Origin of the sequence: Micromonospora sp. NPDC005215, assembly GCF_040607915.1 — a bacterium.
GTDB lineage: Bacteria > Actinomycetota > Actinomycetes > Mycobacteriales > Micromonosporaceae > Micromonospora.
Genome location: NZ_JBEXHQ010000046.1, coordinates 1 through 56,115 on the forward strand (window position 1 = coordinate 1; position 56,115 = coordinate 56,115).

54 protein-coding genes and 1 pseudogene (1 of these 55 only partly in view) are annotated in these 56,115 nt (G+C 71.9%); 25 read left to right on the top strand and 30 right to left on the bottom strand.

The genetic code is table 11. The annotated features are described in order from the left end of the window. Nucleotides 1-229 precede the first annotated feature (229 nt). The 4 genes from ABZU25_RS27120 to groES form a co-directional block, all read right to left on the bottom strand. Complete coding sequence (locus ABZU25_RS27120) at nt 230-622, bottom strand: hypothetical protein (protein ID WP_355032191.1); 393 nt, start codon at nt 620-622, stop codon at nt 230-232. Nucleotides 623-756: 134 nt separating this feature from the next. After that, nucleotides 757-2,472 (bottom strand): molybdopterin-dependent oxidoreductase, encoded by a 1,716-nt coding sequence (locus ABZU25_RS27125; RefSeq protein ID WP_355032192.1) that lies wholly within the window; start codon nt 2,470-2,472, stop codon nt 757-759. Between the two features lie 126 nt (nt 2,473-2,598). Continuing rightward, entirely contained in the window at nt 2,599-4,236 is a 1,638-nt protein-coding gene (gene groL, locus ABZU25_RS27130; protein ID WP_355032193.1) for a chaperonin GroEL, read from the bottom strand. A gap of 70 nt (nt 4,237-4,306) precedes the next feature. Next, complete coding sequence (groES, locus tag ABZU25_RS27135) at nt 4,307-4,621, bottom strand: co-chaperone GroES (protein WP_030330046.1); 315 nt, start codon at nt 4,619-4,621, stop codon at nt 4,307-4,309. Between the two features lie 258 nt (nt 4,622-4,879). Here groES and ABZU25_RS27140 point away from each other — a divergent pair, with 258 nt between their 5' ends. The 8 genes from ABZU25_RS27140 (at nt 4,880) to ABZU25_RS27175 (ending at nt 12,418) form a co-directional block, all read left to right on the top strand. Next, the gene (locus ABZU25_RS27140; protein WP_355032194.1) at nt 4,880-6,076 is read left to right on the top strand and encodes a methyltransferase domain-containing protein; all 1,197 of its coding nucleotides are present in this window, start codon (nt 4,880-4,882) and stop codon (nt 6,074-6,076) included. Between the two features lie 10 nt (nt 6,077-6,086). Beyond that, nucleotides 6,087-6,566 carry a Cys-tRNA(Pro) deacylase gene (gene ybaK, locus ABZU25_RS27145; protein ID WP_355032195.1) on the top strand — a complete coding sequence of 160 codons (480 nt, stop codon included), beginning with the start codon at nt 6,087-6,089 and terminating at the stop codon, nt 6,564-6,566. A 180-nt stretch (nt 6,567-6,746) separates the two neighbouring features. Beyond that, the gene (locus ABZU25_RS27150) at nt 6,747-7,841 is read left to right on the top strand and encodes a substrate-binding domain-containing protein (protein WP_355032196.1); all 1,095 of its coding nucleotides are present in this window, start codon (nt 6,747-6,749) and stop codon (nt 7,839-7,841) included. A 113-nt stretch (nt 7,842-7,954) separates the two neighbouring features. Next, a complete protein-coding gene (locus ABZU25_RS27155; RefSeq protein ID WP_355032197.1) occupies nt 7,955-8,773 on the top strand; it encodes an ATP-binding cassette domain-containing protein in 819 nt (272 codons plus the stop codon). After that, nucleotides 8,770-10,032 carry an ABC transporter permease gene (locus ABZU25_RS27160; protein WP_355032198.1) on the top strand — a complete coding sequence of 421 codons (1,263 nt, stop codon included), beginning with the start codon at nt 8,770-8,772 and terminating at the stop codon, nt 10,030-10,032. Before ABZU25_RS27155 ends, ABZU25_RS27160 begins: the two co-directional genes overlap by 4 nt. A gap of 22 nt (nt 10,033-10,054) precedes the next feature. Continuing rightward, a complete protein-coding gene (locus ABZU25_RS27165) occupies nt 10,055-11,236 on the top strand; it encodes an ROK family protein (RefSeq protein WP_355032199.1) in 1,182 nt (393 codons plus the stop codon). Between the two features lie 19 nt (nt 11,237-11,255). Continuing rightward, nucleotides 11,256-11,552 carry a DUF1707 domain-containing protein gene (locus ABZU25_RS27170; protein WP_355032200.1) on the top strand — a complete coding sequence of 99 codons (297 nt, stop codon included), beginning with the start codon at nt 11,256-11,258 and terminating at the stop codon, nt 11,550-11,552. 125 nt (nt 11,553-11,677) lie between these two features. Next, nucleotides 11,678-12,418 carry a DUF4142 domain-containing protein gene (locus tag ABZU25_RS27175; protein ID WP_355032201.1) on the top strand — a complete coding sequence of 247 codons (741 nt, stop codon included), beginning with the start codon at nt 11,678-11,680 and terminating at the stop codon, nt 12,416-12,418. A 23-nt stretch (nt 12,419-12,441) separates the two neighbouring features. On the opposite strand, the gene ABZU25_RS27180 is transcribed toward ABZU25_RS27175, so the two are convergent. The 4 genes from ABZU25_RS27180 to tsaB are packed head-to-tail and all read right to left on the bottom strand — an operon-like array spanning nt 12,442 to nt 14,906. Beyond that, the gene (locus tag ABZU25_RS27180; RefSeq protein ID WP_088987640.1) at nt 12,442-12,696 is read right to left on the bottom strand and encodes a hypothetical protein; all 255 of its coding nucleotides are present in this window, start codon (nt 12,694-12,696) and stop codon (nt 12,442-12,444) included. A 14-nt stretch (nt 12,697-12,710) separates the two neighbouring features. Further along, nucleotides 12,711-13,757 (bottom strand): tRNA (adenosine(37)-N6)-threonylcarbamoyltransferase complex transferase subunit TsaD, encoded by a 1,047-nt coding sequence (tsaD, locus tag ABZU25_RS27185; RefSeq protein ID WP_355032202.1) that lies wholly within the window; start codon nt 13,755-13,757, stop codon nt 12,711-12,713. Beyond that, nucleotides 13,750-14,232, bottom strand: a complete 483-nt coding sequence (rimI, locus tag ABZU25_RS27190; RefSeq protein ID WP_355032203.1) for a ribosomal protein S18-alanine N-acetyltransferase — start codon at nt 14,230-14,232, stop codon at nt 13,750-13,752. The genes tsaD and rimI overlap by 8 nt, the downstream gene beginning before the upstream one ends. Then, complete coding sequence (gene tsaB, locus ABZU25_RS27195) at nt 14,229-14,906, bottom strand: tRNA (adenosine(37)-N6)-threonylcarbamoyltransferase complex dimerization subunit type 1 TsaB (RefSeq protein ID WP_355032204.1); 678 nt, start codon at nt 14,904-14,906, stop codon at nt 14,229-14,231. The genes rimI and tsaB overlap by 4 nt, the downstream gene beginning before the upstream one ends. Nucleotides 14,907-15,250: 344 nt before the next feature. On the opposite strand from tsaB, the gene ABZU25_RS27200 reads away from it, so the two are divergent. After that, nucleotides 15,251-15,955, top strand: a complete 705-nt coding sequence (locus ABZU25_RS27200) for a helix-turn-helix transcriptional regulator (RefSeq protein WP_355032205.1) — start codon at nt 15,251-15,253, stop codon at nt 15,953-15,955. A gap of 38 nt (nt 15,956-15,993) precedes the next feature. Here ABZU25_RS27200 and ABZU25_RS27205 read toward each other — a convergent pair whose 3' ends face one another. The 6 genes from ABZU25_RS27205 to ABZU25_RS27230 form a co-directional block, all read right to left on the bottom strand. After that, the gene (locus tag ABZU25_RS27205) at nt 15,994-16,695 is read right to left on the bottom strand and encodes a uracil-DNA glycosylase (RefSeq protein ID WP_355032206.1); all 702 of its coding nucleotides are present in this window, start codon (nt 16,693-16,695) and stop codon (nt 15,994-15,996) included. A 65-nt stretch (nt 16,696-16,760) separates the two neighbouring features. After that, a complete protein-coding gene (gene tsaE, locus ABZU25_RS27210; RefSeq protein WP_355032207.1) occupies nt 16,761-17,243 on the bottom strand; it encodes a tRNA (adenosine(37)-N6)-threonylcarbamoyltransferase complex ATPase subunit type 1 TsaE in 483 nt (160 codons plus the stop codon). Then, nucleotides 17,240-18,343 carry an alpha/beta hydrolase gene (locus tag ABZU25_RS27215; RefSeq protein WP_355032208.1) on the bottom strand — a complete coding sequence of 368 codons (1,104 nt, stop codon included), beginning with the start codon at nt 18,341-18,343 and terminating at the stop codon, nt 17,240-17,242. Before ABZU25_RS27215 ends, tsaE begins: the two co-directional genes overlap by 4 nt. Next, on the bottom strand, nt 18,340-19,458 hold the full coding sequence (gene alr, locus ABZU25_RS27220) for an alanine racemase (RefSeq protein WP_355032209.1): 1,119 nt from the start codon (nt 19,456-19,458) through the stop codon (nt 18,340-18,342). The genes ABZU25_RS27215 and alr overlap by 4 nt, the downstream gene beginning before the upstream one ends. Nucleotides 19,459-19,548: 90 nt before the next feature. Beyond that, the gene (locus ABZU25_RS27225; protein ID WP_355032210.1) at nt 19,549-21,018 is read right to left on the bottom strand and encodes an NAD(P)H-hydrate dehydratase; all 1,470 of its coding nucleotides are present in this window, start codon (nt 21,016-21,018) and stop codon (nt 19,549-19,551) included. 55 nt (nt 21,019-21,073) lie between these two features. Beyond that, entirely contained in the window at nt 21,074-21,442 is a 369-nt protein-coding gene (locus ABZU25_RS27230; protein WP_355032211.1) for a holo-ACP synthase, read from the bottom strand. Nucleotides 21,443-21,616: 174 nt separating this feature from the next. Between ABZU25_RS27230 and ABZU25_RS27235 the strand changes: the two genes are divergently transcribed. Then, entirely contained in the window at nt 21,617-21,913 is a 297-nt protein-coding gene (locus ABZU25_RS27235; protein ID WP_355032212.1) for a hypothetical protein, read from the top strand. Further along, nucleotides 21,910-23,502, top strand: coding sequence for an alpha/beta hydrolase (locus tag ABZU25_RS27240; protein ID WP_355032213.1), 1,593 nt, complete (start codon nt 21,910-21,912; stop codon nt 23,500-23,502). Before ABZU25_RS27235 ends, ABZU25_RS27240 begins: the two co-directional genes overlap by 4 nt. A 5-nt stretch (nt 23,503-23,507) precedes the next feature. On the opposite strand, the gene glmS is transcribed toward ABZU25_RS27240, so the two are convergent. Next, nucleotides 23,508-25,421: a glutamine--fructose-6-phosphate transaminase (isomerizing) gene (gene glmS, locus ABZU25_RS27245; protein WP_355032214.1), complete on the bottom strand. Its 1,914-nt coding sequence runs from the start codon at nt 25,419-25,421 to the stop codon at nt 23,508-23,510. A 282-nt stretch (nt 25,422-25,703) separates the two neighbouring features. Here glmS and ABZU25_RS27250 point away from each other — a divergent pair, with 282 nt between their 5' ends. After that, nucleotides 25,704-26,897 carry a pyridoxal phosphate-dependent aminotransferase gene (locus ABZU25_RS27250; RefSeq protein WP_355032215.1) on the top strand — a complete coding sequence of 398 codons (1,194 nt, stop codon included), beginning with the start codon at nt 25,704-25,706 and terminating at the stop codon, nt 26,895-26,897. A gap of 9 nt (nt 26,898-26,906) precedes the next feature. Here ABZU25_RS27250 and ABZU25_RS27255 read toward each other — a convergent pair whose 3' ends face one another. Then, on the bottom strand, nt 26,907-27,584 hold the full coding sequence (locus tag ABZU25_RS27255; protein WP_355032216.1) for a PadR family transcriptional regulator: 678 nt from the start codon (nt 27,582-27,584) through the stop codon (nt 26,907-26,909). A 50-nt stretch (nt 27,585-27,634) separates the two neighbouring features. Between ABZU25_RS27255 and ABZU25_RS27260 the strand changes: the two genes are divergently transcribed. Together ABZU25_RS27260 and ABZU25_RS27265 are read left to right on the top strand one after the other, a co-directional pair. Beyond that, on the top strand, nt 27,635-30,460 hold the full coding sequence (locus ABZU25_RS27260; RefSeq protein ID WP_355032217.1) for an FtsX-like permease family protein: 2,826 nt from the start codon (nt 27,635-27,637) through the stop codon (nt 30,458-30,460). A 2-nt stretch (nt 30,461-30,462) separates the two neighbouring features. Continuing rightward, nucleotides 30,463-31,209, top strand: a complete 747-nt coding sequence (locus ABZU25_RS27265; RefSeq protein ID WP_355032218.1) for an ABC transporter ATP-binding protein — start codon at nt 30,463-30,465, stop codon at nt 31,207-31,209. A 21-nt stretch (nt 31,210-31,230) separates the two neighbouring features. Here ABZU25_RS27265 and glmM read toward each other — a convergent pair whose 3' ends face one another. From glmM to ABZU25_RS27305, 8 genes and pseudogenes are all read right to left on the bottom strand, one after another. After that, nucleotides 31,231-32,586, bottom strand: coding sequence for a phosphoglucosamine mutase (gene glmM, locus ABZU25_RS27270; RefSeq protein ID WP_355032219.1), 1,356 nt, complete (start codon nt 32,584-32,586; stop codon nt 31,231-31,233). A gap of 118 nt (nt 32,587-32,704) precedes the next feature. Next, nucleotides 32,705-33,196 carry a 30S ribosomal protein S9 gene (gene rpsI, locus ABZU25_RS27275; RefSeq protein ID WP_355032220.1) on the bottom strand — a complete coding sequence of 164 codons (492 nt, stop codon included), beginning with the start codon at nt 33,194-33,196 and terminating at the stop codon, nt 32,705-32,707. Between the two features lie 20 nt (nt 33,197-33,216). Then, complete coding sequence (rplM, locus tag ABZU25_RS27280) at nt 33,217-33,660, bottom strand: 50S ribosomal protein L13 (protein ID WP_053653864.1); 444 nt, start codon at nt 33,658-33,660, stop codon at nt 33,217-33,219. 209 nt (nt 33,661-33,869) lie between these two features. Then, nucleotides 33,870-35,252 carry a nitrate/nitrite transporter gene (locus tag ABZU25_RS27285; protein ID WP_355032221.1) on the bottom strand — a complete coding sequence of 461 codons (1,383 nt, stop codon included), beginning with the start codon at nt 35,250-35,252 and terminating at the stop codon, nt 33,870-33,872. Nucleotides 35,253-35,380: 128 nt separating this feature from the next. Beyond that, a complete protein-coding gene (locus tag ABZU25_RS27290; RefSeq protein WP_355032222.1) occupies nt 35,381-35,674 on the bottom strand; it encodes a hypothetical protein in 294 nt (97 codons plus the stop codon). Next, the gene (locus ABZU25_RS27295) at nt 35,664-35,921 is read right to left on the bottom strand and encodes a DUF6364 family protein (protein ID WP_088950199.1); all 258 of its coding nucleotides are present in this window, start codon (nt 35,919-35,921) and stop codon (nt 35,664-35,666) included. Before ABZU25_RS27295 ends, ABZU25_RS27290 begins: the two co-directional genes overlap by 11 nt. A 90-nt stretch (nt 35,922-36,011) precedes the next feature. Beyond that, nucleotides 36,012-36,707: a methyltransferase domain-containing protein gene (locus ABZU25_RS27300; RefSeq protein WP_355032223.1), complete on the bottom strand. Its 696-nt coding sequence runs from the start codon at nt 36,705-36,707 to the stop codon at nt 36,012-36,014. 245 nt (nt 36,708-36,952) lie between these two features. After that, nucleotides 36,953-37,075: pseudogene (locus ABZU25_RS27305) on the bottom strand (DUF397 domain-containing protein); the annotation flags it as partial. Between the two features lie 351 nt (nt 37,076-37,426). Here ABZU25_RS27305 and ABZU25_RS27310 point away from each other — a divergent pair. The 7 genes from ABZU25_RS27310 to ABZU25_RS27340 all read left to right on the top strand — a co-directional run bounded on the left by ABZU25_RS27310 (nt 37,427) and on the right by ABZU25_RS27340 (nt 45,717). Further along, nucleotides 37,427-37,723, top strand: coding sequence for a hypothetical protein (locus ABZU25_RS27310; protein WP_355032240.1), 297 nt, complete (start codon nt 37,427-37,429; stop codon nt 37,721-37,723). After that, nucleotides 37,720-37,989: a hypothetical protein gene (locus ABZU25_RS27315; RefSeq protein ID WP_355032224.1), complete on the top strand. Its 270-nt coding sequence runs from the start codon at nt 37,720-37,722 to the stop codon at nt 37,987-37,989. The genes ABZU25_RS27310 and ABZU25_RS27315 overlap by 4 nt, the downstream gene beginning before the upstream one ends. 136 nt (nt 37,990-38,125) lie before the next feature. Continuing rightward, a complete protein-coding gene (locus ABZU25_RS27320; protein WP_355032225.1) occupies nt 38,126-40,315 on the top strand; it encodes a molybdopterin oxidoreductase family protein in 2,190 nt (729 codons plus the stop codon). Next, nucleotides 40,312-41,751 carry an FAD-dependent oxidoreductase gene (locus ABZU25_RS27325; protein ID WP_355032226.1) on the top strand — a complete coding sequence of 480 codons (1,440 nt, stop codon included), beginning with the start codon at nt 40,312-40,314 and terminating at the stop codon, nt 41,749-41,751. Before ABZU25_RS27320 ends, ABZU25_RS27325 begins: the two co-directional genes overlap by 4 nt. Next, nucleotides 41,748-44,285: a nitrite reductase large subunit NirB gene (gene nirB, locus ABZU25_RS27330; RefSeq protein ID WP_355032227.1), complete on the top strand. Its 2,538-nt coding sequence runs from the start codon at nt 41,748-41,750 to the stop codon at nt 44,283-44,285. Before ABZU25_RS27325 ends, nirB begins: the two co-directional genes overlap by 4 nt. Further along, on the top strand, nt 44,282-44,629 hold the full coding sequence (gene nirD / locus ABZU25_RS27335; RefSeq protein WP_355032228.1) for a nitrite reductase small subunit NirD: 348 nt from the start codon (nt 44,282-44,284) through the stop codon (nt 44,627-44,629). Before nirB ends, nirD begins: the two co-directional genes overlap by 4 nt. Beyond that, on the top strand, nt 44,629-45,717 hold the full coding sequence (locus ABZU25_RS27340; protein ID WP_355032229.1) for a uroporphyrinogen-III synthase: 1,089 nt from the start codon (nt 44,629-44,631) through the stop codon (nt 45,715-45,717). The genes nirD and ABZU25_RS27340 overlap by 1 nt, the downstream gene beginning before the upstream one ends. A 43-nt stretch (nt 45,718-45,760) precedes the next feature. Here ABZU25_RS27340 and ABZU25_RS27345 read toward each other — a convergent pair whose 3' ends face one another. The 4 genes from ABZU25_RS27345 to ABZU25_RS27360 form a co-directional block, all read right to left on the bottom strand. After that, nucleotides 45,761-46,384: an ATP/GTP-binding protein gene (locus ABZU25_RS27345; RefSeq protein ID WP_355032230.1), complete on the bottom strand. Its 624-nt coding sequence runs from the start codon at nt 46,382-46,384 to the stop codon at nt 45,761-45,763. Then, nucleotides 46,365-46,730, bottom strand: coding sequence for a DUF742 domain-containing protein (locus tag ABZU25_RS27350; protein WP_355032231.1), 366 nt, complete (start codon nt 46,728-46,730; stop codon nt 46,365-46,367). The genes ABZU25_RS27345 and ABZU25_RS27350 overlap by 20 nt, the downstream gene beginning before the upstream one ends. A gap of 88 nt (nt 46,731-46,818) precedes the next feature. After that, nucleotides 46,819-47,226 carry a roadblock/LC7 domain-containing protein gene (locus tag ABZU25_RS27355; RefSeq protein WP_007465177.1) on the bottom strand — a complete coding sequence of 136 codons (408 nt, stop codon included), beginning with the start codon at nt 47,224-47,226 and terminating at the stop codon, nt 46,819-46,821. Beyond that, the gene (locus ABZU25_RS27360) at nt 47,223-50,354 is read right to left on the bottom strand and encodes a sensor histidine kinase (RefSeq protein ID WP_355032232.1); all 3,132 of its coding nucleotides are present in this window, start codon (nt 50,352-50,354) and stop codon (nt 47,223-47,225) included. The genes ABZU25_RS27355 and ABZU25_RS27360 overlap by 4 nt, the downstream gene beginning before the upstream one ends. Nucleotides 50,355-50,798: 444 nt before the next feature. Here ABZU25_RS27360 and ABZU25_RS27365 point away from each other — a divergent pair, with 444 nt between their 5' ends. Beyond that, a complete protein-coding gene (locus ABZU25_RS27365) occupies nt 50,799-51,977 on the top strand; it encodes an ABC transporter substrate-binding protein (protein WP_355032233.1) in 1,179 nt (392 codons plus the stop codon). A 111-nt stretch (nt 51,978-52,088) separates the two neighbouring features. Here ABZU25_RS27365 and ABZU25_RS27370 read toward each other — a convergent pair whose 3' ends face one another. Both ABZU25_RS27370 and ABZU25_RS27375 read right to left on the bottom strand, forming a co-directional pair. After that, nucleotides 52,089-52,949 carry an ABC transporter permease gene (locus ABZU25_RS27370; RefSeq protein ID WP_355032234.1) on the bottom strand — a complete coding sequence of 287 codons (861 nt, stop codon included), beginning with the start codon at nt 52,947-52,949 and terminating at the stop codon, nt 52,089-52,091. Nucleotides 52,950-53,051: 102 nt separating this feature from the next. Then, nucleotides 53,052-54,083 (bottom strand): ABC transporter substrate-binding protein, encoded by a 1,032-nt coding sequence (locus tag ABZU25_RS27375; protein ID WP_355032235.1) that lies wholly within the window; start codon nt 54,081-54,083, stop codon nt 53,052-53,054. Between the two features lie 270 nt (nt 54,084-54,353). On the opposite strand from ABZU25_RS27375, the gene ABZU25_RS27380 reads away from it, so the two are divergent. The 3 genes in view from ABZU25_RS27380 to ABZU25_RS27390 are tightly spaced (at most 2 nt apart) and all read left to right on the top strand, a layout consistent with a single transcriptional unit that may run on beyond the window. Next, nucleotides 54,354-55,139, top strand: coding sequence for an ABC transporter ATP-binding protein (locus ABZU25_RS27380; protein ID WP_355032236.1), 786 nt, complete (start codon nt 54,354-54,356; stop codon nt 55,137-55,139). A gap of 2 nt (nt 55,140-55,141) precedes the next feature. Further along, a complete protein-coding gene (locus tag ABZU25_RS27385) occupies nt 55,142-56,092 on the top strand; it encodes an LLM class F420-dependent oxidoreductase (RefSeq protein ID WP_355032241.1) in 951 nt (316 codons plus the stop codon). Then, nucleotides 56,089-56,115: the start of a cupin gene (locus ABZU25_RS27390; RefSeq protein ID WP_007465195.1), read on the top strand. Its footprint extends 282 nt past the window's final position; the window shows 27 of its 309 coding nt (coding positions 1-27); its start codon is at nt 56,089-56,091; its stop codon lies off the right edge, out of view. Before ABZU25_RS27385 ends, ABZU25_RS27390 begins: the two co-directional genes overlap by 4 nt.

Below are 56,115 nucleotides of genomic sequence, written 5' to 3' on the forward strand. Positions count from 1 at the left end.
ACTCAACGCAAGACCCCGCAAGACCCTCAACATCGACACCCCAGCTGAAAGAATGGCCCAACTCCTCGGCGTTGCAACCACCGACTGAGACCGCCGCGCTAACGGAAAGTGTCCAAGATCTCGCGTCAGGTGAGGGTGCAGGTGAGGTTGTTGGCGGTGCGGGCGGTTGGTGCCGCGTTCCTCCACCCGCTTATGACGTTCCTGCTGAATGACCTGCTCGCCGACGACCTCAGCGAGTGACCCCGAGCCGCCGGGATCGGTGACGCTGAGGCACCCGACGGGCGGCGTTGGTGGCGAGCGCCCCGGCGACCAGCGCGGTCAGCACCCCGACCAGTTGGATCGACTGTCCGGTCGCCACGTCGGCCCCGTGCCGCCCGAGCAGGTTGTCCACCCCGGTCGGGCTGATCACGAACCCGACCGCCACGAACAGACCCAGCAGTGCGCCCACCACCGGCGACCAGCGCCACGGTGCGAGCGCGACGAAGAGGGCGCCAGCCAACAGGATGATCATCCCGGGCGGTACGACGATGGGGAACTCGACCCCGGCGGCCCACAGCACGCCGATGCCCGCGGCGCCGACGACGAGGCCGGCGATGGTGAAAGTCCGTGCGGTAACAGTCATGGCTTCACCCTGTCCCGATACAGTCCGGTCCACGTCCGCCCGGCGACGTCACCCCGGATACGGCAGGCTGCGTACTCCGGGTCGCAGATCTTGGACAGTCGTCCGCGCCCAGTGCGATCGTCAGGTGCGGGTGGTCAGCGAACGGTGACGGTGACGGTGTGCCAGCCGGTGGCGCCGTCTGGGACGACGCCCTGCGTACGCTCGGTCTGGGTCCCGCCGGCCGCGTCCGTCGCACGGACCTGGAGGCGGTGCTCGCCCGGCGTGGCGTCCCAACGCCAGGACCACTGCACCCAGGTGTCCACCGACACGGTCGGGGCCAGCTCCGCCTGCTGCCAGTCTCCGCCGTCGACGCGTACCTCGACCCGGCTGATGCCCCGGTGCTGCGCCCAGGCCACACCGGCGACGGTGACCGGGCCGGTGGTCAGCCGGTTACGACTCCGGGGCGCGTCGATCCGCGACTGGGTCTTGATCGGCCCCTGGGCGGACCAGCCGCGCGGCACCCAGTACGCGTCGAAGTCGGCGAACCGGGTCAGCTCCAGCTCGGTCACCCATTTGCAGGCTGACACGTACCCGTAGAGGCCGGGCACCACCATCCGGACCGGGAAGCCATGCTCGACCGGCAGTGGCTCGCCGTTCATGCCGACCGCCAACAGCGCGTCCCGCCCGTCGCGCAGCGCGGCGGTGGGGGTGCCGCAGGTCCAGCCGTCGACCGACCGGCCGACGACCTGGTCGGCATCGTCGTCCGGGTCCACCTCGTCAAGCAACTCCCGAAGGGGTACGCCGAGCCAGCGGGCGTTGCCAATCAGGTCCCCGCCCACCTCGTTGGAGACGCAGGCCAGCGTGACGTACCGCTCGACCAGCGGACGGGCCAGCAGATCCGCGTAGCTGTAGGTGCGCTCGGTGCCGACCCGCCCGTGGATGCGCAGCCGCCAGGTGTCCGGATCCACCTGCGGCACGACCAGCGCGGTGTCGATCCGGTAGAACCCGAAGTTCGGGGTGACGTACGGCGCGAGTTGGGTCAGTGCGAGGTCCGCGCCGGCCGGCACGGCCGGCGCGGGGGCCACGGGCGCGGGCAGTCGGATCGCGTCCCGGGCGGCGGACACTCCGCGTCGGCTGGCCAGCCAACGTCCACCGAGACCGGCCACCACGGCGGTGCCGAGCAGCACCCCGCTGCCGGTGAGGAACCGCCGCCGCGAATCTGGGTCCACTTCGGCAGGCCCGACCGGCTCGACCGCCGCCGTCGGCCCGGCGGGGGTCACCGGCACCGGACCCGCCGGGGACACCGGCACCGGACCCGCCGGGGACACCGGCACCGGACCCGCCGGGGACACGGGCACCGACTCGTCGGGCGACACCGGGCCGGCCGGCGACACCGAACCGCCGGTCGGTGTGGGTGGTGACCAGGGCCAGGGGTTCAGCTCGAACGGGCCGGCGATGAACAACCAGAGCACCAGGGCGCCGAGCCCGGCACCGACCAGCGACGGCAGCGCGTCGGCCGCGTCCGCACCGGGGCGGGTCAGGGCGGCGGCCACGCCGATGGCCCCGAACGCGGCGATGCCGGCAAGGCCGAGTGCCAGCCGGCGGACCGCCAGCATGCCGAACAGCGCGGCGAACGCTCCGAGCAGCAGGCCCGTGCCGACAAGCAGTGCGATCTTGTCGGCGGTGCCGAAGAGGTCGATGGCGAACTGCTTCAGCGACTCGGGAACGGCGTCGACGACCACCCCGCCGACCGCGACCAAAGGCGCCGACCGGGGGCCGGTCAACACTGCCACCGGTTCGGCGATTCCGATCGCGACGGCGGCGGCGGTCACTCCGGCCAGCGCGGCGTACCGCCGGGACGTGGTGCTCATCGGCCCAGTGTGCGCGATCATCCTGCCCGGTAGCCAACAACGTCAGCGTTCGGTAATGACCTGAGCAGACGAACCGGGGCGCACCGTCGTACGACGGTGCGCCCCGCAACGGGTGTCGCTAGCGGGTCAGAAGCCCGGGCCGTGCTGGTGGCCGTGACCGTGGCCGCCACCGGCGCCGGCCGGCTCGGCCTGCTCCGGCTTCTCCACCACGAGGCTCTCCGTGGTGAGCAGCAGACCGGCGATCGAGGCGGCGTTGGTGACCGCGTTGCGGGTCACCTTCACCGGGTCGATGATGCCGGCCTTGACCAGGTCGACGTACTCGCCCTTGGCGGCGTCGAGGCCGTTGCCCCACTTGAGGTCGGCGACCTTCTGCGTCACGACGTAGCCGTCGTGACCGGCGTTCTGGGCGATCCAGCGCAGCGGCTCGACGAGCGCCTTGCGCACGACCGAGACACCGATCTTCTCGTCACCGGTGAAGCCCAGGTCGTCGTCGAGCACCGAACGGATCTGCACCAGGGCGGCGCCGCCGCCGGGCACGGTGCCCTCCTCGACCGCAGCCTTGGTCGCCGCGATGGCGTCCTCGATGCGGTGCTTGCGCTCCTTCATCTCGACCTCGGTCGCCGCGCCGGCCTTGATGACGGCGATGCCACCGGAGAGCTTCGCCAGCCGCTCGGCCAGCTTCTCCCGGTCCCAGTCGGAGTCGGAGGCCTCGATCTCCTTGCGGATCTGGGCCACCCGGTCGGCGACGTCGGCCTTCTGGCCGCCGCCGTCGACGATCGTGGTGTTCTCCTTGTCGACCACGATGCGCCGAGCGGTGCCGAGCACCTCCAGGCCGACCTGGTCGATCTTGTAGCCCAGCTCCGGGGCGACCAGCTCGGCGCCCGTGGAGATCGCGATGTCCTGGAGCATCGCCTTGCGCCGGTCACCGAAGCCGGGGGCCTTGACCGCGCAGACCTTGAGGGTCTTGCGCAGCGAGTTGACCACCAGGGTGGAGAGCGCCTGGCCGTCCACGTCCTCGGCGATGATCAGCAGGGGCTTGCTGTTCTGCAGGACCTTCTCCAGCAGCGGCAGCAGCTCCTCGATCGCCGAGATCTTCTGGGTGGTGACCAGGATGTACGCGTCCTCAAGGACGGACTCCTGGCTCTCCAGGTCGGTGACGAAGTTCGGCGAGATGAAGCCCTTGTCGAACTGGAGACCCTCGGTCACGTCCAGCTCGGTGGTGAGCATGGAGCCTTCCTCGACGGTGATGACACCGTCGCGGCCGACCCGCTCCATCGCCTCGGCGATCAGGTCGCCGATCGTGGCGTCCTGCGCGGAGATCGTCGCCACGTTCGCGATCGACTCCTTGCTGGTGACCTCTGCGGCACGGCCGAGCAGCGCCTCGGAGACCTTGGTGGCCGCCGCGTCGATGCCCCGCTTGAGGCCGGCCGGGTTGGTGCCGGCGGTCACGTTGCGCAGGCCCTCGCGAACCATCGCCTGGGCGAGCACTGTCGCGGTGGTGGTGCCGTCACCGGCGACGTCGTTGGTCTTCGTCGCCACCTCCTTGACCAGCTGCGCGCCAAGGTTCTCGTACGGGTTGGTGAGCTCGATCTCCTTGGCGATGGTCACACCATCGTTGGTGATCGTCGGCGCACCGAATTTCTTGTCCAGGACGACGTTGCGCCCGCGCGGGCCGAGGGTGACCTTGACCACGTCCGCGAGGGCGTTGACACCGTGCTCCAGCTGGTGCCGGGCGTCGTCCGAGAAGCTCAGGATCTTCGCCATGTATGTCCCTTCGAAGCGCCATTGCCCCGGCCCGGCGAGCCGGACCGGGGCAATGTCACTGATCGGTTGCTTACTTCTCGATGACCGCGAGGACGTCGCGGGCGGAGAGCACCAGGTACTCCTCGCCGGCGTACTTGACCTCGGTGCCGCCGTACTTCGAGTAAAGGACGGTGTCGCCGACCTGAACGTCAACCGGAACCCGGTTGCCGTTGTCGTCGACGCGCCCCGGGCCCACAGCGAGGACAGTGCCCTCCTGCGGCTTCTCCTTGGCGGTGTCGGGGATCACGATGCCCGACGCCGTGGTGGTCTCAGCCTCGTTCGCCTGGACCACGATGCGGTCCTCGAGCGGCTTGATCGCAACCTTGGTAGCGGTAGTCACGGGCATACCCTCCTGGGGTACTGGTTTCGTTGCTGGTCGGCGAGGCCAACCAGCGTCAATCTGCCTCATGCCACCGGGCGGGGCCGTCGTCGCGGGTGCCGGTCCGCCTGGCGTGCGCACCCGGGTCGCGAGACCCGGAAGCTGGCACCCTCAGGGTGAGAGTGCTAATCGCAGGTTATTCCGTGGCTAGCACTCCGTCAAGGAGAGTGCCAGCGAGTCGCGCCCCGCCAGCCCGGATTTCGGGTCCACCCGGACAATGACCGGGTGGATCTCGATCAGCTGGCGGCGCTGCGTACCCCCGAGGGGTCGGCCGCGCTCACGGCGGCGGCCGGGCTGGCCGGCGGTGATCCGCTGGCCGCGGCGTCGGCGCTGCGGGCGGGCGGGGTGCCGCCGACGCTGGCCGCGGCGGCTCTCACCCAGGCCGAGCTGCGTCACCGGGCGGTCGGCAAGTTCGGCCCGGCCGCCGCTGGGATGTTCCTCACCCGCCCTGGCCTGGAGCAGGCCACCCGCCGGGTGGTCGCCGATCGTCGGGCCGCCCGGCTGTACGCGGCCGGCGTCCGCACCCTGGCCGACCTCGGCTGCGGCCTCGGCGCGGACGCGCTGGCCGCCGCCCGCGCCGGCATCCGGGTGTACGGGGTGGAGGCCGACCCGGTGACCGCCGCGATGGCCGCCGCCAACGCCGCGGCGGCCGGACTGGCCGACCTGTTCACTGTCGAGTGCGGCGATGCCACAGCGTTCGACGTCTCCCGCGTCGACGGGGTCTTCTGCGATCCGGCCCGCCGCGCCAGCGGCACCGGACGACGGATCTTCGACCCGCGCGCCTACTCGCCTCCGTGGGATTTCGTCACCGGGCTGGCCGAGCGGGTGCCGCGCACCGTGGTGAAGGTGGCGCCAGGGCTCGACCACGCGCTCATTCCGGCCGGCGCGGAGGCGGAGTGGGTCGGCGTGGACGGCGACCTGGTCGAGGCCGCGCTCTGGTGTGGCGAGTTGGCTGACGTGCCCCGCCGCGCCACGCTCTACCGCCAGCGGGGCGCCGAGACCCACCGCCACCAGCTCACCGGCTCGGGTGCCGACGAGGCGTCGGTCGGGCCGCCCCGGCGCTACCTGTACGACCCGGACCCGGCGGTGGTCCGCGCGCACCTCGTCGCCGAACTGGCCGGCGAGCTGGACGCCACCCTCGGCGACCCGAGCATCGCCTACCTCTACGCCGACCGGCCGATCCGCACCCCGTACGCGCGCTGCCTGGAGATCACCGACGTGCTGCCGTTCTCGCTCAAGCGCCTGCGGGCGCTGCTGCGGGACCGCCGGGTGGGCCGGGTCGAGATCCTCAAGCGGGGTTCCGCGCTCACCCCGGAGCAGCTCCGGCGGGACCTGCGGCTGGCCGGCGACGCCGCGGCGAGCCTGGTGCTCACCCGGGTCGGTGGAGCACCGACGGTGCTGATCGGCCGGCCGGTCGACTAGCGTCGTCGGTGTGGCGGGACAGGGCACTCCGGCAATGGCACTGTTGGTCAAGCGCGGTGTCGCGCATCGCACCCACCCCTACCGGGTGGCCCCGGACGCCCCGAACTACGGCGCGCTGGTGGCGGTGGCGCTGGGCGTGCCACCGGAGCGCGTCTTCAAGTCGTTGGTGACCGAGGTCGACGGCGCGCTCACGGTGGCGGTCGTTCCGGTCACCGGCGAGCTGGATCTCAAGGCGCTCGCGGCGGCGGTCGGTGGGAAGCGGGCGGCGCTGGCCGACCGCTCGGTCGCCGAGCGGGCCACCGGGTACGTGCGGGGTGGGATCAGCCCGCTCGGGCAGCGTCGGCGGTTGCCCACAGTGCTTGACGAATCCGCGCTGGACCTCCCGACGATCTACGTCTCGGCTGGTCGGCGCGGTCTGCAACTCGAACTGGCAGCGGCGGATCTGGTGGCGCTGACCGACGCCCGCACCGCCCCGTTGCAAACCCGCTGACGACTCTCGTTACGTCGACTCCACCGTGGGATACCCGTGGAGTAACAGTCGCGTTGCTGAATTGTTATCGCCCCCAACAAACTTGGCACCTGCGCGGTCTTGTGGAGGCGGCGTGACGCGAAATACGTTGCCGGACACAACAAAAACAACACCTCCCCCACCCCCGAAAGGACCCTGCACATGCGTAAGGGGATCCTCACCATCGCCGCCGTGGGCCTGCTCGCGACCGGTGGATTGACCGCCTGCAGCGATGACTCCGGCGACGACAAGGCTGGCTCGGCCAAGACTCCCAAGATCGGCGTGATCCTTCCGGACAGCAAGTCCTCCCCCCGCTGGGAGACCGCAGACCGTCGGTTCCTGGAAGAGTCATTCAAGGCCGCCGGCGTCCAGTACGACATTCAGAACGCCCAGAACGACAAGACCGCCTTCCAGACCATCGCCGACCAGATGATCACCAGCGGCGTCACCGCTCTGATGATCGTCAACCTGGACTCCGGCACCGGCAAGGCCGTGCTCGACAAGGCCAAGTCGCAGGGCGTCGCCACCATCGACTACGACCGACTCACCCTGGGCGGCTCCGCCCAGTACTACGTCAGCTTCGACAACGAGAACGTCGGGAAGCTCCAGGGCGAGGGTCTGGTCAAGTGCCTGACCGACCAGGGCGCCAAGAACCCGGTCGTGTCGTACCTCAACGGCTCCCCCACCGACAACAACGCCACCCTGTTCAAGGCCGGCTACGACTCGGTGCTCAAGCCGAAGTTCGACTCCAAGGAATACACAAAGGGCCCGGACGACGCCGTACCGGCCTGGGACGGCCCCACCGCCGCGACCATCTTCGAGCAGCAGCTCACCGCGACCAAGGGCAAGATCGACGGCGTGCTGGCGGCCAACGACAGTCTCGGCAACGCCGCCATCTCGATCCTCAAGAAGAACAAGCTCAACGGCAAGGTGCCGGTGACCGGGCAGGACGCCAGCGTCGAGGGCCTGCAGAACATCCTCGCCGGTGACCAGTGCATGACCGTCTACAAGGCGGTCCGGGAAGAGGCCAAGGCTGCCTCCGACCTGGCCATCGCGCTGGCCAAGGGCGAGAAGAAGGACACCGGCCAGACGGTGAAGGACCCGGAGGGTGGCCGCGACGTCCCGTCGGTGCTGCTCACCCCGAAGGCGATCTACAAGGACAACGTCAAGGACGTCATCGCCGACGGCTACGTGACAAAGGAAGCGCTCTGCACCGGGACGTACGCCAAGTCCTGCGCCGACGCCGGTATCAGCTGACCGACGCCGCAGTACCCGCCGGGACGACAATCGCCGCCCGGCACGGGAGCACCCCTCCCGTGCCGGGCGGCGCCCGCCGGACGGCCCCGACCCTCCCTTAAGAAGGAGACCCCGTGTCCCCGACCCCCCTGCTGGAACTCCGCGGGATCGACAAGAGCTTCGGTCCCGTCCAGGTGCTCCGCGACGTCGCCCTGACCGTCCACCCCGGCGAAGTGACCGCACTGGTCGGCGACAACGGCGCCGGCAAGTCGACCCTGGTGAAGTGCATCAGCGGCATCCACCCCACCGACGCCGGAGAGTTCCTGTTCAACGGGGAACCGGCGCACATCGGCAGCCCCCGCGACGCCGCCGCGCTCGGCATCGAGGTCGTCTACCAGGACCTCGCGCTCTGCGACAACCTGGACATCGTCCAGAACATGTTCCTCGGCCGGGAGAGGCGCAGCGGCATCGTCCTGGACGAGCCGAGCATGGAACAGCTCGCCGCCGAAACCCTGGCGGGGCTCTCCATCCGCACCGTCACCTCACTGCGCCAGCACGTCTCCAGCCTCTCCGGCGGCCAGCGCCAGACCGTGGCCATCGCCAAGGCGGTGCTCTGGAACAGCAAGCTGGTCATCCTGGACGAGCCGACCGCCGCGCTCGGCGTGGCACAGACCGCTCAGGTGCTCGAACTGGTCCGCCGCCTCGCCGACAACGGCCTGGCCGTGGTGCTCATCTCGCACAACATGAACGACGTCTTCGCCGTCTCCGACCGGATCGCCGCGCTGTACCTCGGCCAGATGGTCGCCCAGGTGAAGACCACCGACATCACCCACGCCCAGGTGGTCGAGCTGATCACCGCCGGGCGCTCGGGCGGGCTCGGCCTCGCCGCCGATCCGGGCAGCAACGGCGACGGCCCGCAGCCGGCCGACTCGATCTCAGGAGGCGTCCGATGACCACCACCGCCGTGCGGAAGGACGGCCCCGCGGCCGTCACACCCCCGCCGACCGTCGGAGGCCACGTCCGCAACTACCTGAGTCGGGTACGCGGTGGCGACGTCGGCGCGCTACCGGCCGTACTCGGCCTGCTCGTGCTCTGCACCGTCTTCGCGATCATGCGACCGTCGTCGTTCCTGTCGGCCGGCAACTTCGCCAACCTCTTCACCCAGGGCGCGGCGGTCACGCTGATCGCGATGGGCCTGGTCTTCGTGCTGCTGCTCGGCGAGATCGACCTCTCCGCCGGCTTCGCCAGCGGCGTCTGCGCGGCGGTGCTGGCCAATGTGGTCACCGTGCTCGGCTACCCCTGGTGGGTCGCCGTGCTCGCCGCGGTCGCCACCGGTGTGTTCATCGGCACCACCCTGGGCCTGCTGGTCGCGAAGATCGGCATTCCGTCCTTCGTGGTCACCCTCGCCGGCTTCCTCGCCTTCCAGGGCATCGTGCTGCTGCTCGTGCAGGAGGGCACCAACATCTCCGTCCGTGACGAGGTGCTGGTCGCCATCGCCAACCGCAACCTCGCCCCCACGCTGGGCTGGGCGCTGACCGCCCTCGCTGTCGTCGGCTACGCGGCGGTGCAACTGCTGCGCTACCGCAACCGGGTGGCCCGTGGGCTGATCACCGACCCGATCGCGGTGGTGGCGCTGCGGATCGGCGGGCTCGCCGTCATCCTCGGCACCGCGGTGTACGTCCTCAACCTGGAGCGCAGCCGCAACGTGCTGATCGTCTCGCTCAAGGGTGTGCCGATCGTGGTGCCGGTCATCGCGGTCCTGCTGATCATCTGGACCTTCGTGCTCCAACGCACCAGCTACGGCCGGCACATCTACGCCGTTGGCGGCAACCGGGAAGCGGCCCGCCGGGCCGGCATCGACGTCGACCGGATCCGGATCTCGGTCTTCGTGATCTGCTCGTCCATGGCCGCCATCGGCGGCATCGTGGCGGCCAGCCGGGCCAACTCCGTCGACCCGAACACCGGAGGAAGTAACGTACTGCTCTACGCGGTCGGCGCCGCGGTGATCGGAGGCACCAGCCTCTTCGGCGGCAAGGGCCGCGTCCTCGACGCCGTGCTTGGTGGCGCGGTGGTCGCGGTCATCGAAAATGGAATGGGCCTGATGGGTTACAGCGCGGGAGTCAAGTACGTGGTAACCGGCGTCGTACTGCTCCTCGCCGCCAGCGTCGACGCTCTCTCCCGCCGCCGCGCGGCAGCCACCGGCACCCGCTGACCGCGCGGGAGGTAGCACCACGATGCGCCCAGGACCGAGCCAGGACGACGTCCGGCGGCAGAACCTCGGGGCCCTGCTGCGACACGTACACGTCCACGGGGCGACGACGCGCGCCGAACTGACCACCACACTGGGCCTCAACCGCAGCACCATCGGCGCGCTCACCGCCGACCTGTCCGCAGTGGGGCTGGTCAGCGAGGGAGCGCCCAAGGAAACCGGCCGGGCCGGCCGACCGTCACTGGTCGTCCGGCCCGAGTCGGCCCGGGTGTACGCGTACGCGTACTCCGTGGAGGTGGACCGGTTGCGCGCGGCCCGGATCGGGCTGGGTGGCGCCGTCCTGGACCGCCGGGACCTGGACCGACCGCGCGGCCTGCTGGCCGCGGAGGCCGCGCCGCTGCTGGCCGGCGCGCTCAAGGAGATGCAGCAGACGGTGCCGCCCGACGCGATCTGCGTCGGTGCCGGCGTCGCGGTCTGTGGCATGGTCCGCCGGGACGACGGCCTGGTGCGGCTCGGCCCGACCACCGGCTGGGTGGACGAGCCGATCGGCGCGGCCCTCGCCGCCGAACTGGGCGTGGAGGTGCCGGTCACGGTGGGCAACGTGGCGGACGTCGCGGCGTTCGCCGAGCACGCGCGGGGGGTGGCGGCCGGCTGCGACAACGTCCTCTACCTCTACGGTGACGTCGGCGTGGGCGCCGGCATCATCGCCGGTGGCCGCCGGCTGACCGGCCACGGTGGGTACGGCGGCGAGGTCGGCCACATGAAGGTGGTCCTCGACGGCAGGCCCTGTGAGTGCGGCTCCCGGGGTTGCTGGGAGACCGAGATCGGCGAGCACGGTCTGCTCCGCGCTGCCGGACGCTCCGACGCCCGAGGTCCCGACGCGTTACTGGCCGTCTTCGACGCCGCCGACCGCGGTGACGCCCGCGCCCAGACCGCGGTCCGCCAGGCCGGTGACTGGCTCGGCTTCGGGCTGGCCAACCTGGTGAACGTCTTCAACCCGGAAATGGTCATCTTCGGCGGCACCATGCGCGACCTCTACCTCGCGTCGGCGGCCCAGGTCCGCAGCCGGCTCAACTCCAACGCGCTCGCCGCCTGCCTGGAGCACGTCCGGTTGCGTACGCCGAAGTTGGGCGAGGACGCCCCCCTGATCGGGGCCGCCGAGTTGGCCTTCGAACGACTTCTCGCCGACCCCCTCGACGTCGGCTGATCCGCGTACGCTGTCCAGCGTGGATGTCGAGCTGCGCGCTTCCGACGACGACCGCAACCGGATGGTCGCCGAGCTGCACCGGCACACCGCGGCGGGTCGGCTGACCCTCGACGAGTTCTCCGATCGGGCCGGTGCGGTGTGGACGGCACGCACCCTCGGTGACCTGGCCGCCCTGACCCGCGACCTGCCGGCCCTGCCCGACCCGACCGCCGACAGCGACCCCGCCGGGCACGGGCGTCGGGAGCTGCTGATGCTCTTCGCCGCCGCCGCGCTCACTCTGCTGCTGCTCGGCGGCTTCCTCAGCGTCACCCGCTGATCCGCGTCGCCCTCCGATGAACTGATCACGTGATCAGTCCGTACCAGTGGTCGGACGGGCAGCCGGCAGGATGTGGCTGCCCGGTCCAGACGCGTTTCGGTCCGGACCGAGGAGGCCCCACAGACATGGCACCGCTCAGATCCGCCCACCGCCGACTGGGCAACCGGACCCACCGAGCGGCGATGCTGCTCATCGCGATCGTCGCGGCGGTCGGTGTACTGCCCGGCGTGGCCATCGCCGCGCCAGCCGGCGGTCAGCAGCTCAACGCCGCCGACATGACGCTGCTCAACGGGGTCCGGTTGGCCGGGCTGTGGGAAATGCCAGCCGGCCAGATGGCCGCCGAGAAGGGTCAGTCGGCCAAGGTCCGGGAGATCGGCGCCGGCATCGCCAGCGAGCACCAGCGGCTCGACCAGCTCACTGTGGACGCGGCCAACAAGTTGGGCGCGAGCATCCCCAGCGAGCCGACGGCCGAGCAGAAGGGCTGGCTGGCCGAGATGCAGAAGGCGTCCGGCGCCCGGTTCGACCAGATCTTCGTCACCCGGCTCCGGGTCGCCCACGGCAAGATCTTCCCGGTGATCGGCGCGGTCCGCGCCAGCACGCGGGACGCCACCGTCCGCAAGCTCTGCGACGACGCCAACGGCTTCGTCATGCACCACATGCAGATGTTGGAGAGCACCGGGCTGGTCCGCTGGCCGGAGCTGCCGCCGGCCGCGCTGCCCGCGCCCGGTCAAGACGGCCTGTTGGCTGCCGCCGCTGCGAACTCCGGCCCCCAGGTCGGGGTCAGCAGCACCGTCGTCTGGCTGGTCTTCCTCGCCGCGCTGGGCACCGGCGGAATCGCGACGTACCGGATGCTGCGCCGCAGCTGACCATCGCTCGCTGGTGGCTCGCGTCAGCGGTCGACCTGGGTGAAGTCCCAGGAGTGCGGAGCGCGGGCCACCAGCAGGGCGGGCGGATCGGGCAACGGGCGCGGGTTGCTGCGCCACTTGGAGATGACCACCACGCGGTGGTCGGTGGAGGAGAAGACCTCGCTGGAGACGTACAGCGGGTCGTGCTCCAACTCGGGCAGGGCGGTGTCGCACACCCAGGTGATCAGGTCGGCGACGCCGTACGCCTCGGCGCGTGCCTCCCACATCCGTACGATCATGTCCGCCGCTCCCGTCACACGCTGACCGTGGTCAACGGCAGTGCCGAGTCGGCAGGCAGATCCAGTCGGCTGGGCGCGACCCCCGCGGCGACCAGGTGCGACCCGAGCGCCGCCACCATCGCCCCGTTGTCGGTGCACAGCTTCGGCCGGGGCACCCGGACCTGGATGCCGTACTTCTCGGCCCGCTGCTCGGCCATCGCTCGCAGCCGCGAATTCGCCGCCACTCCCCCACCGATCACCAGGGTCTCGATGCCCTGCGCACGACAGGCGGCGAGCGCCTTGCTGGTCAGGACGTCACAGACCGCCTCCTGGAAGGACGCGGACACGTCGGCCACCGGCACCGGCTCGCCGGCCCGCTGACGCGCCTCGACCCACCGGGCCACCGCGGTCTTCAGCCCGGAGAACGAGAAGTCGTACCGGTGGGCGGCGAGATCCTTCGCGGCGGTCAGGCCGCGCGGGAAGGCGATCGCGGCGGCGTCACCGGCCCGAGCCTCCCGGTCGATCGGTGGGCCGCCCGGAAACGGCAGCCCGAGCAGCCGGGCGACCTTGTCGAACGCCTCGCCGGCCGCGTCGTCGATGGTGGCGCCCAGCGGTGTGACACCCCGGGCCAGGTCGTCGACGAGCAGCAGGGACGAGTGCCCGCCGGACACCAGCAGCGCGATGGCAGGTTGGGGCAGCGGGCCGTGCTCAAGGGTGTCCACCGCGACGTGGGCGGCAAGATGGTTCACGCCGTACACGGGCTTCTCGGCGGCGAGGGCGTACCCCTTCGCGGCGGCGACACCGACCAGCAGCGCGCCGGCCAATCCTGGCCCGGAGGTGACAGCGATCGCGTCGATGTCGGCCAGGGTGACGCCGGCCTCGGTCAGGGCCCGGTCCATGGTCGGCACGATGGCCTCCAGGTGTGCCCGACTGGCCACCTCGGGCACCACACCCCCGAACCGGGCGTGCTCCTCGACGCTGGAGGCGAGCGCGTCGGCCAGCAGGGTGTGCCCCCGCACGATGCCGACGCCGGTCTCGTCGCACGAGGTCTCGATTCCCAGGATCAGCGGTTCGTCAGCCATGGTGGTGTGGTCCGTCCCCGGTCGACTCGGCGTCGCGCCGCATCACCAGCGCGTCGGTGTTGCTCGGTTGGTAGTAGCCGCGTCGCACCCCGACCGGCTCGAACCCGTACGTCGCGTAGAGCCGCTGGGCCGCGGCGTTGTCCACGGCGACCTCCAACAGGGTGCTGCGGGCGTCCCGTCGGGCCGCCTCGGCGAGCAGTTCCTCCAGCAGGGCGCGGCCCAGGCCGCGCCGCTGGGCGTCCCGGCGGACGGCGATGTTCTGGACCCACACCTCGCCCGGCGGAACACCGGCGAGTCCGGCGTAACCGAGCACCGCGCCGTCCGCGTCGACGGCGACCCGGTAGTGGTGCCCGTTGGCCAACTCGCTCCAGAACATGGCCGGCGACCACTGCTCGGCGCCGAAGAGGTCCGCCTCGATCGGTAGCACGTCGTCGATGTGCCACCAGCGGAACGGTTCGAGTCGTACCGCCGTCATGGCAGGACCGGTTTGCGGCCGGTCGCCGCCACCGCATCGGGCCGGCGTAGGTAGAGCGGGGTGAGCCGCTCGCTGGGGGCACCCGCTCGGATCCGTTCGGCGGCGAGCAGCGCCAGCACTGTGGCATCCGGGTACCGCGGCTCGACCCGGACGGGCAGGTCCAGGATCTCGGCGTACCGGTGCGCCCCATCGCCGACCGCGATCGTCGCGCCCAGCTCCCGAGCGCGCGCGGCGGCGACCACCGGCGTGGACACCTCAGGGCCGACGATCCGCTCGCCGGCACCGTCGTAGACGGCCCAGTAGAGCTCCTTGCGCCGGGCGTCGCTGGCGGCCAACACCGGCTCACCGGACGCCGCCGGGTAGCCCATTCCGTCCAGCGAGCAGACGCCGTACGTGGGGATGCCGAGCACCTGGCCCATCGTCGCGGCCGTGACCAGGCCGACCCGCAGCCCGGTGAACGGCCCAGGGCCGAGCCCGGCAACGATGGCGGCCAGGTCACGCGGGCGCGCGTCAGCATCGGCGAGGACCGCGTCCACCTGGGGCGCGAGCAGTTCGCCGTGGGCGCGGGCGTCGACAGTGCACCGGTGCGCCCGCGACGCCACGCCGTCCGCCGAGACGTCCACCAGCGCCGCGGTCACCGCGGGGGTCGAGCTGTCCACCACGAGTACGAGCACGGTAAGCCAGCCTAGCGGCCTCGCTCCGCGCCCCGGTCGCGCCCCGCCCCGCCGCCTGCCGGGCGGCCCCGCCTGCCGGGCGGCCCCGCCTGCCGGGCGGCCCCGCCTGCCGGGCGGCCGGGCCTGCCGGGCGGCCGGGCCTGCCGGGCGGCCGGGCGACATCCCCCAGTGAGCGGTATACCTGTGAGTCATAAATATGACTCACAGGTATACCGCTCATCACGGAAAGGCCCGGCCGCCGGAGGCACGTCACCCTGCGGGCCGGCGAAGCGGGCAGAAGGCCGTCCAGTCGTGAATCCGCCGCACCGGTATCCGCTGTGGCCGTCGTAGTCCACCATCCCGGGATGCCATCCACTCGTCTCGTCGGTCTTTTCGGCACCGCCATACGTGAGCAACGGCAGTCGCGCGAGCTGAGCCAATGTGAGCTGGCCGAGTTGGCCGGAGTCAGCCAGGCGACGGTCGCCCGGATCGAGGGTGGCGATCGAACGCCCAGCATTCCCTTGCTGGAGCGCCTGCTTGCCGCGATGGATGTGCAGTTGGTCATCGGGGTTGAGCCGTTGGACGCGCACCTCGACGCCCGGATCGATGACCTGGCCGCCAAGCCGATCGCCGAGCGGATCGACGGGCTGGGCCTGGATCGGTTGTTGGATCGGCTCACCGACTTCCCGCAGGTCCTCACCGGCAGCACCGCGGCGTTGTTGCAGGGAGCGCCGGTGCCGGTCGACGCGCTGGAGATCGCCCTGCGCTGGCAGGACTCCAAACCGTTCACCCGCTGGCTGGAGACGAACTACGGCCAGCGGTGGAACGCCCGCTGGAGTGAGTTCGGTGGGGTGTGGTTGGAGCCCGAGGAGCCGGGCGATCATCGATGGTCGACCCGGTACGGGGAGATCAGGGCCACGATGTGCGACGAGCTGCCCGAGACGATCGAGGTGCAGCACGGTGGGCGGAGTTACCGGGTGGTGCCGCTTGTCGAGCTGGAGCTGAGCGATCCACGCGCCGCCGAGCTGTTACGCCGTTACCGGGACCGGCAACTGGCCAGCGACGGCTGAGCCAACTGCCGGCCACACCAGCTCAACCGGCAGCGCACTCAGCCGGCGGTGCGCTCCCAGTCGATGGTGGGCAGGCCGGCGTCGGCGAGTGCCTTGTTGGCCGCGCTGAACGGACGGCTGCCGAGGAAGCCGCGCGGGTTCATCGGGCTGGGATGGCCGGCCTCCAGCACCACGTGCTGCGGGTTGGTGACCAGGGCCGCCTTCTTGCGGGCGTAGCCACCCCAGAGCAGGAAGACCACTCGGTCCGGCGACGCGTCAAGTGCCCTGATGGTCGCGTCGGTGAACTCCTCCCAGCCGGCGTTGGCGTGCGAGCCCGGGGTGGCCTGACGGACGGTCAGCACCGCGTTGAGCAGCAGCACACCCTGTGCGGCCCAACCGTCGAGGTTGCCGCTGCGCGGCTTGGGAACGCCGACGTCCTCGCCCAACTCCTTGAAGACGTTGCGCAACGACGGCGGCACCGACACACCGTCACGGACGCTGAAGCTCAACCCGTGTGCCTGCCCGGCCCGGTGGTAAGGGTCCTGCCCGAGGATCAGCACCCGGGTGCCCTGCGGCGGGCAGAGCCGGTATGCCGAGAACAGATCCTCCAGCGGCGGGAAGACGGTCTGCGTCGCGTATTCCCGAGAGACGAACTCGGCCAACGCGGCGGTGCGGGCCACGTCCAGGTGCGGGGCGAGCACGGCACGCCACTGCTCCGGCAGCAGGGCCAGCAGATCGAGGGCGGGGGCATCGTCGGGCATCAGGAACCTCTCACAGCGCGGGTCGGTCCCCCGCACTCTAGGCATCCGGTACGACAGCGGCCGACCTAGCCCAGGTCGGCGAGCCGCCGGGCCCAGTCGCCACCGATCGGGTCCAGCTCGACGATCCGGGTGTCGTCGTCGCGGCGGTCGATGCGGACCCGCAGGTGTGCGTCGACCAACTGCTCCACCAGGCCCTCGCCCCACTCCACCACGGTCACCGAGTCCTCGACCGAGGCGTCGAGGTCCAGATCGTCGATCTCGGCGCGCGGGTCGGTGGCGGCACCCAGCCGGTACGCGTCCGCGTGCACCAGGGCCACCCGGCCGCCCCGGGCCGGATCGGGGCGGTGCACCCGGGCGATCACGAAGGTCGGCGAGGTGATGTCGCCGACCACACCGAGCCCGGCGCCGACGCCCTGGGTGAGCGCGGTCTTACCGGCGCCCAGCGGACCGGTCAACAGCACCAGGTCGCCGGCCCGCAGCAGCCCGGCCAGGCGCCGGCCGAACTCCCGGGTGTCCTCGACGGTCGGCAGCTTGACGACGTGACTCACCGTTCCTCCGGCTTCCCAAGTGATTCGAGGAACCGCGCGAGCGCGGCGTTGACCTCGTCAGCGTGCTCCAACATCACCACGTGGCCGCTGTCCTTGATTTTGACGAACTCGGCGTGTGGCAGCCGCCGGACGATCTCCTCGGAGTGGACCACTGGTGTGATCATGTCCTTGTCGCCGACGACCACCAGCACCGGCGTCGCGGCCAACGCCGCGAGAGCCGGGAAGCGCGAGTGGGTGGCCAGGGTCCGCAGATAGCGGGTCACCGTGTCGGCCGACGTCCGAGAGTTCATCAGCTCGACAAAGGACACGAGCGCCGGGCTGGGCTGGCGGGTGCCGAAGCCGTACTTGCGGGTCAGCAGCCAGGCCACGTTCGACGTCGACTTGCGGGCCTTGTCGATCACCGGTCCGCCGTACCGGGTGGCGTTGCTGACCATGTACAGCACCGGACCGCCGACCCGGCCGAGCAGCGCGGGCGCGACCAGCTTGGTTTCCGCGATGAGCCCGCCCGACGTGGCCATCAGGACCGTACCCACCACCCGGTCACCGAACAGCTCTCCGAACAACTCGGCGAACGCCATGATGGTCATGCCGCCCATCGAGTGGCCGACCAGCACCAGTGGCCCGTCCGGGGCGGTTCGGTCGATCACCTGGCGCAGCGTCCGGCCGAGCACCGTGAGGTCGTACTCCCCGGTCTCCAACCGTCCGGACCGACCGTGACCTGGCTGGTCGTACGCGACGATCCGGTAGTCACCGCGGGCGGCGAGCATCTGGCGCTGGAAGTGGAACGTCCCCATGTCCAGGCAGAAGCCGTGCACAAGCACCACAGTGGGGTGCCCCGGCACCGGCCTGGTCGGCTCGACCACCTCGACGTGGATGTCCGTGCCGTCCGGCAGCTCCAGGCGGAGCGCCTCGTCGTACCGCTGCTCGCCGAACATCTCGTGCGCGTAGCGGTCGGCCGGATCGGCCTTGAGCCGGCGGACCAGGGTGCGCTCGGTCGCGACGCCGGCCGCCAGGCCCGCCGCGGCCACCCCCACCGCGGCGCCGACGATCCCCGCGACCCGGCCGACAGCGGTCCGCGGACGCGGAATGCGGTAGCTCATGGCCGCTCGCCGTCATAGACCCGGGGCACCCGCGTGCTGCCGAACCGGGTCACGATCTCGTAGTTGATCGTGCCGACCGCCTCGGCCCAGTCGTCGGCGGTCGGCTCGCCGTCCGCGCCGCTGCCGAAGAGCGTCGCGACGTCGCCGTCCGCCACCGGGTCGTCGCCGCAGTCGAGCACGAACTGGTCCATGCAGACCCGCCCCGAGATCGTCCGCCAAACGCCGCCGAGCTGCACCGGCCCGATGTTGGAGGCGTGCCGGGGAACCCCGTCGGCGTACCCGAGCGGGACCACGGCCAGGTTCGCGTCGGATTCCGTGGTGTAGGTGTGCCCGTAGGAGACCCCGGTGCCGGCGGGAACCCGCTTGGTGAGCATCACCCGGGCGCGCGCGGTCATCGCCGGTCGCAGCCCGTACGTGTCGCCGGCCACCGGGGAGAGCCCGTAGACGGCCAGACCGGGGCGGACCAGGTCGAAGTGGGTGTCCGGGCGGGTCAGGGTGGCCGCCGAGTTGGCGAGGTGCCGCCAGCGCGGTCGTAGCCCGGCCCGCTCGACCATGGCCAGCCCCTCGTGGAAGACGGCCAGTTGACGGTCGATGGTGGGGTGGCCGGGCAGGTCCGCGTACACGAAGTGGCTCCACACGCCGACCACCTCGACCAGGCCGTCGGCCTGCGCCTTCGCGGCGGCGTCCAGCAGCGCCGGCCAGTCGGCGACTGTCGCCCCGCCCCGGGACAACCCGGTGTCGATCTTCAGGTGCAGGCGGACGGGACGCCCGGCGAGCCGGCTTGCCTCGATCATCTCGTCCAGCTGCGACAGGCTGGCCGCGCTCAGGTCCACCCCGGCGCTGACCCCCTCGTGCAGCGGCAGGCCGGGCGCGAGCAGCCAGGCCAGCACCGGCGCGGTCACTCCGGCCCGACGCAGGGTGAGCGCCTCGTCGAGGGTGCAGACGCCGAGCCAGTCCGCGCCGGCGTCGAGCGCCGCGCGAGCGGCCGGAAGCATCCCGTGGCCGTACCCGTCGCCCTTGACCACCGCCATCAGCTCGGCGGTGGTGCCGGAGCGGAGCCTGCTCACGTTCTCGCGGATCGCGTCAAGATCGACGCGTACCTCGGCCTGCCACATGCGCCCAGCCTACTTTCCGCGGGGATCAGCGCGGGCGGCGACGCACGTCCCGGGCTGTCGATCCGGTCGTTGCGCCCGGAACCGACCCGATCAGCCCAGGCGGGCGACGACCGGGCGCAGCGCGGTGACCACGTCGGGCGCGGTCACCGGCCCGCTCCGGGCCGCCTCCCGGCCGGCGAGCCCGTGCAGGTACGCGGCCGCGGCCGCGGCCCGATCGGCGGGCACCCCGGACGCCAGCAGTGAGCCGAGCAGCCCGGCCAGCACGTCGCCGGTGCCACCGGTGGCCAGTGCCGGGGAGCCGGTCGGGTTGACGTACGCCCGACCGTCCGGCGTTCCGATCACCGTGCGGTCGCCCTTGAGCAGCACCACCGCGTTCATCCAGGCGGCCAGCCGCAGCGCCGCGCCGACCCGGTCGGCGCCGGGCTCCTCACCGCAGAGTCGGGTGAACTCACGGTCGTGGGGGGTGACCACGATCGGCGCGGCCCGACCGCGGAGCCGGTCGGCGAGCGAACCGTCCACCAGCAGGGTCAACGCGTCGGCGTCGAGCACCACCGGCACCGGGGTGGCCAGCACGGCGCGCAGCTCGGCCGCCGCATCGGCACCGGTGCCCAGCCCCGAACCGCAGACCCAGGCCTGCACCCGACCCGCGTCGGCGACCCGTCCGCTGGCGATCACCGAGGGGTGCTGGTGCAGCACCTCGTCGCGGGCGCCGCCGGCGTAGCGGACCAGGCCGGTCGGCCCGGCCAGCGCACCGCCCACGGAGAGCACCGCCGCACCCGGGTAGGTCGCCGAACCGGTGGACACCCCCACCACACCCCGCGTGTACTTCTCCGACGCCGGGCCCAGCTCCGGCCACCAGTCGACCACGTCGGACCACTCGGTGACCCGCAGCGCCGGGGTGCCTCGCAACCACTGCCGCAGCCCGATGTCGACAAGCTCCACCTGCCCGGCCAGGGCGGCGGCCGGCCCCACCACCAGGGCGGGCTTCAACGCGCCGAACGCCACCGTCACGTCGGCGTGGACCGCGTCCGGCCGGCCGGACGCGGTCAGCGGCACGTGCCCGGTGTCCACCGCGACCCCGCTCGGCACGTCCACCGCCAGCACGGTGGCCCGGTCACCGTCACGTCCACGCAGCTCACCGAGCCGCCGCACCACAGCGTCCGCGCCGGCCCGCAGTCCGCCGGTGCCACCGATGCCGACGATGCCGTCGAGAACCAGGTCGACCGGGCCGGTGGGCTGGGCCACCAGCCGGCCGCCGGCGGCCCGCAGCGCGGCCAGCCCCGCCGCGTGCGCACGCCCGGGAGTGAGGAGCAGGGCGGACACGTGGACACCTCGGCGGGCCAGTCGCTCCCCGGCGTACAACGCGTCGCCGCCGTTGTCGCCGGAGCCGACAAGCAGCAGCACCCGGCCGCCGTAGACGCCGCCGCGCTCGGCGAGCAGCAGCGCGGCCCGGCGGGCCAGCCCGGCGGCGGCCCGCTGCATGAGCGTCCCCGCCGGCAGCGTGCCCATCAGCCCCGCCTCGGCCGCCCGTACGTCGGCCACCCGCCACACCGCTCTCATGCCACCGTCTCCCCATCCGTTCGCGGGTGGACCCGACCGGTCCGCCCGGTCGACGTCACCGTTCCGCGACCACCATGGCCGACGCGATCCCCCCGTCGTGCGACAACGAGAGATGCCAGTGGTTGACTCCGCGCGCCTCGGCCGCCGCCGCGACGGTGCCGGCGACAGCCAGCCAGGGACGGCCGTCCGGGTCGGCCTTGATCTCGCAGTCGTGCCAGCTCAGCCCGGCCGGCGCGCCGAGCGCCTTGGCCACGGCCTCCTTGGCGGCGAACCGGGCGGCGAGCGACTCCGACGGGCGCGGGCTGCCGGAGCGGGTGTGCCGCTCGGCGGTGGTGAAGAGTCGGTCGGCGAGCAGCGGCGTCCGTGCCAGGGCCCGGGCGAACCGGTCGACCAGGACCACGTCGATGCCGACAGCGACGATCACCACACCACCCTACCGGCGGCCGGGGCCGCAGATTAGCCGTCGGGCCCGCGGTGGGCAACGCCTGTGGACACGCCGGGGTACGGCCCACCGCCCGCTGTCCACAGGGCACTCCGCGGCCCGCCGCGCCCGCCTAGCGTCAGCGCGTCGATGCCGATCGTCCACGGGGGTGTGGTCATGACCGATGAGCTGTTCGCCGTCCGGCCGGAGGAGCTGCGGGCGGTCGCCGGCACGCTCGACGACGAGGCGTACCGGCTGGCGTTGGGCCTCGCGAGGGTGCCCGGGCTGCTGGTGGTCGCGCCCGAGTGGCGTGCCGGCGCGGCTCTGGCCGGGCTGGAGGCGGCCGGGCACGCCTGGTTCTGCCGGCTGGGTGCCCAGGTCGCGGCGACCTCCGGTGGGGTCCGGGCGGCGGCCGAGGCGTACGAGACGGCGGACGACCGGGCCGCCGGCCGGTTCGCCGCGCTGCCCCGGTGAGCGGCGTCGGCTACCGGCAGCTGTGGGCGGCCGATCCGGACGGCTGGCGGTCCGCCGGGGTGGCCTGGGCCGGGCTGACCGGGCCGGTCGACCGGCAGGTCGGCGAGGTGGGGGCAGCCGGCGCGCGCCTGCGCAGCGGCTGGTCCGGTGCGGCGGCCACGGCGGCGGACGCCCGGCTCGCCGGCCTCCGGGCCGAGCTGGCCTCGATCGCACCCGCACTGATCGAGGTCGACCAGGTGCTGGCCGAGCTGGCGGGCCGACTGACCGTCGCGAAGGCTCGGCTCGCGGAGGCGGTCGCCCAGGCGGACGCGGCCGGGCTGGTGGTGGACCGCGCGGGCGGGGTGCACGTCGATCCCACCCGGGTCCGGCCCACCGAGCGGGCCGGCGTGGCGGCGGCTCGGGTGGCGGCGGCCCTGCGCGACGCGCTCGACGCCGCCGGCGCGGCGGATCGGGTCGCCGCGGAGCGTCTGGCCGAGCTGACCCGGGCCGCCGGCTCGGGTTGGGCGTCCCCGCCACCGCCGGGTCGGCCGGCGGCGGGTGCCGCACCGACGCTGGTCCGCGCCTGGTGGTCCGGGTTGACGCCGGCGCAGCGCCGGTGGCTGATCGGGCACGAGAGTGCACTTGTCGGCCGGTTGGACGGGGTGCCGGTGGCCGCCCGGGACCAGGCCAACCGGCTGCGGCTCGGGGCCTGGCGCGCGGAGTTGCTGGCTGAGCGGCGGCGGTTGCTGACCCGGGTGCCGCCGGGGCCGCTCACGACGCTCCGCCTGCACGGGGTGGCCGGGCGGTTGGCCGGCCTGGACGCGTTGTCCGGGCGGCTGGCGGCGGGCGGGGAGCCGCGGGCGTACCTGCTCGGGTTGGATCCGGCCGGTGAGGGCCGGGCGGTGCTGGCGCTCGGCGACCCGGACCACGCCGACCGGGTGCTGACCTACGTGCCGGGGATGACCGCCGGTCTCGACGACGCTCCCGCTGAGTTGGGCAGGGCGGCGCGTGTGCTGGACCGGTGCGTCGCGCTCGCCCCGGGTGGGCGCAGCGCGGCGGTGCTCTGGTTGGACTACGACGCCCCCGATTTCCTGACCGAGGCGGCCTCGGCGGGCCAGGCCCGGGACGCCGGCCCGGCGCTGCACCGCTTCCAGGAGGGGCTGCGGGCCAGCCACGAGGGGCCCCCGGCCCGGCAGACCGTGCTCGGGCACAGCTACGGGTCGGTGGTGGTGGGGACGGCCGCCCGGGAGCACGGGCTGGCCGCCGACGCGCTGGTCTTCGTCGGCTCGCCCGGGGTCGGCGCGTCGCACGCCGCCGAGCTGGGCGTGCCACCCGGGGAGGTCTGGGCGAGCAGTGCCCCCGACGACGTGATCCGCGCCGCCCGCCCGGTGGACGAGCTGGGTCGACGCGCCCTGCTCGGCGCGGCTCCACTGGCCGCCGTGCTGGGCTGGCCCGACCGGACCGGGCACGAGCTGTGGTTCGGTCACGACCCGTCGGACCCGGGTTTCGGCGGTCGGGTCTTCAGCAGTGGACGAGGCGGGCACACCGGTTACTGGGACCCGGGCAATCCCGCGCTGGACGGGATGGCCCGGGTCGTGCTGGGGCGGTGAGGGGCCTATTCGACGGTGACCGACTTGGCCAGGTTGCGGGGCTGGTCCACGTCGTGCCCACGGGCGGCGGCGATCTCGGCGGCGAGCACCTGCAACGGCACAGTGGTGACGAGCGGGGCCAGCAGGGTCGGCGTACGCGGCACGTAGATCAGGTGGTCGGCGTACCGGACGACGGCCTCGTCGCCCTCTTCCGCGATCACGATGGTCCGCGCGCCTCGGGCCCGGACCTCCTGGATGTTGGAGACGACCTTGTCGTGCAGCATGCCCCGGCCGACCGGCGAGGGCACCACGCAGATCACCGGTGTGCCCTTGTCGATCAGGGCGATCGGGCCGTGCTTCAGCTCGCCGGCCGCGAAGCCCTCGGCGTGCATGTACGCCAGTTCCTTGAGCTTCAGCGCGCCCTCCAGGGCCACCGGGTAGCCGACGTGCCGGCCGATGAACAGCACTGTGGGCTCGGACTTCAGGTCCCGGGCCAGCTCACGGACGGGCTCGATCCGGTCGAGCAGCTCACGCAGCTTGCCCGGGATCTCCTGCAACTGCGCGACCACCGCGCCCACCTCGTCGGCGAACTTGATCCCACGCACCTGGGCCAGGTGCAGGCCGATCAGGTAGCAGGCGACGACCTGGGTGAGGAACGCCTTGGTGGACGCGACGGCGATCTCCGGCCCGCCGTGGGTGTAGAGCACGGCGTCCGACTCGCGGGGGATGGTCGAGCCGTTGGTGTTGCAGATCGCCAGCACCCGGGCCTTCTGCTCCTTGGCGTGGCGCAGCGCCATCAGGGTGTCCATCGTCTCGCCGGACTGGGAGATCACCACGATCAGCGTGGACCGGTCGAGCACCGGGTCGCGGTAGCGGAACTCGCTGGCCAGCTCCACCTCGCAGGGGATCCGCGTCCAGTGCTCGATGGCGTACTTGGCGACCATTCCGGCGTGGTACGCCGTGCCGCAGGCCACGATGAAGATCTTGTCGACGTCGCGCAGATCCTGGTCGCTGAGGCGGACCTCGTCCAGGGCGATCTCACCGGTCTCGGTGAGCCGGCCGAGCAGCGTGTCGGCGATGGCCTGCGGCTGCTCCTCGATCTCCTTGAGCATGAACCAGTCGTAGCCGCCCTTCTCGGCCGACGAGGAGTCCCAGTCGATGTGGAAGTCCTTGCCGGCGGCGGGCTGACCGTCGAAGTCGGTGATCTCGATGCTGTCGCCGGTGATCAGCACGATCTGGTCCTGGCCCAGCTCCACTGCTTCCCGGGTGTGCTCGATGAACGCGGCCACGTCGCTGGCCAGGTAGTTTTCCCCGTCGCCCCGGCCGACCACCAGCGGCGAGTTGCGCCGGGCACCGACGACCGCGCCGGGCACGGAGGCGTCGACGGCGAGCAGCGTGAAGGCGCCTTCCAGCCGCTGGCAGACCACGCGCATGCCGGCGGCGAGCAGCTGCGGGCCGTCCGGCTGGCCGGCGGCACGCAGGTCGGCCAACGCGGCGGAGAACAGGTGCGCGGCGCACTCGGTGTCGGTGTCGCTGGCGAACTGGATGCCGTCGGCCTCCAGCTCGGCGCGGAGCTTGGCGAAGTTTTCGATGATGCCGTTGTGGATCACCGCGGCCCGTCCGTCGCCGGCGACGTGCGGGTGGGCGTTGCGGTCGGTCGGGCCGCCGTGGGTGGCCCAGCGGGTGTGCCCGATGCCGGTGGTGCCGTCACCGATGCCGATCGGGCTGGCCGCGCAGGAGGTCGGGTCGTCGGCGGCCCGCTCGGACAGCACCTTCTCCAGGTTGGCCAGCTTGCCGGCTTTCTTCTCGGTCAGCAGCTGGTCGTCGCAGACGATCGCGACGCCCGCCGAGTCGTAGCCGCGGTATTCCAACCGCCGCAGCCCGTCGAGCACGATGCCCAGTGCGGGGCGCGCGCCCGCGTATCCCACGATTCCACACATGGCCCGCAGCCTAACCCAGTTTCACTCATCATGGGTGCTCGAAAGTCGGGTTATCAATCACGGAATCTGAGCGATCGGTGGGTTGGTGGGCCACATCGGGACGTTCTTCCAGGCCCGCCCGCTCGCCCCGCGCCCGGCCGGCGCCGCCGCCTGATCGACCCGGGGTTGGCGATATCGCGGCATCGAAATGCCGTTGATACCCCGATTCCGCTGATCCGGAGCCGACCGAGCGAGCGCGGCAGGCCTGGGGTTCGACCGGGTGGTGGCCGTAGGCTGGCGCAGGTGACGAGCACCGATATCGACCCGCTGGTGGCCCGGATGCGGCCGTTCGGCACGACGATCTTCGCCGAGATGTCCGCCCTCGCGGTGCGGACCGGCGCGGTCAACCTCGGCCAGGGCTTCCCCGACACCGACGGCCCCCCGGAGATGCTGGCCGCCGCCGCCGAGGCGCTGCGCGGCGGGCAGAACCAGTACCCGCCCGGCCCGGGGATTCCCGCCCTACGCGCGGCGGTCGCGGCCCATCAACGGCGGTTCTACGACCTGACGTACGACCCGGACGGCGAGATCGTGATCACCGCTGGCGCAACGGAGGCGGTCGCGGCCAGCATCCTCGCTCTCTGCGAACCGGGCGACGAGGTGGTCTGCTTCGAGCCGTACTACGACTCGTACGCGGCCTCGATCGCGTTGGCCGGTGCGGTCCGGCGGCCGGTGACCCTGCGCCCCGCGGCGGACGGCCGGTACGCCTTCGACCCGGCGGCGCTGCGCGCGGCGTTCGGCCCACGGACCCGGCTGGTGCTGCTCAACTCGCCGCACAACCCGACCGGCAAGGTCTTCACCCCGGCCGAACTGGCGCTGATCGCCGAGCTGTGCCAGGAGCACGACACGTACGCGGTCACCGACGAGGTGTACGAGCACCTGGTCTTCACCGACGCGGCGCACCCGCACGTGCCACTGGCCACCCTGCCCGGGATGCGGGAGCGGACGCTGCGCATCTCGTCGGCGGGCAAGACGTTCTCCTGCACGGGTTGGAAGGTCGGCTGGGCGAGCGGCCCGGCGGCACTGGTCTCGGCGGTGCTGCGGGTGAAGCAGTTCCTCACCTACGTCAACGCGGCCCCGCTGCAACCGGCGGTCGCCGTGGCGCTGGCCCTGCCGGACGACTACTACACCGGCTTCCGCGACGGGCTCCAGCAGCGGCGTGACCAGCTCGTCAAGGGTCTCACCGACGCCGGATTCGAGCTGCTCGACTCGGAGGGGACGTATTTCGTCACCGCCGACGTCTCAGCCCTCGGCGGCCGGGACGGGGTGGAGTTCTGCCGCTCGCTGCCGGAGCGCTGCGGCGTGGTGGCAGTGCCGACGCAGGTCTTCTACGACGACGTCGAGGCGGGCCGGCGGCTGGTCCGGTTCGCCTTCTGCAAGCGCCCCGAAGTGCTGACCGAGGCGGTCACCCGGCTGCGCGGGCTGCGGGAGCGCCGCTGACCGGCGGGGTCAGCCGGCCGCCTGGGCCGGTCCGGTGCTGTCCGCCGCCGCCGGGGATGAGGAAGCGTCAGCGACGGACGCCTCGATCTCCGACGGCGCGACGGCCAGGGTGCCGAGCAGCGTGCCACCGTCGGCAAGCAGCACCGCCTCGGCGTCGTTGACGAAGGCGAGGTCGGCCTCGACGTGCCGGCTCGCCGCGGCGAGCAGCAGCCCGACCACCGGGTCACCGGCCCTGCGGCGCAGCCCGTCGAGGTTGCGCAACTCGCGTAGCAGGTGCCCGCGTTGGTTGCTGAGCACGGTGCGGACGGTCTGCGCGGAGCCCGATCGGGCCGCGGCGGTGACCTTGAGGAAGAAGTCGTCCCGGAAGCCGCCACTGCGCGGGCTCGGCTCGTCGAGCCAACGGGCGAGTTCGGCCCGCCCGGCGGGAGTGATCTGGTAGACCACCCGGTCGGGTTTCACCGGTTGGGCCTGCCGCTCGGCGATGACCAGGCTGTCCCGGGAGAGCCGGTCGAGGACCTGGTACAGGTGGCCGATGTTGAGCTGCCCCCACTGTGGACCGGCGGCAGCCTCGAAGGCGCCCTTCAGCTCATAGCCGTAGCTCGGGCCGCGCGCGAGCAGTGCCAGAACCGCGTGCTGGATCGCCACTGTCTCCTCCGATTCCACTGGCCGACGGACCAGGGCTTGCATTGTGACAATGTAGCGCGCAGAGTGTGGGTAGGCACACGGGGAGGCGCGACATGCTCGGCTTCATCTGGGCGCAGCTACGCGGCCGTGCTGGTCGGTCGGTGGCGCTGCTTGCGGGCATGCTGGTGGCGACCACCGGCTTCGTCGTGCTGACCGGCGCCACCACCACCTCCCGCCTTCAGGTCACCGGTGCGCTGGAGCGCGACACCCGGGCCGCCTACGACATCCTCGTCCGTCCGCACGGGACTCGCACGCCGCTGGAGGCCCAGCGTGGGCTGGTGCGCCCGAACCACCTCTCCGGGCTGTTCGGTGGCATCACCCCGGCGCAGTACGAGCAGGTGAAGCAGGTCGCCGGCGTCGACGTGGCCGCGCCGATCGCCATGCTGGGCTATTCGACCTCGTCCGTGTCGGTCCGGTTCGACCTGACCGACGCGGTCGACCGCTCCCTGGACCAGCAGGTCATCCGGCTCGAGCCCACCTTCACCGCCGAACGCGGGCTCTCCACCGCCCCGAGCCGTCCACGCTACGTGTACGTGACCAAGCGCCCCCTGCTCTATCCCGAGGGAGGCTATGACACGGACCTCTCCTCGATCCCGTACTCGGACGGCCGGATGTACCCGTACGACGAGAATTGCGGGGATGTCCCACGGGAGCTGCTTCCGAACGGACAGAGTCAGCCGATCTGCGACCCCCACCTGACCCCGAGACCGGGGAACGAATGGGCCTCCGAACGGAAGAACTGGAGCGTCGACACCGTCCGGCTGTTGCCCGATGGGCGCTTCGAGGAGAACCGCTGGACGTCCGGTCGCGCCGAACGCGTCGCCACCGACCACCTGGTGGCCACCTACCGGGTGCCGGTGCCGTTCCTGCTGGCCGCCGTCGACCCCGACGCGGAGCAGCGGCTCGTCGGCCTCGACGACGCGGTGACCGAGGGCCGCTCTCTCCGGCCCGACGACACGGCCACCGATACCAACCGCCCACGGTATGTGCCCCAGCGAACCATCCCGGTGTTGACCACCAGCCGCCCCTACCTCGACGTCACAGTGCGGTCCGCTCTCACCCGGCTGTCGCAGGCGCGGCCCGCCGGGCTGAGCATCGCCGACCTGGAGCACACGCTGGACAGCGCCACCGGGGTCAGGGCCGGGACCGAGGAGTTCGCGCTGGCCGACGGGTACCGCGACCTGCTGGCCACGGGGATCTCCCAGACCGACTGCTGCCAGGGTGAGTTGCAGACGATCATTCAAGCGGGTGCCCCGGAGTACGACCGGCTCCCCGACGGCACTCTCCGTGCTGTCCCGCGACCACCGTTGGATCCCGCGACCTTCGGCAGCGACAACATGTACAACTTCGACGGCCGTCCGTGGTCGGCCGACGACAACGGCTTCCGCCCCCTGACCGCGGTCCCCATGCAGTCGCCGGGCGCCCTCTCCCAGGTTCTGGACTGGCGGACCGTCGGCATCTTCGATCCGGAGAAGCTGAGCGGGTTCAGCGACCTGTCCCGGGTGCCGCTGGAGACCTACGAGCCGCCCCGCACCGATGGCGCGGACGAGCGCAGCCGCCAGGCGCTAAGCGGCCGGCCGCTGGAACCGAGCGGCAACCCGGCCGGCTACCTATCCGCACCGCCGCTGCTGCTCACCACACTGGCCGCGGTGCCGAAGCTGTTCGAGGGCAGCGCCTCCCCCGCCCGGACGGCGCCGATCAGCGCGATCCGGGTCCGGGTCGCCGACGTCGCCGGCTACACCGAACGCTCCGCCGAGCGGGTCCGGCTCATCGCCGAGCGGATCGCCGACACGACCGGGCTGGACGTCGATCTCACCTTCGGCTCGTCTCCCGCGCCGCAGACCGTCGAGCTGCCCGCGGGCGCGTTCGGCCGGCCCGACCTGCGGCTGACCGAGCCGTGGTCCGCCCTCGGGGTGGCCTCGGTCATCACCAGGGCCGTCGACCGCAAGAGCCTCGTGCTGTTCGGGCTGGTGCTTGTGGTCTGTGGGCTGTTCCTCGGCAACGCGGTCTCCGCCGCAGTCCGCGACCGACGCCCCGAGCTGGCGGTGCTCGCCTGCCTGGGCTGGCCAGCTCGCCGGATCGCCGCACTGGTCCTCGGCGAGGTGGCAGCGCTGGGGCTGGCCGCCGGAGTGCTGGCCCTCGGGCTGGCGTTCCCGCTGGCCGCCGCGCTGGACATCGGGATCGGCTGGCGGCGGGCGGCGCTCGCCGTACCGGTGGCTCTGCTGCTGGCGCTGGTGGCGGGCCTGGTGCCGGCGCTGCGAGCCGCGGGCGCCCACCCGGCCGCCGCCCTGCGGCCGCTGGTGGCCCCGGCTCGGTGGGTACGGCGACCCCGCGGCCTGTTCGGGATGGCCCTGGTCAACCTGGTCCGCACCCCCGGGCGCACACTGCTCGGGGCCGGCGCGCTGGCCATCGGGCTGGCCGCGCTGACCCTGGTCACCGCCGCCGCCTACGCCTTCCGTGGCGCGATCGTCGGCAGTCTGCTCGGGGACACCGTCTCGCTGAACGTACGGGGTGCGGACACCCTGGCCGCTGTCGTCACCGTCCTGCTGGGCGCGGGCGCCGTCGCCGACGTGCTGTACCTGAACGTCCGGGACCGCGCCGCCGAGTTGTCCACGCTGCGGGCGATCGGGTGGACGGATGCGGCGCTGAGCCGCCTGGTGGGTTACGAAGGGCTCCTCATCGGCGCGCTCGGGGCGGTGGCCGGGGCGGGGCTCGGCCTCGCCGGGGCCGCCTGGCTGGTCGGTGCTCTGCCGGCCGCCCTGGTCTTGGTCGCCGCCGCGGTGGCGCTCGGCGGGGTGCTGCTCACCTGTCTGGCGGCACTCGTGCCGGCCGCGATGCTGCGCCGGCTCCCGACCGCACGGCTACTGGCGGAGGAGTGACGATGGAAGCGACGACGGGCAGCATGGTCCGGATTGTCGGGCTGAACCGGCAGTTCCGTACCGGCGCGGATCGGTTGACAGCGGTCGACGACGTCTCGCTGGAGATCACGGCCGGGTCGGTGGTGGCGCTGACCGGTCCCAGCGGCTCCGGCAAGTCGAGCCTGCTGCACCTGATCGGCGCGATCGAGCAGGCCGACAGCGGCACCGTCACTGTCGACGACGTGGAGATCACGTCGCTGCGCCGCGCCGCGCTGGCCCGGTACCGGCAGCGGGTGGGGTTCGTCTTCCAGCGCTACCACCTGCTCCCAGCGTTGACAGTGCTGGACAACGTGATCGCGCCGGTGCTGCCGCGACGCGGCCGAACCGACCACGCGGCACGAGCCCGGGAGTTGCTCGACGCGGTCGGCCTGGCCGGGCGCGAGCGCGCCCTGCCCGCGCAGCTCTCCGGCGGTCAGCAGCAACGGGTCGCCATCGCCCGCGCGCTGATGGGCGCGCCGGGCCTGCTGCTGGCCGACGAGCCGACCGGCAACCTCGACTCCACCACCGGCGGGCAGATCCTGGACCTGCTGCTCGACCTGCGGGACCGGCACGGCATGACCATCCTGCTGGCCACCCACGAACAGGCCATCGCTGCCCGCTGCGACCGGCTGATCAGGCTCGCCGACGGCCGGGTGGTCGAGGATCTCGACCTCACCAACGGCGAGGACCCGGCCGACACCTACGATCGCGTGGCCCGACTGCGGCTGTGACGCCGCAGCGGGGCCGCTGTCTCAGCCGGCCGGGCTGGCGGAGCGGACCTGCTCGGCGATCCGCTCGGCGACCTCGCGGGCGGTCTGCTCGGTGGCCGCCTCGACCATCACCCGGACCAGCAGCTCGGTGCCCGACGGGCGCAGCAGCACCCGCCCGGTCTCACCCAGCTCCGCCTCCGCCCGCTCGACCTCGGCACGGACGGCCGGTGCGGCGGCGCCGACGGTCCGGTCGCCGACCGGCACGTTGATCAGCACCTGGGGCAGTTTGGTGACCACCGAGGCCAGCTCGGCGAGGGACCGGCCGGTGGCGGCCATCCGGGCCATCAGGTGCAGGCCGGTGAGCACCCCGTCGCCGGTGGTGGCGTGCGCGGGCATGACGATGTGACCGCTCTGCTCACCGCCGAGCGCCAGCCCGGACGCGCGCAGGGCCTCCAGGACGTACCGGTCGCCGACCTTGGTCTCGATCAGCCGGATGCCCTGTGCGGACATGGCCAACCGCAGGCCGAGGTTGCTCATCACGGTCGCGACCAGGGTGTCCTGGGTGAGCGTGCCGGCGTCCCGCATGGCCAGCGCGAGGATCGCCATCACCTGGTCGCCGTCGACCTCGTCGCCGTCGGCGCTGACCGCCACGATCCGGTCGGCGTCGCCGTCGTGGGCGATGCCCAGGTGGGCGCCGTGCTCGACCACCGCCTCGCGCAGCGCCTCGATGTGGTTGGAGCCGCACTCGTCGTTGATGTTCAGGCCGTTCGGCTCCGCGTGGATCGCGACGACCTCCGCGCCGGCTTCCCGGTAGGCCACCGGGGCGACCTCGGCGGCGGCGCCGTTGGCGCAGTCGACCACGACCTTGATCCCGTCCAACCGGTGCGGCAGGGCGCCGACCAGATGCTGGACGTAGTGGTCGGCACCGTCGAGCAGGTCGTGCACCCGGCCGATGCCGGCACCGGTCGGCCGGTCCCAGGCGGTGGTGGCATTGGCCTCCACGGCGGCCTCGATCCGCATCTCGATCTCGTCGGGCAACTTGTGCCCACCGGCGGCGAAGAGCTTGATGCCGTTGTCCGGCATCGGGTTGTGCGACGCGGAGAGCACCACGCCGAGGTCGGCCTTGGCCTCGGCGGTGAGGAACGCCACCGCGGGGGTGGGCAGCACGCCGACCCGCACCACGTTGGCACCGGCGCTGGTCAGGCCGGCGACCACGGCGGCCTCCAGCATCTCGCCACTGGCCCGGGTGTCCCGGCCCACGACGGCCAGCGGCGGATGGCTGCGGTCCGTCTCGGCGAGCGTGTGCGCGGCGGCCACCGCGAGCGCCAGCGCCAACTCCGGGGTGAGATCCGCGTTTGCCCGCCCGCGTACGCCGTCCGTGCCGAACAACCGACCCATACCCGCCAACCTCCGTGGTGCGCTGCCGATGTGGAGAAAGCGAAACGGCCGGTCGCCTCCCCCGAATCGGGGGGAGGCGAACCGGCCGTCCGTCAGAAGTACAACGCGCTGGAAAAGATCAGCGCTTCGAGTACTGGGGAGCCTTACGGGCCTTCTTGAGGCCGTACTTCTTGCTCTCCTTGACCCGGGCGTCCCGGGTGAGGAAGCCGGCCTTCTTCAGGGCCGGGCGGTCGTCCGGCTCGTTGATGATCAGCGCGCGGGCGATGCCCAGCCGAAGCGCGCCGGCCTGGCCGGTGGTGCCGCCGCCACGCAGGTTGGCGATGACGTCGAACTGCTCGGGCTTCTCGGCGGTGACCAGCGGGTCCTTGATGAGCTGCTGGTGCACCTTGCTCGGGAAGTACGCCTCGAGGTCCTGGCCGTTGCAGGTGATCTTGCCGGTGCCCGGGATGAGGCGAACCCGGACGATGGCCTCCTTGCGGCGGCCAACGGTCTGGATCGGCCGGTCACCGCGAGGCGCGCGGGCGACGGGCGCGGGCGCCTCGGTGACCTCGGGGGCCTCGGTGGCCTCGACGGCTTCCGGAGCGACCTCGGTCTCGGTGATGTCGGTCATGCTGCTTCCTTCGCCCGCGCTCACTGCGCGATCTGCTTGATCTCGAACGGCACCGGCTGCTGCGCGAGGTGCGGGTGCTCGGCACCGGCGTACACCTTCAGCTTCTTGATCAGCTGACGGCCGAGCTTGTTGTGCGGGAGCATCCCCTTCACAGCCAGCTCGATGGCCCGCTCGGGGCGCTTGGTCAGCAGCTCGTCGTAGCCGATCTGCTTCAGACCACCCGGGTAACCGGAGTGGCGGTAAGCAACCTTGGTCTGACGCTTGTTGCCGGTCAACGCAACCTTGCCCGCGTTCACGATGACGACAAAGTCGCCCGTGTCGACGTGCGGCGCGAAAGTCGGCTTGTGCTTACCACGCAGCAACGTGGCGGCGTGGGTGGCCAGGCGGCCCAGCACGACATCAGAGGCGTCGATGACGTGCCACTGACGCTCGATCTCACCCGGCTTCGGGCTGTACGTACGCACAGGTCTACCTTGTCTCGTCGTCGGTCTGGGGTCGCGCGCCGAGGTGACCAGATCTTGCAGGCCGGACCAGCGCGCACGAACGACCAAGCGTACCTGATAGGGCACGCCTCTGGATGTCGTACAACAGCAGGCAACGATACCCGGCGCGGTGTCCGCAGGTCAAAACGGGGGTGCCGTTCCGCACGGCGAGCCGCCCGTGGTGGCCCAGCTCACACGCCGGCGAGCCGATCGGCGCCCGGACGACGGTAGACGACCCAGGTGACCACGAAGCACAGCGCGTACCAGCCGATGAAGGCCAGGTAGGCGGCGTCGGCGTTGCCGGAGCCGAGAAACGACTGCCGGAACGCGACGTTGACAAGCACCCCACCGGAGGCGCCGATCGCACCCGCGATGCCGATCAACGCGCCGGTCATCCGCCGCGCCCAGCGGGCGGCGTCCTCCGGATCGCGGCGGCCAGCGGCCACCGCGTCCGCCGCCCGGGCCCGGAAGATCGCCGGGATCATCTTGTACGTGGAGCCGTTGCCGATGCCGGAGAACACGAAGAGGGCGAGGAACCCGGCCAGGTAGAGCCCGAACGAGTGCTCCCGGGCCGCGTACAGCACGATGCCCGCGCCGGCCGCCATCGCGACGAAGTTCCAGAAGGTCACCCGGGATCCACCCAGCCGGTCGGCGAGGTGCCCGCCCAGGGGCCGGATCAGCGAGCCGACCAGCGGCCCGAGGAAGGTCAACCAGGCGGCGTCGACAGGGGTGGGGAACCGCTCGGCGAACTGGAGCTGGAGCACCTGACCGAAGGCGAAACCGAACCCGATGAACGAGCCGAAGGTGCCGATGTAGAGCAGCGACATGACCCAGGTGTGCGGGTCGCGGGCCGCCTCACGCAGAGCGCCCGGCTCGTTGCGCGCCCCGGGCACGGTGTCCAACCAGCGGGCCGCCGCCAGCGCGGCCAGCACGATCAGCGGCAGGTACACCGCCGGGACCAACCGGGGGTACGCGGCACCGGCGGTGGCGAGGACCGCCAGCCCGACCAACTGCACCGCGGGTACGCCGAGATTGCCACCGCCGGCGTTGAGCCCCAGCGCCCGTCCCTTGAGCCGAGACGGGTAGAACAGGTTGATGTTCGCCATCGAGGAGGCGAAGTTGCCGCCGCCGACCCCGGTGAGGCAGGCGAGCACCATCAGGGTGGAGTAGGACACCCCGGGCTCCAGCAGCACCGTCATCGGCACCGTGGGCACCAGCAGCAGCAGGGCGCTGATGGTCGTCCAGCGCCGCCCGCCGAAGCGGGCCACCGCCAGCGTGTAGGGCAGCCGCAACACCGCCCCCAGCGCCGCCGGCACGGCGGTGAGCAGGAACTTCCCGGCCGGGTCGATGCCGTACGCGGGGCCGAGGAAGAGCACTGTCACCGACCAGAGGCTCCACACCGAGAAGCCGACGTGCTCGGCGAAGATCGAGACCCAGAGGTTGCGCCGGGCGATCGGCGCGCCCGTCGTCTGCCAGAAGTCGGGGTCCTCGGGACGCCAGTCGTCGAGCCGGCGCCCACGCGCGGTGGCGGCCGGCGGCGCGGCGGTGACTGCGGTGCTGGTGAGCGTGCTCACGGCGGCTCCTTCTCGTCGGTGTGACGAGGAGAAACGCTAGGAACGCCGGGTTACCTGGCAGTGCCCGTCATGGGTCGGCCCGGAAACGGGGATCGCACCACGGGCCGGCCGCGATGGTGAGGTGTCGATCAGAGTTGTTGGAGGATGCGCAGCGCACGGCCGACCCGGACCATGGTGTCGGTGTCGGCGACGTCCACGCAGTCGGTGAACCACTTCTTCATCGGCGAGGAGATGCGGTCGGGCATCACCACGTACCGGCCCATCGACACGGCGAGCGGCGAGTCGCGCAGCAGTGACTCCTCGACCACCTCGACCACGATCACGATGGGCACGTCGGTGGAGTTGTAGACGTCTGAGCTGACCACGAGACCGAGGCGTTCCCGGGCGCCCTCGATGCGCCAGACCTCTCCCCTACGCAGCACGCGGTCGTCCGCCGGAGAGCAGGTCGTTGACCATGCCCACCTCGCGGGCGTCGGCGAGAGCGGCGGACTCCAGGTCCAGGCCGGCGCGGCCCACGGCGGCGGCGTGCGCGGTGAAGACCTCGCGCAGCGCCTTCTCGCGGGCGGCCTGGTCCATCCACGCGGAGAGCGACAGCCCCTCGCGCTTGGCGAACCGCCGCGCCTCCTCGATCGTCTCGTCGGTAAACGACAGAGTCACCTTGGCAGTCATGCCGCTGAGACTACCCAGCGGTATGACCACCAGTCATCCCCGCGCGGACCGACTCGTGTACCGGTGTCGAAACGCCCATTCCGGTGGTCCTCACGCGGCGCGACCGCCGAACACCGCGAAGCGCCACTCCTTGAAGTAACAGTCGACGTCGACCAGGCCGGCCTCGGCGAGCCACCGGCACTGGTCGGCCACTGTCGCCGGCCGGTCGTGCCGCATCCGCTCCCGGGATGCGGCGATCTCCTCGGGGGACGCGCCCAGTTCGGTGATCCGCTCCACCCACACCTCGTCGTAGCGCCGGTCCAGCTCCGGGGTCGGCCCGGCGACCTGCTCGGCGTTGACGAACACCCCGCCCGGCACCAGCGCGGCGGCGGCCCGCCGGTAGAGCGCCCGCTTGCCGGCGTCGTCCAGGTGATGGATCGCCAGCGCGCTGACCACCGCGTCGTACCGGCCCGACGGCAGCTCGTCGGACAGATCGGCCAGGACCGTCCGGTGCGGCACGGACCGCGCGGCCAACTGGTCGGCGGCGCGGTCGAGCATCGCCGGCGCTCCGTCCACCAGGGTCAGCCGGACTCCGGGCACCGCGGCGGACAGCAGCAGCGAGAGCAGACCGGTGCCGGCCCCCAGATCCAACACCTCAGGGGTACGCCCGGCGGCGAGCGCGGCGCGCAGCGGCGGCGCGGCCACCTGGACGGCGGTGCCGTAGAAGGCGTCGAAGCACGGCACCAGCCGCCGACGGGCCTCGTCGTAGGTGCCGGCAACCGCGTCGAAGACATCCGTAACACTCATCGCGCTCTCCCAGATTTTGAGACAGGTTTCCCATATTATAGGCGGGCGTCCAGTGGCTCGGTGCTGGTGAGTCAACGGTTCCGCTCCCCCGGCGCCCGACGTACACCGCCCGTGGCGCGCGAAGTCACCTGCGGATTCGTCCCGCTGGTCGGTCTGGCCACGCCAACATTCCTGACCCCGGACACGCAAAAAGGCCCACGACTCCTGGGCAGCCAGGATGCCGGGGGCCTTGCGTGCTGCGCTGGTTAGCCGACGGGGCCGATCGCCTTCGCCAGATCGACGAAGCCGGCCCAGGCCGCCGGCCCGAAGGTCAGCGTCCCGCCGTCGCGGTCTTTGGTGTCGCGGACGACTCCCATCGCTCTCGGCAATGTAACCGGCAGACGGCGCGGCCGGTAGGGACCCGAGACCCCGGACGCGTTCATACCGGGGGCGCCCTTGCCCCGCCCAGATCTTGGACAGATTCCGTTACGCGAGAACGGAAACTGTCCAAGATCTCCACCGGCGAGCACCACAGGGCGGCCCCTTCCCAGAGTGACGACCAGGGGGAGAGCACCGTGCCGGACAAGCCGCCCGATCGGAGACCCAAGCCGAAGCCCGAACCGGGGCCGATAACCGGTCCCGCCGCCGTCGCCGGGCGCCCTCAGGCCGCCGAGGGCCGTCGTTCCACCCTGGCCGGTGAACCGACTCGACCGCATCCCCGCCTACCCACCGGTCAACGCATCAGCGCGTCCGCCCGGACGCCGCGCACGGGTGACGTCCTGCACCTGACCCGCGCCGCGAGTGTGCAGTTCATCCGCCCGATCATCGTCCGCGTGATTCGCGTTCTCGATTGGCCGACGTACGACGGGTGGCTGTGGATTGACGCATACGAGCTGGCCGCGAGTGGCGACGCGGTCGCGCGCCGGTCCCTGTTCGTCATGCCGGCGGGCCTGATCTGGCCGGACCCGCCCATCCCGGCGGCCCGTCGCTCAACCACCCGCACGCCCGTCAAGCGAGGTCCGGTGCGGGTCGGATGACCCGCCGCCCTCCCCCACACCAGCCGATGCGCCCGGCGTGGCTCTGCCGTAACTGCGCCGGTCCCTGGCCGTGCGCGCCGGCTCAGCTTCACCTCGCGACCGAGTTCTACGGCCATTCGATCGCCCTCGCGTTCTACCTGGCGGCGAACATGCAGGACGCGATTGACGACCTGTACTCCATCGGCGTTCGTCCTGACCCGCGAGCATTGCACGCCCGCTTCCTGGGCTGGCTGTCCCTGACCCGCCGACCACACCGCGCCGACTAACGCTGCCGCCCTCCGCGGCCCAACCGGCACGACCATCCGTCCTCCGCCGAACCACAGTGCGGTGTGAGCCCCACTTGACAGGACCGAAACAGAAGAGACCCGGACTGGAAACTGCCTGGCGGCACGCTTTGCCGACATGACAGACGGTGCATGGTCGGCGACTCGACCGGGGCGCACACCCCGGCAGGTGTCGACGCACTGCCCGTACTGCGCGCTTCAGTGCGGCATGGTGCTACGCGAGGACGACACCGGGGTGACGGTCCACCCCCGCCAGTTCCCCACCAACCGAGGCGGGCTCTGCCAGAAGGGTTGGACCGCCGCCGAACTGCTCGACCACCCGGAGCGGCTGACCACCCCCCTGGTGCGCGACCCCGCCACCGGTGCGCTGCACCCGGCAAGCTGGGACGTCGCCCTCGATCGGATCGTCGACGGCATCCGCGCCGTTCAGGACGATGCCGGCCGGGACGCGGTCGCCGTCTTCGGCGGCGGCGGGCTGACCAACGAGAAGGCGTACGCGCTGGGGAAGTTCGCCCGGATCGGGCTCCGCACCCGGCACATCGACTACAACGGACGGTTCTGCATGTCCTCGGCAGCGGCCGCCGGGATGCGTGCCTTCGGCATCGACCGAGGGCTGCCGTTCCCGCTCTCCGACCTGGGCCGGGCCGACACGCTGCTGCTGGTCGGCGCGAACCCGGCGGAGACCATGCCGCCGCTGGTGCGCTGGCTCACCGAGCAGCGCGGCAACGGAGGCCAGCTGATCGTCGTGGATCCCCGGGTCACCGCCACCGCCCGCCAGGCCGACCTGCACCTGCAACCACTGCCCGGCACCGACCTCGCGGTGGCCAACGCGCTGCTGCACATCGCGCTCACCGAGGGTTGGGTCGACCGGGAGTACGTGGCCGAACGCACCTCCGGGTTCGAGGCGGTCCGCCGCAGCGTCGCCGCCTGGTGGCCGGCCCGGGCGGAGCAGCTCTCCGGAGTGCCGGTGGCCGACCTGGAGGCGACCGCCCGCGCGCTGGGCACCGGCGGTCGAGTGATCATCCTTACCGCTCGTGGTGCCGAGCAGCACGCCAAGGGCGTGGACACGGTCACCGCGTACGTCAATCTCGCCCTCGCCCTCGGTCTGCCCGGCCGCGACGGTTCGGGGTACGGCTGCCTCACCGGCCAGGGCAACGGCCAGGGCGGGCGGGAGCACGGGCAGAAGGCCGACCAACTCCCCGGCTACCGGCGGATCGACGATCCGGTGGCCCGCGAGCACGTGGCCGGCGTCTGGGGGGTGCCGGCCGACGAGCTGCCCGGCCCGGGTGTGCCGGCCTACCAACTGCTCGACTCGCTCGGCACACCGGACGGCCCCCGGGCCCTGCTGGTGTTCGGCTCGAACCCGGTGATCTCCGCCCCCCGGGCGGCACGGATCGAGAGCCGGCTGCGCGACCTCGACCTGCTGGTCGTCGCCGATCTCCTGCTCTCCGAGACGGCTGCGCTGGCGGACGTGGTGCTGCCCACGGCGCAGTGGGCCGAGGAGGACGGCACCATGACCAACCTGGAGGGTCGGGTGCTGCGTCGGCGCGCGCTCCGCCCGCCCCCGCCGGACGTCCGGACCGACCTGGCCATCATCTCCGCCCTCGCAGCCCGCCTGGCCGCCGCCGAAGCGGTCGGCAGTGACGCGGTCGGCAGCGAACCAGCGGGCGGCGAGCGCGACACTGCGCGATCGGGTGCCGTTGCGGCGGCGCGGTTCCCCGCCGACCCGGCCGCAGTGTTCGCCGAGTTGCGCCGCGCCTCGGCCGGTGGGGCTGCGGACTACGCCGGCATCAGCTGGGCCCGGATCGACGACGCCGACGGCGTCTACTGGCCCTGCCCGACCGAGGACGGGCCGGACACGCCACGGCTCTTCGCCGACCGGTTCGCCACCCCGGACGGCCGAGCCCGGTTCCACCCCGTCGACCACCGACCGGCCGCCGAAGAGGTCAGCGCCGCGTACCCGCTGCACTTCACCACCGGCCGGGTGCTCGCGCAGTACCAGTCCGGCACCCAGACCCGCCGGGTGGCCGCGCTACGCCGCGCCGCCGGTGAGGCGTTCGTCGAGCTGCACCCCGACCTGGCCGCCCGGCTCGGCGTCGACGACGGAGACCCGGTGCGGGTCACCTCGCGCCGAGGTGAGTTGTGCGCCCCGGCCCGACTCAGCGCCGGGATCCGACCGGACACGGTGTTCGCCCCGTTCCACTACGCGGGGGCCGGGCGGGCCAACTCGGTGACAAACGACGCGGTGGACCCCATCTCCGGGATGCCCGAGTTCAAGATCTGCGCGGTCCGGGTGGAGAAGGCATGACCGCCCGGGTGGTCATCGTCGGCAACGGGATGGCGGGCGCCCGCCTCGCCGGCGAGCTGCATGCCCGGGAAGGCGACCGGAAGGTCACAGTGCTCGGGGCGGAGGCGCACCGGGCGTACAACCGGATCATGCTCTCCACCCTGCTGGCCGGCCGGGTCGACGAGCCGGACGTGGAGCTGACCGAGGCCGCCGGGCACGGCATCGACCTGCGCACCGGCGTAGCGGTGACAACTGTCGACCGGTCCGCCCGCGAGGTCCACACCGCCGACGGCGAACGGATCGCCTACGACCACCTGGTGCTGGCCACCGGCGCCCGGGCGGTGGTGCCGCCCCTGCCCGGCCTCGACCCGGCCGACCTGCCGGAGCGGGTGGTCCCCTTCCGGACCCTTGACGACTGCCGACGGATCATCGCCGCGGCGGACGGCGCGCGCAGCGCGTTGGTGCTCGGTGGTGGCCTGCTCGGCTTGGAGGCCGCCCGCGGGCTGGCCACCCGAGGGCTGAGCACGACCGTGGTGCACCCGCGCGGGCACCTGATGGAACGACAGCTCGACCCGGCGGCCGGCGCGGTGCTCGCCGGCACGCTTGCCAGCCTCGGCGTCACCAGCCAACTGGCGGTGCCGGCGATCGGCGTGGCCACCGACGCCACCGGTGTACGCCTCGACCTGGCCGACGGCCAGACGCTGCACGCCGACCTGCTGGTGCTCTCCTGCGGCGTCCGCCCGGACACCGCCCTCGCCCAGGCGGCCGGGTTGAGCGTCGGGCGTGGCGTGCTCGTGGACGACCGGCTCCGCACCAGCGACCGGTCCATCTCGGCGATCGGCGACTGCGCCGAACACGACGGGGTGCTCACCGGGCTGGTCGCACCCGCCTGGGCCCAGGCCCGGGTGCTCGCCGACGTGCTGACCGGGACGGACCCGCTGGCCCGGTACCGGCCCCGGCCGGTGGTGACCCGGCTCAAGGCGGCCGGGATCGACCTGGCCTCGATGGGCGACCCGGTGGGCGGCGGGCCGGGCGAGGAGCTGACCTTCACCGACCCGAGCCGGGGCACGTACGCCCGGTTGCGGATCAGGGACGAGCGACTGATCGGCGCGATCCTGCTCGGCGACAACCCGGCCGTCGGCACGGTGATCCAGCTCTTCGACCGGGGCCACCCGGTGCCGACCGACCGGCGGGCGCTGCTGCTGGGCCGGGCACTCGGCACTGTTGGCGCGGCACCGGCCGCGTCACCGGCACTGATGCCGGACGGGGCCACTGTCTGTCAGTGCAACACGGTGAGCAAGGGCGCTCTGGTGCGCAGCTGGCGCTCCGGGGCCCGGACGGTCGACGCGGTGGTGGCCGCGACCCGGGCCGGCACCGGATGCGGCGGTTGCCGCGACGCGGTGGGCGGCATCGTCGATTGGCTGAGCCAAGCGGAATCGGTGGAGGTGACGCGATGAACGGCGGCGAACTGGTCGTCATCGGCAACGGCATGGTCGGGCAGCGTTTCGTCGACGCGCTGCACGCCCGCGACCCGCAGGGGCGCTGGCGGGTGACCGTGCTGGCCGAGGAGGGGCGTCCGGCGTACGACCGGGTGCGGCTCTCGGCGTACTTCGACGGGGTGAGCGAGGACGCGCTCAACGTGCACACCCCGCACGACGGGGTGCGGCTGCGCCTCGGTGAGCCGGCCACCGGGGTCGACCGGGAGCGGCAGGTGGTGACCACCGCCGTGGGCGAGTACCACTACGACGCGCTGGTGCTGGCCACCGGGTCGTACCCCTTCGTGCCGCCGGTGCCCGGCGCCGAGCTGCCCGGGGTCTTCGTCTACCGAACCCTGGACGACCTGGCGGCGATCCGGGCGTACGCGCGGGGCCGGCGGGTCGGCGCCGTGATCGGCGGTGGGCTGCTCGGTCTGGAGGCGGCGAACGCCCTGCGGCTGCTCGGCCTGAGCACCGACGTTGTCGAGTTCGCGCCCCGGCTGATGCCCGTGCAGGTGGACCAGGCCGGCGGTGCGATGCTCCGCCGCTACGTCGACGACCTGGGTGTCCGAACCCATCTCGGGGTGGCCACCACGGCGATCCGGCCCGGCCCGGATGGCGCGGTCGCCGCCCTGGAACTGTCCGACGGAAGCGCTGTCGACACCGAGCTGGTGGTGGTGGCCGCCGGCATCCGGCCGCGCGACGAGCTGGCCCGGACGGCCGGTCTGCCGGTGGGTCCGCGCGGCGGGGTGCTTGTCGACGAGACGTGCCGCAGCGCCGACGAGCGGATCTGGGCGGTCGGTGAGTGCGCGGCGGTCGACGGCACCTGCCACGGCCTGGTCGCACCGGGGTACGCGACGGCCGAGGTGGTGGCCGACCGGCTGGTCGGTGGCGCGGCGACCTTCCCGGGCGCGGACACCGCCACCAAGCTCAAGCTGCTCGGCGTCGACGTGGCCTCGTTCGGTGACGCGCACGGCACGACTCCGGGCTGCCTGGACGTCACGTTCACCGACCCGGCCACCCGGGTCTACGCGAAGCTGGTCCTCTCCGACGACGCGCACACCCTGCTCGGCGGGGTGCTGGTCGGGGACGCCAGCGCGTACCCGACGCTGCGGGCCAGCGTGGGTGGTCCGCTGCCGGCCGCGCCACTGGCGCTGCTCGCCCCGGACGGCGGCGGCGCGGACGCCGGCGCGTTGCCCGCCGCCGCCCAGGTCTGCTCCTGCAACGCGGTGACCCGTGGCGACGTGGACGCCGCCATCGCCGACGGCTGCGCGGACGTGCCGGCGTTGAAGGCGTGCACCAGGGCCGGCACCAGTTGCGGCTCCTGCGTTCCGATGCTCAAGCAGCTCCTGGACGCGGCCGGGGTGGTGCAGTCCAAAGCGCTCTGCGAGCACTTCGACGTCAGCCGGCGGGAGCTGTTCGAGATCGTCCGCGTACGCGGCATCCGCACCTTCTCCCGGCTGGTCGCCGAGCACGGCCGGGGGCGCGGCTGCGACATCTGCAAGCCGGTGGTGGCGTCGATCCTCGCGTCGCTGGGCAGCGGGCACGTGCTCGACGGTGAGCAGGCTTCGTTGCAGGACACCAACGACCACTTCCTGGCCAACCTGCAACGCGACGGCAGCTACTCGGTGGTGCCCCGGATCCCGGGCGGTGAGATCACCCCGGAGAAGCTGATCGTGATCGGTGAGGTCGCCCGGGACTTCCGGCTCTACACGAAGATCACCGGTGGGCAGCGGATCGACCTGTTCGGGGCGCGGGTGGAGCAGTTGCCGCAGATCTGGCGGCGGCTGGTGGACGCCGGCTTCGAGTCCGGCCACGCGTACGGCAAGGCGCTGCGGACGGTGAAGTCCTGCGTGGGCGAGACCTGGTGCCGGTACGGGGTGCAGGACTCGGTGGGGTTGGCGGTGGCGCTGGAGCTGCGCTATCGGGGCCTACGCGCACCCCACAAGATCAAGTCAGCGGTCTCCGGTTGTGCCCGCGAGTGCGCCGAGGCACGCAGTAAGGACTTCGGCATCATCGCCACCGAGACCGGCTGGAACCTCTACGTCGGCGGCAACGGCGGCTTCCGGCCCCGGCACGCCGACCTGTTCGCCACTGATTTGTCGACAGAAACTCTGATTCGACTAATTGATAGATTCTTAGTGTATTACATCCGCACCGCCGACCGGCTGCAACGCACCGCCGGCTGGATCGAGGCGATGGACGGCGGCCTCGACCATCTCCGCTCGGTGATCGTGGACGACTCGCTGGGCCTCTGCGCCGACCTCGACGCGGCGATGGCCCGGCACGTGTCGTCGTACTCCGACGAGTGGCGCGACGTGCTGAACGACCCGGATCGGCTGCGCCGCTACACGTCGTTCGTCAACGCTCCGGACGTGCCCGACCCGTCGATCACCTTCGCGCAGGAACGCGGCCAGCCGGTACCCGTACGCGACCATCCCCCGACCGGACCCGAGCCGACAAACGGTCGGCGTCGGCAACCGGTCACCCTCGGCCTACCGGAGGTACGGCGATGACCCAGACCATCACGCTGACCTGGACCACCGTCTGCCTGCTCGACCAGTTGGAACCGGACCGGGGCGTCGCCGCCCTGGTCGACGACGTGCAGGTCGCCCTGTTCCGGACCGTGGACGGGCTGTTCGCGATCGACAACCGCGATCCGGTCTCCGGGGCGTACGTGCTGTCGCGGGGCATCGTGGGCAGCCGTGGCGGGGTGCCGACGGTCGCCTCGCCGCTGCACAAGCAGGTGTACGACCTGCGCAGCGGGCAGTGCCTCGACCTGCCGGGGGTGGCCGTCGGCCGGCACGACGCGCGCTCCCGCAACGGGCTGGTCGAGGTGCGGCTGCGACAGGAGGGTTGATGCGGGAAGAACTGGCGGGCTTCACCATCGGGGTGACCGCCGACCGGCGGCGCGACGAGTTGGCGGCGCTGCTCGAGCGGCGAGGCGCCCGGGTGGTGCTCGCCCCGGCGTTGCGGATCGTGCCGCTGTCCGACGACACCGAGCTGCGCGAGGCGACCCGTGCCTGCCTCAACCAGCCGCCGGACATCCTGATGGCCAACACCGGCATCGGCATGCGCGGCTGGCTGGAGGCGGCCGAGGGCTGGGGGCTGGCCGAGCCGCTGCGCTCGGTGCTGGCCAGCTCGTACGTGGTGGCCCGCGGCCCGAAGGCGCGCGGCGCGATTCGTGCGGCCGGGCTGCACGACCAGTGGTCGCCCGTCTCGGAGAGTTGCGACGAGGTCGTCGACCACCTGCGCCGGCGCGGCGTGGCCGGGCAGGTGATCGCCATGCAGCTGCACGGTGAGCGGCAGCCCGACTGCACGCTCGCGCTGGAGGCGGCCGGCGCCACGGTGATCGAGGTGCCGGTCTACCGGTGGGCACCGCCGACCGACCCGACGCCGCTGCACCGGTTGATCGACCTGATCATTGGCCGGTTGGTGGACGCGGTGACCTTCACCTCGGCACCCGCTGTGGAGGCCCTCCTGCGAGCCGCCGGGGACCGTACCGACGCTGTGGTGTCCGCGTTCCGCGGCGATGTCCTGGCCAGCTGCGTCGGCGCGGTGACCGCCGAGCCGCTGCTGCGGCGCGGGGTGCCGGTGAGCGCGCCGGGCCGAGCCCGGCTGGGCGCGCTGGTGCGGACCATCGTCGACGAGCTGCCCCGCAGGACCGTGACGTTCAAGGCCGGCGGGCACCTGCTCACGCTGCGCGGGCACGCCGCCGTGATCGACGGTGAGTTACGGCCACTCGCCCCCGCCCCGATGGCGGTGCTGCGGGCGCTCGCCCAGTCTCCCGGTCGGGTGCTGTCCCGCACGGCGCTGCTGCGGACGCTGCCCCGGGGCGCGGACGAGCATGCGGTCGAGATGGCAGTGGCCCGCCTCCGGGCCGGCCTGCACGCACCGCGCGTGGTGCAGACCATCGTGAAGCGCGGCTACCGGCTCCGGGTCGACTGACGCGCCACGGCCGGCCGGTGGGCGCCGGCCGTGACGCGACGCATCAGCCGACCGGCGTGGGGAAGCCCCGCCCGTGCTCGGCCTGGAGCCGCAGCATGGCGTGCTCGACGACAGTCACCAACACCTGCTTGACCGAGTCCCGGTGCCGGGCGTCGGTCATCACCAACGGCACCTGCGGCGAGATGGCCAGCGCCTCGCGGACCTCCTCCAGCTCGTACTGGGGAGCGCCGTCGAACCGGTTGAGCGCCACCACGTACGGCAGGTTGCGGTTCTCGAAGTAGTCCAGCGGGGCGAACGCGTCGGCGATCCGGCGCGTGTCCACAAGCACCGCGGCACCCACGGCACCTCGGATGATCTCGTCCCACATGAACCAGAACCGGGTCTGACCGGGTGTACCGAAGAGGTACAGGATCAGGTCCTGGGCCATGGTGATCCGGCCGAAGTCCATGGCGACCGTGGTGGTCTCCTTGCCCGGCACCTTCGACGGATCGTCGATGCCGACACCGGCCGCGGTCATCAACGCCTCTGTGGTCAGCGGTGTGATCTCGGAGATCGCCCCGACCAGTGTCGTCTTGCCGACGCCGAAGCCGCCCGCGACGACGATCTTCGCGGAGACGATTCCCCGGCCTGGCCGCCCCCCAGCGGGGTCATAGCCTGCGAAGTCCACTTAGCACCCTTCCAAGCAGTTCCATCCGCTCCTCGAACCCCTCGGCGGGAGCAGCAGTGTGTAACGTCAGCAGGCTCTCGGTCACCATGTCGGCGACCAACACCCGGGCGACGCCAAGCGGCATCCGGGTATACGCGGCGATCTCCGCCAACGACTGTGCTCGGCCCTCACAGACCGTGGCGATGCGGTGCTTGTCGTGCCCGGCGAAGCGGGACTCGGCGACCTGGGTGAGAGACGCGGTGAGGACAGCCTCGAGGGCAATGTCCTGACGAGGTTCGGTACGACCCCGGGTGACCGCGTACGGACGTACCAGTGCGCCGCGCGGGTCAGCGCGTCGTTGGTCCATCCCTGATCACCTCCTCGTTCCCGGTGGAGCCGGTGTGTGCCGCCTCCCGTCCCTGACTCGGCGCGCGGTCGAGCGCCCTTCCGTGGTGCTACGAGCGCACCGCGTCCCGCGGCAGCGGCACCAGCGCGGCACCCACCCGCTCGACCAGCAGCGCCATCTCGTAGCCCACCTGGCCCACGTCGCAACTGCGCGCGGCCAGCACGGCCATCGACGAACCGTCGCTGATCGACATCAGGAAGAGGTACCCGCTGTCCATCTCGATGACTGTCTGCAACACCCCACCGGCGCTGAACATCCGGGCAGCGCCCTCGGTCAGGCTCACCACGCCGGAGGTGATCGCGGCGAGCTGGTCGGCCCGGTCCCCCGGCAGATCCCGGGAGGACGCGAGCAGGAGCCCGTCGGCGGACACCGCCACCACGTGGGCGATGCCCGCCACGCTGTCGGCGAAGTTGGTGAGCAGCCAACCCATGTCCTGCATGGCAGCTGGCCTGTTCATCGGCTCTCCTTGGTCGAGGTGCTGTTCAGATCCGTTCCGGCCGTCCGACCACGTTGTACACCGCGGTGGTAGGCCGACAACAGACCGCGTACTTCATCGGGGGTCCGCCGGCTGCGGTCCCGGCCGCTCTTCGGTTCGATGCCGCCCGGCACGAGCTGCGCCTGCGGCACCCGCTTGGGCAACCCGGAGCGGGTGGTCCCGGCCGCGGCCGGCTCGGCGGCCCGGCTGGCCCGGGACCAGCCCTCGTCGGCCGCCGTCCGCCAGGCATCCGGGTCCACCTGCGGGGCGGCCGGGGCGGCGGGGGCGGGGGCGGGGGCGGGGGCGGCCGGCCGGGCGGCCGGAGACGGGGCGTACGACGGTGGCGTACCGAGCCCACCGGTGGTCGCGCTGCCTCGGCCCGAGGTGCCCGGCCCGGTGGCGCCGTCGGTGTTGGAGCTGCCCGGCGTGCGCGTCGGCAGGGGCGGTCGGGCCGGTGCCGTGGCCGGCGCCGCGGCGGCACTCCGCTGAGCGCGCGGCCCGGCCTCGGCCGGAGCGGCGGTGACGGGCGGCGGCGGCTCGTCGAACTTGGGCCGGGTGAAGATCGCCGTGGCGTCGTCGCCGTGCGACCGGAACCAGACCGCCTCCATCTCCCGGAAGATCGGCGCCTCGGCGGGGAAGTCGGGCCGGGTGCTGACCGGTGCGACGGGCACCGACGGCGCGGGAGGCGGTGCCACCGCGCCAGCGCCGGCGACCGGCCCGACCGGCAGACCCGGTGCGTTTCGCCCGTCCGCGGCATCCGCGGTCGAGCCACGCCGGGGCAGCGGATCGATTGTCGGGTAGGCCACCGTCGGGCCGCCCGACGAGGCGCCCGCGCTGTTGCTGTACGCGGGTCGCGCCGGCGGAGGCGGGGTGGCGGGCGCCGGGGCGGCCGCGGGCGGCACCGTCGAGCGGGCACCGGAGTAGCCACCCGCCTGCACGGCCGGGGTGGTGTCCCGCGAGTCCAGCGGCGACTGCCACTGGGCGGGAGCCGGCGTGTTGGTGCGCCACTGGTCCGGCAGCGTCGCCGCCGAGGTCGCGGCACCGGCGAACTGTTCGGTGTGACCGGCCGGGGTGAGCGGCGTCTGCTCCACGGCCATCGGCTGACGCGGCCGGGTGAGCACCTGCTCACGGCCCCGGTTGCTGGGCAGCACCACGGTGGCGGCGGGCAACGTCACCTGGGCGACGGTGCCGCCCTCGACGTTGCGGCGCAGCTCCACCCGGACGCCGTAACGGGAGGCGAGCCGACTGACCACGGCCAGACCCATCAGCCGGAACGCGGCGACGTCGACGCTCGGCGGGGCGGCCAGCCGGCGGTTGAGCGAGTCGAGCTGCTCGTCGGTGAGGCCGAGCCCACGGTCCTCGATCTGGATCAGGACGTAGTCGCGGATCCGCCGACCGTCGGCGACCACTGTGGTGTTCGGCGGTGAGAACCGGGTGGCGTTGTCGAGCAGTTCGGCGACGAGACGAACCACGTCGTTGACGGCGTGCGCGGCGACCGAGATGTCGGTGTCGACAGTTCCGAACTCGATGCGGTTGTAGAGCTCCACCTCGGACTGGGCGGCGCGCAGCACGTCCACCACCAGCGCGTCTTCGCGACGCGGGACGGCGGAGTCGGCGCCGGCCAGGACCAGCAGGTTCTCGTCGTTGCGGCGCATTCGAGTGGCCAGGTGGTCAAGCTCGAAGAGCTGCGCGAGCCGCTTCGGGTCCTCCTCACCGCGCTCGATCGCGTCCAGCTCGCCGATCATGCGGTCGACCAGGGTCTGACTACGACGTGCCAGGTTGAGGAACATCGCCGAGACGCTGGTACGCAGCGCGGCCTGCTCGGCGGCGACCCGCACCGCCTCCCGGTGGACGACGTTGAAGGCCAGCGCCACCTGGCCGACCTCGTCGCGGCTGTTGAGCTGGATCGGGTCACGAACCTGGCGGACGATCTCGTCCACCCCGCCGTCGCCCACGCTGCCCATGTTCTGCAGCCGCCGCACCGCGTCGGGCAGGTCGTGGTTGGCCACCGAGAGGGCGCCCTCACGGAGCCGGCGTAGCGAGTGGTTGAGCGAGCGGGCCAGCACCACGGCCAGCGACACGGCGATGATCAGGGTCAGCAGCACCAGGATCGACTCGATCACGGCCTGCCGGATGACGTCCGAGCGTGCCGTGTCGGCCTGCTGGAGCAGTCGGTCCTGCAGTTGGATCTCGGCCCAGCGCATCAGGTCGTTCACGGCGCCGATGGCGGCGGTGGCGTCCTGTGCGGTGACCAGCGGGCGCTGCCCGACCGATCGGGTGATGTCGGTGGCGACCCGGTCGGCCAGGCCGACCGCGTCACCGGAGACGGTGCTGTCGACGAGGGCACGCTGCACCGGGTCGGCGGCCAGCGAGAAGGCGACCAGGGCCTCCTGTTGGCTGGTCAGCGTGGCCACGAAGGAGGAGAACTGCTCCGAGTCGAGTTGGCCCGCCGTCAGCGCGGTGAACGCGACAGCATCCTCCTCGGCGACGGAAGCCTTGGCGCGGGCGAAGGCGGAGACCGCGCGGCGGCTGTCCGCCAGGCTCTCGTCGCCGGGCAGCTGGGCCAGCCCGTCACCGTAGGCGACCAGGTCGGTCAGGATGACGCCGTAGCGGAGGACGGCCTCGGCCACCGCCATCTGCCGGCGGTCCAGCACCTTCTGACGGGTGCCGTCCAGAGTGGCCAGGTGGTCGTCGATGGCGGCCAGGCGGTCCCGCAGGGCCGTCGGCACATCGCCGATCCGGCTCCGCTCGGCGCGGTACTCGTCCACCTGCTGCTGCGTCTGGCGGACCCGCAGGTTGTACGCGTCGGCCGGCTGCTGCGGGCTGGCCAGGTAGGCCGCCGCGGCCATCCGCTCGGCCTGGAGGTCCTGGGTCAGCGCGCTGACGTCGATGGAGAGGGCCGTCAGTGACCGGGCTCGGGTGGCGTCGAAGGCACCCTCGCCGACGGAGACCAGCCGTACCGTGGCCAGCGCGATCACCGCCGCCACCGGGACGACCAGGATCAACGCCAGTTTGGACCGGATCCGGGCGTCCCGCAGCCTCGGCATCCGCCGGCGCGTGGGCCGAGCGCTGTCGCCGAGCGCGGGCAGGGTCGTCGGTCCGGTGCTCACGACATCGCCTCCGTCGTTTCTTCCCCGCCTGACCCACCGAGCCATGCCGTAGGCGGAGGGGACCACGCGCGGCACGGTCGCGATTTCATCAGAGATGATCCTGTTTGGGAAGCCGCAGTGAGGTAGAAAACGGTCGGACTGAGCGCATCCCGCGATCCGGGCAACTGATACCTTCATTTCCGCAAGCCCCTGAACAGGGCATGTAACTCCTGAGTGGTCACGCGTGCATGCAAAGTGAGCTTTTGCAAACATTGCGTTACCCCAGCATGTGGGATGACCGTCCCGAAAATGCTACCGGGGTCCGCGCTTGACCACAGCGCCGGCCATTGGCAAGGTTTTGCAGGCTTCGCGCACACCGTACGGCAGAGGAGATCCCGTCTTCCACTGAGGACGGATTAGCGGCGGTGACCGGGCAGCGCCCGCGCCCGCACCTGGAGGACTGAGTTGAGCCCCATCCGCTCCGCGACCATCGCGGCGCTCGCATCGGCCGTAGTGGCCACCACGCTCACCGGCTGCCAGTTTGGCGGGACAGAGCAGGACACGAGTCCGATCGTGATCGCCGCCGACCTCGAACTCTCCGGCGCCTCCGCCCCCGTCGGACGGGCATACCAGCGCGCGCTGGAGCTCAAGAGGGACCAGTTGAACTCCTCCGGAGCACTGAACAACCGGAAGATCGAACTGAAGGTGAAGGACAACCGTTCCGACTCGGCCGAGTCACTTCGCAACATCGTCGACTTCAGCAGCGATTCTCGGGTCAGCGCCATCATCATGGGTGGCTGCAACGAATGCGCAGTCGGTGCGGTCGGAACCATCAACGAGAAGCGGATTCCCACCATTGCGCTCGCCGCTTCCGGCGCCATAACCAGCCCGGTCGCCGAACGGCGTTACGTGTTCAAGCTCGGCCCTAACGCCCCGGACAGCGCGGCCGCGCTGACCACCGAACTGCGTCGCAACAACATCCGCAAGGTGGGCGCGCTCGTCAGCGACGACGACTACGGCCAGGAGGGCGCGACCGCGCTCAAGAGCGAGTTGGACAAGGCCAACATCACGTTCCGCGAGCAGCGGGTCAAGACCACCGACACGGACGTCAGCCAGCAGATCCAACAGCTCGCCTCGGGCAAGCCCGACGCGCTGGTCTTCTGGACCCCGCCGGAGCAGGCGACACTGGCTGCCACCAGCGCTTCGCAGACCACCTTTCGCGGGTCGCTCTTCTTCGACGCGGGTGCGGCTGGTGACCTCTTTCTCGGCGCGGCGGCCAGGGCGACCGAGCGGGCCACCCTGATCTTCACCCAGACGATGGTGATCGACGACGTCATCGCGACGACCCCGGCCAAGGCGGCGCGGCGGCAGTGGTTCCAGGACTACACCGCGCGCTTCGGCGGCTACAACGGGTCCTCGTCCTTCGCGGCGGACGCCGTCCAGCTGATCGCCGACGCGGAACTTCGCGCCGGTGGTGAGGTCGGGAAGGTGGACCGCAACGGCATTCGGGACGTGCTCGAAACGTCCCAGATGGACGGCCTGTCGGGCCCGATCCGAATGACGCCGGACAACCACAGCGGGCTGATGCCGCAGGCGCTCACCACGCTTGTCGCCCGTAACGGCCGCTGGCGCCTGGCGGGGTAACCGGGACACTCCGACACCCCAACCTCACGAAAACCGAGTCGATCAAGAAAGGGCCGGCCTCCTGACGGGGAGGCCGGCCCTACGCATTCCGAATCTTGATCTTGCGGTGGGTCAGCGGCTGCTTGTGGTTTCCCGCACCCAGGGCAGAGCGATCCGCTCGATCAGCAGGAGCGCCGAGTAGAGCAGAATGCTCACCAACGCCACCAACATGATCGCCGCCCACGCGGTGGCGGTGTCACCGACGCCGGCGTACTGCGTGATGACGTAGCCGAGGCCACTCTCACCGGCCTGGAACTCACCGATCACCGCGCCGATCGCGGCCAACGGCATGGCCACCTTGAGCCCGACGAAGATCTGCGGCAACGCGGCCGGGAAGCGCACCTTGCGGAACGCCTGCCAGCGGGAGGCGTTCCAGGAGCGCACCAGCTCGGCCAGATCAGCCGGCGTGGTGGTGAGCCCGGTCGCGGTCGAGAGCACGATCGGAAAGAAACAGAGCAGGAACACCATGGTCAGGATCGGTCTCTGACCCCAACCGAGCGCCACCACCAACAACGGGCCCAGCGTGATCTTCGGCACCGCGTTCACCGCGACCAACAGTGGGGTGAACATCCGCTCCACCGTCCCGGAGCTGGCCAGGGACAGTCCGATCAGGACACCGGCCACCGCCGAGAGCGCGAAGCCGATCAGGATCTCCAGCATGGTGGCCCAGGTGTGCTCCAGCATCTGGGCGGGCTTGTCGACGAACGCGGTGAGCACGTCGCCAGGCGGCGGCAGCGCCGCGGGATGGACCAGTTCCAGCCGGGCGATCAGCCACCACGCCGCCAGGGCGATCAGGAGGCCCGCCGCGGGCAGCAGCGCCGCCCCGGCCCCGGCGCGGAGACCGGCACCTCGACCCGCCCGCCCAGCCCCGGGTCCGACACCCACGGGTGGGGGTGCCGCCACCGCCGGGTCCACCGACCGGACGTCGGTCATCTTGTCCTCCTCGAAATCGCACGGCCCCCGGGGGCCGACGAGCGACGGGGGTACGCCCCACCGGAAGTCGGCGGGACGCACCCCCTGGTGACGACCGGACGATCAGGCCTTCGGCGCGAGGCTGAAGTCGATGATCTGCTCGGGGGTGATGTTCTGCTTGAGCGCGCCCGCGCCCTGCAGGATCGCGATGCTCTTGGCGACCCGACCGCTGTCCAGGGTGCCGATCGCGGTACCGGTGTTGCCGGAACGGACGTACGCGGCCATCAGCTCCAGCTCGGCGGCGGCGGCGACCGGGTTGGCGGCGTCGACGTTCTTCTTCAGGATCTCGCCGGCCTCCTTGGAGTTGGCCAGGCTGTACTCCAGGCCCTTGAGCAGCGCCGCGGTGAACCTCTTCACCATCTCGGGCTTCTCCTTGGCGGTCTTGGAGGAGGTGATCAGCACGTTGCCGTAGAGGTCCTGCATCACGTTGCTGTACGGCAGCATGACGGCCTTCTTCTTGGCCACCGCCTCGATGGTCGGCTGACCGACGACGAACTGGCCGATGCCGTCCACCGAACCGGAGGCGAGCGTGCCGATCAGTGCCTGCGCCTCACCGTTGACCCAGGTCACCTTGCTCGCGTCCACGCCGGCGAGCCGGGCGTACGTCGGGAAGAGGTTGCGGACCACGGACCCGGGCGTGTCGGCGAGCTTCTTGCCCTCCAGGTCCTTCGGGGAGGCGATGTTCTTGCCCTCCACCGAGGCGATGCCGGCCATGGTGCGCTGCTGGATCGCGGCCACCACTGTGAAGTCCTTCGCCTGGCCGTTGCCGACCTGGAGCAGACCACCGGTGAGGTCGATCGGGCCGAAGTCGGCCTGACCTCCGACGACGGTCTGGATCACACCACCGGTGCCCTGACCAGCCTTGATCTCGACGTCGAAGCCGGCGTCCTTGAAGAAGCCCTTCTCCTTCGCCACCCAGGCGTAGGAGTCACGGCCGAAGTTACCGAAGGAGGTCAGGTAGGTCACGTTCTCCAAGGCCCCGCCCTTGCCGCCCTTGGCGTCGTCAGACGAGTCCGACCCGCTGCTGCAGGCGGAAACGAGAGCGAGGGCGGTGGCCAGCGCGGCCGTAGCGACCGTACGGGTCAGCCTTCTCATCAGTGCACCATGTCCTTTCCGACCGGGGCCGGCAGGCCACCGGAGGGGGTTGTCGTGACGGGCCGGCGGAAGGGGTGGAAGCCGGGCGCCGCCGTAGTGGGGGGACTCTTCGCGGGCACAGCGTACGAGAAACCCACACTTGCGACGCCAGGCGTATCGGGTTGCGGAACGGAAACAACCTCATGACCACCCCGGACGGTGCGATACGCCGACAGGCCGGCTAGCCTTTGCCCGATTCCTGACCGTCCACTCAGCGGAGGTACGCCGGAGATGATCCAACTGGCCGGGGTGTCCCGTACCTTCGAAGGCCGATCAGGCCGGGTCGAAGCGCTGCGTGGCATCGACCTCGACGTCGCCGAGGGTGAGTTCGTCGCCGTACTCGGTCGCTCCGGCTGCGGCAAGTCCACCCTGCTGCGGCTGATCGCCGGGCTGCTCCCGCTGACCGCCGGTGAGATCACCGTGGCCGGCACGCCGATCTCCCGTCCCCGCCAGGACATCGCCATGCTGTTCCAGAAGCCGGCGCTGCTGCCCTGGCGCACCGTGCTGGACAACGTCCTGCTGCCGGTGGAGATCTTCGGCTGGAGCCGCGCCAAGCACCGCGAGCGCGCCCGGCAACTGCTCGACGTGGCCGGGCTGGCCGGTTTCGAGAAGCGGCTGCCGCACGAACTCTCCGGCGGCATGCAGCAGCGGGTGTCGCTGTGCCGGTCGTTGATCGGCGAGCCCCGGGTGATGCTGATGGACGAGCCGTTCTCCGCGCTGGACGCGCTCACCCGCGAGGAACTCTCCGGCGAACTCCAGCGGATCCACATGGAGAACAAGCCGACAATCGTCTTCGTCACCCACTCGATCGACGAGGCGGTGCTGCTCGCCGACCGGGTGGTCGTGCTGAGCCCCCGCCCCGGCCGGATCCGCAAGGTGGTGGACGTCACCATCCCCCGGCCGCGCACCCTCGGCCGCAACGCCCACCTGGCCGATGTCGCACGCGTCAGCGCCGACCTCCACGAGCTGCTGATGGAACGCGACAAGCCGGCCGCGGCCGGCGCGGAAGGACGATGAACATGCGGGTGTCGGTCTTCACCGAGCCGAACCGCGGCGCCAGCTACGACACGCAGCTCCGGTTCGCCCGGCTGGTCGAGGCCTGCGGGTACGAGGGCTTCCTCCGCGCCGACCACTACCAGTCGATGGGCGCCGACCCGGGCCTACCCGGTCCGACGGACGCCTGGCTGACCCTCGCCGCGCTGGCCCGGGAGACCCAGCGGATCAGGCTCGGCACCCTGGTGACGTCGGCCACCTTCCGGCTGCCCGGCCCGCTCGCCGTGATGGTCGCGCAGGTCGACCAGATGAGCGGCGGCCGGGTCGACCTCGGCATCGGCGCCGGCTGGTACGAACGCGAGCACACGTCATACGGAATTCCGTTCCCGCCGGTCGGCGAGCGCTTCGACCGGCTGGCCGAGCAGCTTGAGGTGATCACCGGGCTGTGGCGGACGCCGTCCGGGAAGACCTACAGCTTCAGCGGCGACCACTACCGCCTGGTGGACGCGCCGGCCCTGCCCAAGCCGGTGCAGGTGCCCGGACCACCGATCATCGTGGGTGGGCGCGGCCCCAAGCGCACCCCCGAGCTGGCCGCCCGGTACGCCGACGAGTTCAACATGCCGTTCAAATCCGTGGCGGACACCGCCGAGGCGTTCGACCGGGTGCGGGAGGCGTGCGAGCGCACCGGTCGGACGGAGTCCGGTCGGGCGCCGCTGGTGCTCTCCGCCGGGATCGTCGTGGCCATCGGACGGACCGACGCCGAGGCCCAGCGGCGGGCCGCGCCTCTGCACGAGAAGAGCGCGCTGCCGCCGGAGGACCCGGTGGTCGGCTCGCCCGCGCAGCTCGCGCAGCGGATCGGCGAGTTCGCCGCCATCGGTGCCACCCGCGTCCACCTGCGCCTGATCGACTTCGCAGACCTCGACCACCTTGAGCTGATCGCCGCCGAGGTGCTCCCCCAACTGGACGGAGAACGATGACCGACGTGATCGACGGAACCGAA

Bases quoted from the DNA above. Each gene is read 5' to 3' on its own strand.
- ABZU25_RS27120 (WP_355032191.1), bottom strand. From the start codon at position 622: ATGACTGTTACCGCACGGACTTTCACCATCGCCGGCCTCGTCGTCGGC.
- ABZU25_RS27125 (WP_355032192.1), bottom strand. From the start codon at position 2,472: ATGAGCACCACGTCCCGGCGGTACGCCGCGCTGGCCGGAGTGACCGCC.
- groL (WP_355032193.1), bottom strand. From the start codon at position 4,236: ATGGCGAAGATCCTGAGCTTCTCGGACGACGCCCGGCACCAGCTGGAG.
- groES (WP_030330046.1), bottom strand. From the start codon at position 4,621: ATGCCCGTGACTACCGCTACCAAGGTTGCGATCAAGCCGCTCGAGGAC.
- ABZU25_RS27150 (WP_355032196.1), top strand. From the start codon at position 6,747: ATGCGTAAGGGGATCCTCACCATCGCCGCCGTGGGCCTGCTCGCGACC.
- ABZU25_RS27160 (WP_355032198.1), top strand. From the start codon at position 8,770: ATGACCACCACCGCCGTGCGGAAGGACGGCCCCGCGGCCGTCACACCC.
- ABZU25_RS27165 (WP_355032199.1), top strand. From the start codon at position 10,055: ATGCGCCCAGGACCGAGCCAGGACGACGTCCGGCGGCAGAACCTCGGG.
- ABZU25_RS27175 (WP_355032201.1), top strand. From the start codon at position 11,678: ATGGCACCGCTCAGATCCGCCCACCGCCGACTGGGCAACCGGACCCAC.
- ABZU25_RS27180 (WP_088987640.1), bottom strand. From the start codon at position 12,696: ATGATCGTACGGATGTGGGAGGCACGCGCCGAGGCGTACGGCGTCGCC.
- tsaD (WP_355032202.1), bottom strand. From the start codon at position 13,757: ATGGCTGACGAACCGCTGATCCTGGGAATCGAGACCTCGTGCGACGAG.
- rimI (WP_355032203.1), bottom strand. From the start codon at position 14,232: ATGACGGCGGTACGACTCGAACCGTTCCGCTGGTGGCACATCGACGAC.
- ABZU25_RS27200 (WP_355032205.1), top strand. From the start codon at position 15,251: ATGCCATCCACTCGTCTCGTCGGTCTTTTCGGCACCGCCATACGTGAG.
- ABZU25_RS27205 (WP_355032206.1), bottom strand. From the start codon at position 16,695: ATGCCCGACGATGCCCCCGCCCTCGATCTGCTGGCCCTGCTGCCGGAG.
- ABZU25_RS27215 (WP_355032208.1), bottom strand. From the start codon at position 18,343: ATGAGCTACCGCATTCCGCGTCCGCGGACCGCTGTCGGCCGGGTCGCG.
- alr (WP_355032209.1), bottom strand. From the start codon at position 19,458: ATGTGGCAGGCCGAGGTACGCGTCGATCTTGACGCGATCCGCGAGAAC.
- ABZU25_RS27225 (WP_355032210.1), bottom strand. From the start codon at position 21,018: ATGAGAGCGGTGTGGCGGGTGGCCGACGTACGGGCGGCCGAGGCGGGG.
- ABZU25_RS27235 (WP_355032212.1), top strand. From the start codon at position 21,617: ATGACCGATGAGCTGTTCGCCGTCCGGCCGGAGGAGCTGCGGGCGGTC.
- glmS (WP_355032214.1), bottom strand. From the start codon at position 25,421: ATGTGTGGAATCGTGGGATACGCGGGCGCGCGCCCCGCACTGGGCATC.
- ABZU25_RS27255 (WP_355032216.1), bottom strand. From the start codon at position 27,584: ATGCAAGCCCTGGTCCGTCGGCCAGTGGAATCGGAGGAGACAGTGGCG.
- ABZU25_RS27260 (WP_355032217.1), top strand. From the start codon at position 27,635: ATGCTCGGCTTCATCTGGGCGCAGCTACGCGGCCGTGCTGGTCGGTCG.
- ABZU25_RS27265 (WP_355032218.1), top strand. From the start codon at position 30,463: ATGGAAGCGACGACGGGCAGCATGGTCCGGATTGTCGGGCTGAACCGG.
- glmM (WP_355032219.1), bottom strand. From the start codon at position 32,586: ATGGGTCGGTTGTTCGGCACGGACGGCGTACGCGGGCGGGCAAACGCG.
- rpsI (WP_355032220.1), bottom strand. From the start codon at position 33,196: ATGACCGACATCACCGAGACCGAGGTCGCTCCGGAAGCCGTCGAGGCC.
- ABZU25_RS27295 (WP_088950199.1), bottom strand. From the start codon at position 35,921: ATGACTGCCAAGGTGACTCTGTCGTTTACCGACGAGACGATCGAGGAG.
- ABZU25_RS27300 (WP_355032223.1), bottom strand. From the start codon at position 36,707: ATGAGTGTTACGGATGTCTTCGACGCGGTTGCCGGCACCTACGACGAG.
- ABZU25_RS27315 (WP_355032224.1), top strand. From the start codon at position 37,720: ATGACCCGCCGCCCTCCCCCACACCAGCCGATGCGCCCGGCGTGGCTC.
- ABZU25_RS27320 (WP_355032225.1), top strand. From the start codon at position 38,126: ATGACAGACGGTGCATGGTCGGCGACTCGACCGGGGCGCACACCCCGG.
- ABZU25_RS27325 (WP_355032226.1), top strand. From the start codon at position 40,312: ATGACCGCCCGGGTGGTCATCGTCGGCAACGGGATGGCGGGCGCCCGC.
- nirB (WP_355032227.1), top strand. From the start codon at position 41,748: ATGAACGGCGGCGAACTGGTCGTCATCGGCAACGGCATGGTCGGGCAG.
- nirD (WP_355032228.1), top strand. From the start codon at position 44,282: ATGACCCAGACCATCACGCTGACCTGGACCACCGTCTGCCTGCTCGAC.
- ABZU25_RS27340 (WP_355032229.1), top strand. From the start codon at position 44,629: ATGCGGGAAGAACTGGCGGGCTTCACCATCGGGGTGACCGCCGACCGG.
- ABZU25_RS27350 (WP_355032231.1), bottom strand. From the start codon at position 46,730: ATGGACCAACGACGCGCTGACCCGCGCGGCGCACTGGTACGTCCGTAC.
- ABZU25_RS27355 (WP_007465177.1), bottom strand. From the start codon at position 47,226: ATGAACAGGCCAGCTGCCATGCAGGACATGGGTTGGCTGCTCACCAAC.
- ABZU25_RS27370 (WP_355032234.1), bottom strand. From the start codon at position 52,949: ATGACCGACGTCCGGTCGGTGGACCCGGCGGTGGCGGCACCCCCACCC.
- ABZU25_RS27375 (WP_355032235.1), bottom strand. From the start codon at position 54,083: ATGAGAAGGCTGACCCGTACGGTCGCTACGGCCGCGCTGGCCACCGCC.
- ABZU25_RS27380 (WP_355032236.1), top strand. From the start codon at position 54,354: ATGATCCAACTGGCCGGGGTGTCCCGTACCTTCGAAGGCCGATCAGGC.
- ABZU25_RS27385 (WP_355032241.1), top strand. From the start codon at position 55,142: ATGCGGGTGTCGGTCTTCACCGAGCCGAACCGCGGCGCCAGCTACGAC.